This window comes from Pseudomonas sp. Pse35 (assembly GCF_024519715.1).
GTDB lineage: Bacteria > Pseudomonadota > Gammaproteobacteria > Pseudomonadales > Pseudomonadaceae > Aquipseudomonas > Aquipseudomonas paracarnis.
This window is the reverse complement of record NZ_JALJRP010000006.1, coordinates 230,686-285,543: the sequence shown is the minus strand read 5'-3', so window position 1 is coordinate 285,543 and position 54,858 is coordinate 230,686. Positions and strand designations below refer to the sequence as shown.

Genomic DNA, 54,858 nt, shown 5'->3' with positions numbered 1-54,858 from the left:
CCAGCGGGAGCAAGCTCCCTCGCCACACTTGCTCGCTCCTACAAAGGGGCTGTGTGCGAGTGTCGCAGCCTTCTATGGCCCGGGGCTATTATTTCTTCAGGCAAGTGCTCATGAAGGTTTTGCGCGCATCACCGGCCAAGGCTTGGGTTTTCGCCGACGCATTGCAGTCTTTCATCTTCTGCTGCTGCGGGGTCAGGGTCTTGGCGTCGTTGGCGGCAGGTGCCGACAGGCAGGTCTTCATGAAGGCCTTACGGTCATCGCCCTTGAGCGTCTTGGTGGTGGCCTCGGCATTGCAGGTGGTCATTTTGTTCTGCTGGGCAGTGGCGGCAAAACCCTGGGCACACATCAGCAGGCCCATCATCAACAACGGAATACGCAGCATCTTCATGGAGTTTTCTCCCTGTTACCGTGCCGACGGGCACGGCCTACAGCGCAGTGTAGTCAAAACCTGTTACAACTTCACCGGCCACGAATATTCGCCCGCCGGTATTGCTCCGGCGTGCAGCCGGCGTGACGTTGGAACATGGCGATAAACGCCGAGGCGGTGCTGTAGCCCAGATCAAACGCCACGTGTTGCACACTGCGGTCGCTGTCCAGTGCCTCGATGGCCGCCAGGTAGCGCAGGCGCTGGCGCCATTCGCCAAAGCTCATGCCCAGCTCGCGCACAAACTGGCGCGCCAGGGTGCGCTCGCTCACATGCACCTGCTCGGCCCATTGCGCCAGAGGGCGGTTGTCTCCCGGCTCTGCCTGCATGCCCTCCAAGACCCCAAGCAATCCCGGGTGGCGGGCGTAGGGCAGGAAGCAGTCGTGGACCGGCGCCTGCCTGAGCTGGTCCACCAGCACCTGGGCCAGGCGGATGTCGGCGTCGGTGCGCGGTGCATTGACATCGCGCAGGGCGAAATCCTTGAGGATCGCCTTGAGAATGTCGCTGATCGCCAGCGTGCAAGGCTGCTGTGGCAACTGCTCGCACAGCTGCGGCGCCAGCCCTACGGAGTGGTAGACAATCGCCTCGGCATTGTAAGAGCTGTGCTCAGTATGCGGCGGCACCCACACCGCGTATTGCGGTGGCGACATGAAGCGATTGCCCGCCACTTCCATGCGCATCACACCGCTGGCCGAGTAATCCAGCGAGCCCCAGGTGTGCTGGTGCGGGGTGCATTCGGTGTCCGGGGCAAAATCGGAATACCGAAAGTACACCGGGCTTGGCAGGCGGGCAAAATCGGGCAGGCGCACGGTGTGTCGGGACATATTGTCTGGATTCAACGCTCAGTTGTCTGGATCGCAGTATAGGCTTCGATCCAGACAGAGGATAATCCTGCCTCGTCAACACACTGGGTTTCTTTTCAATGCAATACGCGTATCCGCTGCTGGCTATCTTTATCTGGGCCGGCAACACCGTGGTCAACAAATTGGCCGTGGGCTCGATCTTCCCGGCTGAAATCGGCTTTTACCGCTGGCTGTTCGCTGCGTTGCTGTTCACGCCGTTCATGCCCAAGCCGGTGATCGCCCACTGGCCGCAGATCCGCCCCAACCTGGGCAAGATCTTTATCCTCGGCGTACTCGGCATGGCGGTGTATCAAAGCCTGGCCTACTACGCCGCAACGCTGACCAGTGCCACCAACATGGGCATCATCCTCTCGCTGATGCCACTGATGGCGTTGACCGCCGCGATTATCAGCCTCGGCCAACGCCTGACCTTTGGCGCGCTGACCGGCGCGGTGCTGTCGTTCGCAGGCGTGGTAGTGGTCGTGTCGGCCGGCAGCCTGGGCGCGTTGCTGCAACATGGGGTCAACCTGGGCGACGGCATGATGCTGGTGGCGACCCTGGCTTATGCGGTCTACAGCACCCTGCTGAAAAAATGGCAACTGCGCCTGCCGCCGTTGGTGCTGCTGTATTTGCAGGTGCTGGTCGCGGTGGTGGTGCTGCTGCCGCTGTATCTGTTCTCGGCCAAGGCCGGTTTGGGCTGGGCGAATATTCCGCTGGTGCTATACGCCTGCCTGCTGGCTTCGATGCTGGCACCGCTGGCGTGGATGCACTCGGTCAAGACCCTGGGGCCAAGCCGTACCACACTGTTTTTCAACCTGCTGCCGTTGATTACCGCGCTGATTGCAGCCGTGGTGCTGAAGGAGGAGTTGGCGCTGTATCACCTGGTGGGGGGCTTGCTGACCCTGGGTGGAGTAATTCTGTCAGAGCGTTGGACCACACCGGTCAGACGCCCTCAGGACACATCCTGTTAAATCCGATAAAACTTTTCGCCTGGTCCGGGACTCACAACCAATAGCGATCACGCCGGCAGAGCGTGGCGTACAACCGGATTAGCCCCAGGAGATTGAAATGACTGAAGCACGATTGACTGACGTTGCAACCCTGCGCAGCCGCGCCCGCCAGAACGTCGAAAACGGCGCCGTGACCGAAGGCTATGACGCCGACCGCGAAGAAATCATCCGCCTGCTCAACGAGTCGCTGGCCACCGAACTGGTCTGCGTGTTGCGCTACAAGCGTCACTACTTCATGGCCAACGGCCTCAAGGCCAGCGTGGCTGCCGATGAGTTCCTGGAACATGCGACCCAGGAAGCCGAGCACGCTGACAAACTGGCCGAGCGTATCGTGCAACTGGGCGGCGAGCCGGAGTTCAACCCCGACCTGCTGTCGAAAAACTCCCATGCGCAATACGTGGCGGGCAACACCTTGAAGGAAATGGTCTACGAAGACCTGGTGGCCGAGCGGATCGCGGTAGACAGCTACCGCGAGATCATCCAGTACATCGGTGACAAAGACCCGACTACCCGTCGCATCTTCGAAGACATCCTGGCTCAGGAAGAAGAACACGCCGACGATATGGCGGATATTCTGCAGGATCTGTAATAACTAACACCGCCACATCTCCCTGTGGGAGCGGGCTTGCTCGCGATAGCGTTGGATCAGTTGATAAATCATTGACTGATACTCCGCTATCGCGGTCAAGCCCGCTCCCACAGTTACTTCACGGTCTTGGGCGCCTTGCCTTCCTTCATCTGTTGCAGCAACGGTGCGCACTCATTGGGCTCGCCACCGCTTGGGGCAACCAAGGCGAGCAAGCCAGCAGCAGGCCCGGCGATCACGCCGAGGGCGACCATGCCCGCACCGCGTAGCGCCAATGGAATGGCTTTCACGCCAGCATTGGGCTTGATGAATGGTCCATTGACGTAGAGCGGTGAACGCAGGGAGAACAGGCGAAAGCCCTTGGATTCCGGCGTGATGGTCAGGTCCAACTGCTCGGTGGCCATATTCGCGGTGCCGTCGATGTAGATGATCGCGTTCTCGGTATCGAACACAAACAGCCGCGTGGTCGCCAGGCCCGTCTTGATGCCGAAGTCCGCCGCTGCGCAGTTGATCTTCACTTCCTCGTCGCCGAACAGGCGGCCGACCACGTAGTTGCCCACGTTGAGCCCGGCGATTTCCATCAGGCTTCGGCTGATGGCGCCATCGTTGATGAGCATCTTCAGGTCACCGTTGGACGTGCCCAACAGTGCCGCCACCGAGTTGCCGCGCCCGGAAATATCGGCATCGCCGTTGAGTTCACCGAAGCTGGTTTTCATCGGTTCGAAAGTCGGGAACAGCTGCTTGAGCTTGAAGTTGCGCGCCGTCAGCTTGGCGCGGCCCTCCATCGGCGTAGTGCGGCCGTTCAAGCGAATCTGCGCATCGAGCTTCCCACCGGCCACGCCAAAGCGCAGGGGTTCAAGGCTCAGTTGGCCGTCGTTGAGCACCAGGTGGGTGTAGAGGTCGGTAAAGGGCAAGTCGGCACTGTGCACGATACGCTTGCCGGTGAACTCCACATCGGCATCCATCTCGCGCCAGCGTTCGGTGCGGAACTCTTCAACCGGCAGCACTTTGGTCGCCGGTTGCTTGCTTTCACCGCCACGGGCTTTTTGCTCGGCATTGGAATCTGCGCCAATCAGCGGCGCCAGGTCATCCATCAGCAGTTGGTTGGACACCAGCGCGCCGCTGAGCTTGGGCCGTGGCTGGCTGGCAACATAGGCCAGGTCGCCGTGGATGTCGCTGTTGCCAATCTTGCCGTTGAAATTCTCGTAGCGAAAGGAGGCGCCGCTGGCCTCATGCAGTTTGGCGATCAGGTGGCCGTCGGTGGAATAGGCCGGCGAATCCGGCAGGGTCACGCCGGTCAGCGGATACAGGTTGCCCAGGCTGCTGCCCGACAGTTTCAGGCGCAGGTCCAGGGCACCGAGGTTCAGCGGGTCGGTCAGGGTGCCGGCCAGGGCGATGCTGGTGTCCGCGATCTTGACTTGGGCTTGCAGCGGGAACGGCTTGGCCGCGTCCTGCAAGGCCAGCAAGCCACCGATCTTGCCCGTGCCCGCGAGTTTCTGGCCGTGGTACTGGCCTTTGACCTTGAGGCCGAACGCGTAGTCCTGGGGCGCCGAGCCTTTTTCCAGGGCTTTTTTGGCATCGGCATCGCCGACGATTTCACCGAAGGGAATCGGCTTGCCCAGCGGGTCGATGATCACATCCAACTGGGTCTTGAGGCTTTGATCGTCAAGGGTCACATGGCCTTTGTCAAAGCCGATGGCGCCAATATCCACCACCCAATTGGACGGTTCGGCGTTGGGGTCCTTGGGGTCGAACTTGAACGTCCAGTTGGCGCGGCCATCAGCCAGGCGCTGCAACTGGGCACTGGGTTCGGTGAGGTCGATGCGCGGGATCACCACACGCTGCACCAGCAAGGCCAGGGGCGAAATGCGCAGCTCAACCTTCTTGAGCGTGACCATCTGCGGTTGTTTCGACCAATCGGGGTTCCCCAGAGTCAGGTCTTCGGCAATCACATGGGGCCACGGCACCCAGCCGCGCCAGCCGCCTTCATCGGGCTCACGCTGCCACACCACGGCGAGGTTGCCGTTGATGGCGAACGGACGATGCAGTTCTTCGGAGACCTTGGCATTGAGGGGCGGCTTGATGCGGTTCCAGTCGAAGAACACCAACACCAGTACCACGATGGCAATCAACAGAACGAAGCTGGCGCAGCTCCAAGCGAGAATTTTACGAGTGCGCGTCATTGCACAGGACTCCTGAATACGACTGGCTGGGCAACAGCCTTTTAAACAGCTTATAGGACTACGACTGGCAAAGTGCCTGGGGGTTTAACGCAACCGCGGATTTAACCGAAAAAAGCGATTTTCCTGATCAACCAGACAATTTTCCCCATCGACGACGCACCATTGTTACCCAGGTTCGTGTCGAAAATACCCACATCGGTGCAAAGCCGCGGGCTTGAGAGGCTCGATCTAGAGCCTCCGGCGAGAACAATCAATTCTGTTGATTATTACCATTGTGTTTATGAACTTTTATATCGACTTATCAAGGGTAACATTAGCCCTGTACCCACTTTATCGCCCTCCCTAGGAGCAACCATCATGAAACGCCAATTACTCGCTACCGTTCTGTTATCTGTCCTGGCTTCCAGCGCTTTTGCCCTGCCAGCTGCCGAACAGGCCACCCCGCAGAACAAAGCTCAAGCCGTGCAAACCAGCCAAACCGTGGCTCGCAGCGGTTCGCAAGAAGACGAAAACCGTGATTACGCCAAAGGCGCCGTAGCTGAAAATGGCTACAACCGCTTGCAAGAGAAAGGTCTGGTCGAAGGCGGTGCTGAACAAGCCAACAAACGCGCCTACACCGAAGGCGTTGCTGAAGGCGGTGCCGACCGTCTGCAAGAACTGCATCAAGCACAGAGCTAAGCCTGTGGTGGCCCAGAAAAAAGCCCGATCTGCCGATCGGGCTTTTGCTTTTATATAGAACGCGTCACGCCCCGCCCCTGCCAAGTTCGACGCCGGCAAAGCGCTTTTGCTAGAGTGCGTCGCTGTACTTGCCGACAAAGCTCATCCGCTCATGCTGCCCCGCGCCGAACAGAAGCAACAGACCCGCCTCGCCCTGATGGACGCAGCCCGCCATCTGATGGAGTGTGGCCGCGGGTTTGGCAGCCTGAGTTTGCGCGAAGTCGCCAAGACTGCGGGTATCGTGCCCACCGGTTTCTATCGCCATTTCGCCGACATGGACCAACTTGGGCTGGTACTGGTAAGCGAGGTCGGCCAGACCTTTCGCGCCACGATCCGCCTGGTGCGCCACAATGAATTCGTGATGGGCGGCATCATTGATGCCTCGGTGCGCATCTTTCTCGATGTGGTTTCGGCTAACCGCTCTCAGTTCCTGTTCCTGGCTCGCGAACAGTACGGCGGCTGCCTGGCCGTGCGCCAAGCCATCGCCGCCCTGCGCGAAGACATCACTCGCGACCTGGCCGCCGACCTGACACTGATGCCCAAACTTCAGCACTTGGATGCCGAAGGTTTGCGTGTGATGGCCGACCTGATCGTCAAGAGTGTGTTCGCCACCCTGCCCGATATCATCGACCCACCGGCCCACGCCTTGCCGGCCCACCTTACGCCCCAGGCGAAAATCACCCAGCAGCTGCGCTTTATCTTTATTGGCCTCAAACATTGGCAAGGGCTGGGCAGCACCGAGTAAGTCAATCAACCCGCCGTGTGGAACCGTTTGGCGGTGGTGTAGTGCTTGTTCCAGTAGCTATTGCTCAATGAATCGATACGGATGGTTTTGCCGGTACGCGGCGAATGGATGAATTTGCCCTGGCCGATATAAAGGCCGACATGGCTGACCTGGCCCCGCCCGTTGCCTTTGAAAAACACTGCATCCCCTGGCTTTAAAGCACTGCGTTTGATGGTTGTCGCCGATGAACGGTGCATGGCGGCAGTGGTGCGGGGTAGCTGGATATTGGCTTGGGTCTTGAACAAGTACACCAGGAAGCTACTGCAATCGAAGCCCTGCTCTGCCGATGTGCCGCCCCACTTATAGGGCGTACCCAGCAACTCATGGGCGCGGTCAATGACATCGTCGATAGAGGCCGGCTTGATGCTTTGCAGCGAAGAGCTGAAGGTGGCGCGGGGTTGGAAATTGGCCTTTGCCGATGAAATAAAGCAGGTCAGGCTGACAAGGCATACACAAAAAATTGATCGAAGCATGATGAACGTCGCGGTGGAATTAAACAGGCCGCATAGCCTAAAGAACCCGCAGGTAATCTCATGAGCTCCAAATCCTGATGACCCGTAGGAAAAATCCTAAAAAACACCTACAAAGAAAAAGATGAAAGAAACTTCATCAAACTGAGCGGCGCCATCAACGCAGAATGCCCTTCCCCGGTGCTATAAACCTCGGCACGCACCAAATTGATACACGCGCGGAAATCATCCGACGCCCTATTGAGCAGCATGCCTGCCTGACTACAGGGAATTCCTACTCGATTCCGTGATTGGCAAGCCCCTTGCTCTAGGTCTTTCATCGCTCACAGTTGGAAGCTCTCTGATGCTGGTGATACACCGCCGAATCGCCCCCCAAGCCCTCTGGGCCGCCGAGTTGCTGCTCAACTTCGAAGCCCGCAGCAAAAGCCGCCTGCGCTGTTTCAGTGCCGACGGTGAAGACGTCGGCCTGTTTTTGGAGCGGGGCCAGCCGCCCTTGCACGATGGTGAATTCCTGCAGGCAGAAGACGGACGCGTCGTACGGGTATGCGCCCGCCCTGAACAACTGCTGCACGTCACCTGCCGCAACGCCTTCGAGCTCACCCGTGCCGCGTATCATCTGGGCAACCGCCATGTGGCCCTGCAAGTCGGTGACGGCTGGCTGCGCCTGCTCGATGACTACGTGCTCAAGGCCATGCTCGAGCAACTGGGTGCCGATGCGCAGACCCTCGAGGCGCCGTTTCAACCCGAGCACGGCGCCTATGGCGGCGGCCATCATCATTCACGGCATGGTGATGAAGACTTCAACTACGCGCCCAAGCTGCATCAGTTCGGCGTGCGTCTATGAACCCAGCCTGGGCGCTGCTGCGCCTGGCCAGTCCGCAACTGCCGATTGGCGGCTACAGCTATTCCCAAGGCCTGGAAATGGCGGTGGACAACGGCCGCGTGCAGGATGCCGCGAGCGCCCGGCGCTGGATCAGTGACCAGTTGCTGCTCAACCTGGCGCGTTTCGAAGCCCCGCTGCTGCTCGCCCACTGCCGCGCAGCCGGCGAACAGGACTGGGCCCAATTGGCGCAGTGGTGCGACGAGCATCGCGCCAGCCGTGAGACCCGGGAGCTGTATCAGGAGAGTCGTCAGATGGGCTATTCCCTGCAACAACTGCTCAACGGCTTGCCGGAACTGGACGACAGCGCCCGTGATTTTCTTGCACAACGCGACGAACCGCATCTGGCCCTGGGCTGGGCCTTGGCCGCGCGCGCCTGGCACATCAACCCCGGCGATGCTCTTGCCGCCTGGCTATGGAGCTGGCTGGAAAACCAACTGGCGGTACTGATGAAAACCCTGCCATTGGGCCAGCAAGCGGCCCAGCGGTTGACCAGCGAACTGCTGCCGCTGCTGCAACAAGCACAGCAGGATGCCGAACGCATTAACCCTAACCATTTGGGCAGCGCCGCTTTTGGCCTGTCCCTGGCGTGCATGGCCCACGAGCGCCAGTACAGCCGCCTGTTCCGTTCCTGATTCTGGAGAAGCACATGAACACACAACCCCTGCGCGTCGGTATCGGCGGCCCGGTAGGCTCGGGCAAGACCGCCCTGACCCTGGCCCTGTGCCTGGCGCTGCGCGATCGCTACAACCTGGCGGTGGTCACCAACGACATCTACACCCGTGAAGACGCCGACTTCCTGGTGCGTAACCAGGCCCTGGCGCCGGAGCGCATCATCGGCGTGGAAACCGGTGGCTGCCCACACACGGCGATTCGCGAAGATGCCTCGATCAACCTGGAGGCCGTGGACCAACTCAACCGCCGTTTTCCCGGCCTGGACCTGATTCTGGTGGAGTCCGGCGGCGACAACCTGTCGGCCACCTTCAGCCCGGAACTGTCGGACCTGACCATCTATGTGATTGATGTCTCAGCGGGCGACAAACTGCCGCGCAAGGGCGGGCCCGGTATTTGCAAATCCGACCTGCTGGTGATCAACAAGATTGACCTGGCCCCGCTGGTGGGTGCCTCGCTGGAACTGATGAACAGCGACACCCAGCGCATGCGCAACGGCAAACCCTTTGTGTTCAGCAACCAGAAGACCGGGGTCGGCCTGGACGACATCGTCGCCTTCATCGAACGCCAGGGCCTGCTGACCGCCGCCTGATCAACCCATAAGGAACCTGTCCATGAGACTCAACAGACTTTTCGCCGCCGCCGCGCTGCTGCTCGCCCCTGCCTTGGCCTTCGCCCATCCGGGCCATGGCGACAATGGCCTGGTGGCCGGTATCAGCCACCCCCTGGGCGGCCTCGATCACTTGCTGGCCATGCTTGCGGTGGGCCTCTGGGCGGCCCAGCAAAAAGGCGCCGCGCGCTGGGCGCTGCCGTGCACCTTTGTCGGCACCATGCTGATCGGCGGGGTGTTGGGTTTCGAAGGGCTGCAATTGCCGGCGCTGGAAAGCGGGATTGCTGCATCGGTGCTGGCCTTGGGCCTGGCGGTAGCGTTGGCGGTCCGGCCGCCGCTGTTCGTGGCCGTGGGCGCCACGGCGTTGTTTGCGCTGTTTCACGGCGTGGCCCATGGCCTGGAACTGCCGGATATGACCAGCCCTTGGGCGTATGCGGCTGGGTTCGTGGGGGCAACAGCCGTGTTGCACGCTGCGGGTTATGCAGTGGTGCGCTTTTTGCCGGCAGCTGCGGCACCCTTGGTGCGAGTGGCCGGGGCTGCTTCGGCGGCGACTGGGGTGTGGTTGCTGGCGGGCTGAGGAAAAGATCGTTCCCACGCTCCGCGTGGGAATGTAGCCTAGGACGCTCTGCGTCCCAAAGCATGACGCAGAGCGTCATAAAATGCATTCCCACGCAGAGCGTGGGAACGATCAGCCTGCTACCATGCGCGCCTACACCCCTGCCGTGACGACGCCAGCCAATGCCCATCGCTTCCCCCTCTTCCCTGACGCCTGTGCTCACGCACTTCCATGACCTGATCGTGCCTATCTGGCAAGGCCCGGGCTGGAATGCCGACCTGGCGCTGCCCTTTGAGGCACTGGATGCCGATCACCAGCCACTGCCCCCCCAGCGCTATCGCGCCATGGCCTGCGCCCGGCAGTTGTACCTGTTTGCCAGCCTGATCGGCGAACCCGGCGCGGCTTTCGCCGAAGAACGTGCGGCGGCGCTGTTTCGCTCCCTGCAACGGCACTTTCATGATGCCGAACACGGTGGCTGGTTCTACAGCATCGACCCCGCCGGCCAGCCGCTGGACGAGCGCAAAGACCTCTACACCCACGCCTTCATTATCTTTGCCTGCGCCCATTACTGGGACAAGGTGCGTGAGCCGTTGGTGGAATCGGTGCTCAACGCTGCCCTGGAAGTCGTCGCCCAACGCTTTGCCACCGGTGACGGCTTGTACGAGGCCGTACTGGAGCGCAACTGGGCCTCGCTCGACTCCGGCCCGTTGCAAAACCCGTTGATGCACCTGGCTGAAGGCTTCCTCGCCACCCTCGCGGTGCGTGAGGACACCCAGGTACAAGCGGCCCTGCTGGCACTGGCGACGGCCATGCAGCAACGCTTCATCGACCGCGAGCACGGCGTGATGATGGAGAAACCTTTGGGCGCTGTGGATAACTGGTTTGAGCCGGGGCACCAGTTCGAATGGTTCTTTTTGCTGGAATCTTCAGCTGTGCTGCGCGGCACTGCGCTGCATGAGTCGCTGACACGGGCATTTGCCTATGCCGAGCAAAAGGGTGTGGATAAGTTAAGCGGTGCGGTCAGCGGCATGCTGGCGCTGGATGGCACGGTGCGCGACGGTACCCAACGGATCTGGGCTCAGGCGGAGTACCTGCGGGCACTGACCTTGCGGCCAGGCAGCGAAGCGGTGCTGCAGCGTCAGTTACAGGCGCTGCAACAGCGCTTTTTGCATGCCAAGGGTTGGCATGAATGCCTGGATGCCGAGGGTAAGGTGAGCCGGCGGGATATGCCTTCGACTACGCCCTATCATTTGGCGACTTGCTATCAGGGTTTGGTCCAGCATCTGGGCTGACCTGCAGGGCTCCATCGCAGGCAAGCCAGCTCCCACAGTTGATTGTGTTCGCACATTTAAATGTGGGAGCTGGCTTGCCTGCGATAGCCTCACCTCGCTCTAACAGACTTTAGGCAATCCACTTGCGGTCGCCCGTAAAACTGATCGTCAACCACCGCGCCGCATCCGCCGCCCCCAGCCCTGTGGATATCTCTTCACGCAGCCCATCGAGGGTGGCGACGTTATCCACCGGGTAATCCGCTGGCAGCACCACATGAATCTCGATAAACCGCGCCCGCCCGTGCTTCTGCACATAGGACACGTAGTCGTCGAAACCATGCTTGGCCTGCGCCGCGTCCATCACCTCGCGGACCTTGTCGTCCAAGTGATCCGGCGCGATCCCCAACACTTCGCGCAACGCCGGGCGCAGGATCTTGAACGCCGGCGCCAGCATGCTCAGGGCCAGCAGGATCAGGATCAACGGGTCCACGTAGACCGCCCACTCGCCATAGCCCTGGGACTTGAGCAACAGCGCCGCCAGGAAGCTGATCAGCAAGCCCACCGACAGCATCGCGTCCACCAGCCAGCTGATGTTGTCGAACTGGATCAATGACGATTTGAGTGTGCGATTGCGGTAGCGCACATAGAAGAAGTAGGCAAACTCCACGACCGTAAATACCGCCGCATAAATGATCACCAGCCCCAACTCGATTTCGCGCCCGCCATTGATAATGCCGAACACGCCATTGAGGAACGCGTAGATGGCGATCAGCAGCAGGAAACTGCCTTCTATCAGCAGCACCATCGGCTCCAGGTGCCAATAGCCGAATTGGAAACGCTCGTTGCTTTTCTTGGCGATCAGCTTGGCCGTGATCAGCATCAGCACCTTGATGGCGGTGGCGATCAGCGAGAAAAAGCCGTCGAACAGAATGGATTGGGCGCCGGATATCACACCCGTGACAATCCCTGCGATCGCGACTGCGAACATCAGGATAGTCGATTGTTTGAGCAGTGCCTGCTCACCTCGGTTACTCACATTGCCTCCTGTCAAAACCTTTAAACCGCTGGGTGCGGTGGGGTTTTCAGGCGGGCAGTGTACCTTATGCCGCATTTTGACCGATTTGCCGCCACTGATCGTTCCCACGCTCCGCGTGGGAATGCATCGCGTGACGCTCTGCGTCACCAGCAGAAAGCGGGGCGCAGAGCGCCCCCGGCGGCATTCCCACGCGCAGCGTGGAAACGATCAGCGTGTGTCGCGCAGGCGCTTAGCCCTTGGCCCCACGCTCAATCGCAAACCCAGCCCAGGTCTGGCTCACCGGCATCAACTCCAGGCGGTTGATGTTCACGTGCGCCGGGGTGTTCATCACCCAGAAAATCGTATCGGCAATGTCCTGCGGCTGGATCGGCTCCGCACCTGCGTAGGTGGCGTCATAACGCGCCTGGTCACCGCCGAAGCGCACCAGGGAGAACTCGCTTTCACACAAGCCCGGCTCGATATTGGTCACGCGCACGCCGGTGCCTTGCAAGTCGCAGCGCAGGTTCAACGAGAACTGCTTCACGAACGCCTTGGAGCCGCCATACACATGGCTGCCAGGGTACGGGTAGTTACCCGCGATGGAACCCAGGTTGATGATCCCGGCACCGCGGCCATGGGCAATCAGGCGCGGCAACAGCAGGTTAGTGGTGGTCAGCAGGCCCTTGATGTTGGTATCGACCATGGTTTCCCAATCGTCGAGGTCGCACTTGGGCGCAGGGTCGGTGCCCACGGCTAGGCCGGCGTTGTTGATCAGGCCGCGCAGCGTGGCGAACGACGCCGGCAGGTTGGCGATGGCCTCCTCCATGCCTTTGCGGTCGCGCACATCCACCACCAGGCCATGCACTTCGGTCTGCTTGGAAAGCTCTTCGACCAAGGCGTTCAAGCGCTCGGCACGACGACCAGTGAGCACCAGTTTCCAACCGGCCTCGGCAAAGCGACGGGCACAGGCTTCGCCGAAACCTGAAGTAGCGCCAGTGATAAACAGCGTGTCGGACATGGTGTTCTCCTTGCGGGCATCGGGGAAAAAAACAGCCAGCAGAATGCCCTTACGCCGCGTTTGCGGCAACCGCCGTGCACACACACGCATGCCTGGCTGATCATTTTTTAACCAATCCTCGCAAAGCCGTATAAACCGTAGCTTGCAGCCATATACGCGCAGGTTATCCACAACTGCGCCCACAGTCTTTGGGGGCAAGTGCAAACGGCTCAAAGCCGCTGTGTACAAGGGTTGCAGGCGGTTTTATAAAGTTTTTTGCTTGACCTGGGCGAGCGCCTATGTAGCCGCTGACAAATGCAGAAAAACACAACGATGGCTCCAGGCCAGTCATTCCGGCCCCTGCGCAAGTCTTTCCAGAGTTTAGTCACAGACTTATCCACAGGCTGGAAGGACTTATTTGGTTCATATACCTGTGTCTTTAAACAGGTTGACAAACCCTTGAGACGGTCGCGAAAAACACCCTGATCGAAAAACAACCAACACGCTACAAGCCACGTGGTTAAAGGCTTTCAGCCAGCTACTCCCACGTTACCCACAGCCGGTTCCACAGTGGATGGGGACAAGTCAAAACTGTGACAAAACAGGGATTTGCGGCGGCTATATGTCGCGCTTTTGAGGTGGGCTGGATTTGTTTTCCACAATTTGGTGGAGGGCTTGTTGACATCGCAAAAACAAATGTGGGAACCGGCTTTGGGTGGGCGCTGGCTTGCCTGCGATGCGGCCACCTCGGTATGTCAGCTAAACCGAGGTGATGCTATCGCGGGCAAGCCCGGCTCCCACATAAGGCCCGCTTCCCACAGGGTTGATGCGCCTGGATCTTGGGTCAGTGACCGCCCAGGTAGGCGTTGCGCACTTCCTCGTTCACCAGCAACTCCTTGCCGGTGCCTGTCAGGCGAATCTCACCATTGACCATCACATACGCCCGGTCCGACAGGCGCAGCGCATGGTTGGCGTTCTGTTCCACCAGGAAAATGGTCATCCCGGTGGACGCCAGCTCGCGCAGGGTGGAAAAGATCTGCTTCACCACAATCGGCGCCAACCCCAGGCTTGGCTCATCGAGCAGCAACAGCTTGGGCCGGCTCATCAGCGCACGGGCGATGGCGAGCATTTGTTGCTCACCACCGGACATGGTCATCGCCCGCTGGTTGCGTCGCTCCTTGAGCCTGGGGAACAGCTCGAACATGCGTTGCATGTCCTCGCTGGCGAACTTGTCGCCAATGGGGATGGTGCCCATCAGCAGGTTTTCCTCGACGGTCATGTCGGGGAACACCCGCCGCCCTTCCGGCGACTGCGCAATGCCGTTGGAAGCGATGTAGTGGGACGACTTGTGAGTAATGTCGACGCCGTTGTAGAGGATCTGCCCCGACTCGGCCCGAGGCTGACCGAAGATCGACATCAGCAACGTGGACTTACCCGCGCCATTGGAGCCGATCAGGCTGACGGTTTCGCCTTCGTTGATGTGCAGCGAGACTTTTTTCAGGGCCTGGATCGGGCCGTAGAACACGTCCAGGTCCTTCATTTCGAGGATAGGTGCGCTCATACCAGCTCCTCTTCGTCCGCGCCCAGGTAGGCGGCGATCACTTTCGGGTCGTTGCGGATCGCATCCGGGCCGCCTTCGGCGATCACGTTGCCGTGGTCCAGCACCACAATGTGGTCGGAAATACTCATCACCATGCCCATGTCGTGTTCGATCAGCACCACCGTAAGGTCGTGTTCGTCGCGCAGCAGGCGAATCATCGCGCTGAGGGCTTCGGTTTCCTGCGGGTTGAGGCCCGCTGCCGGTTCGTCCAGGCAGATGATCTGCGGCCGCGTGCACATGGCGCGGGCGATCTCCAGGCGGCGCTGCTGGCCGTAGGAGAGCTCGCCGGCCAGACGGTTGGCGCAGTCCACCAGGTCGACCACTTCCAGCCAGTAGAACGCGCAGTCCAGCGCATCGCTTTCGGCCTTGCGGTAGCCCTTGGTGTTGAGGATGCCGGCAAGCATGTTGCGGTTGACCCACATGTGCTGGGCCACCAGCAGGTTTTCCAGCACCGACATTTCCTTGAACAGGCGAATGTTCTGGAAAGTGCGCGCCAGGCCGGCACGGTTCACCAGGTGGGTGCCGCCGAACATCTTGTAGTAAACGCGGCTGAGGAAGCTTTTGGGCGACACGAAGTCGGTGGCCTCAAAGCGCTCGCCGAGCAGTTGGATCACGTTGGTTTGCTTGCCGCGCACGTTGAGCTCGATCTTGCCGCCACTGGCTTTGTAGAAGCCGGTGAGGCAGTTGAACACCGTGGTCTTGCCGGCGCCGTTGGGGCCGATCAGGGCGAAGATCGAGTTGCGTTCAACCTTGAGGCTTACATCGCTCAAGGCTTTGATACCACCGAAGTGCATCATCAGGTGTTCGACAGACAGCACGACTTCCTTGCTCATGGCGCTACCCCTTTGCGTGGCGTCACACCGGTACGGCTAATCCGAATCAAGCCACGCGGTCGCCAGATCATCATCACCACCATCAACACCCCAAACAGCAGCACGCGGTACTCGGAAAAACTACGCAGCAGTTCCGGCGCCACGGTCAACACGAACGCTGCGATCACCACGCCAACCGTCGACCCCATGCCGCCCAACACCACAATGGCGAGGATCAACGCCGACTCGAAGAAGGTAAACGACGACGGGTTGACGAAGCCTTGGTAGCTGGCAAAGAACACCCCGGCCAAACCGGCGGTGGACGCGCCGATGGTGAAGGCTGAGAGTTTGACCAGCACATGGTTCAGGCCCATGGAACGGCAGGCGATTTCATCTTCGCGCAGGGCTTCCCAGGCGCGGCCGACCGGCATGCGCGTCAGGCGATGCTTGATGTACAGCACGGCCAGCACCACCAAAAACAGCACGATGTAGATGAACATGAACTTGATGTTGGGGTTGTAATCGATGCCGAAAAACTCGTGAAACGGAATGCCGCCATCCTTCGCACGCTTGCCGAACTCCAGGCCCAGGAAGGTCGGTGACGGCACGGGCATACCGTTGGGGCCACCGGTGAACGACAGCCAGTTGTTGAGCACCAGGCGAATGATTTCACCAAAACCCAGGGTCACGATGGCCAGGTAGTCCCCGTGCATTCGCAGCACCGGGAAGCCGAGTATGCACCCCGCCAACGCCGCCGCGATGGCCGCCAGTGGCAGGACCGTCCAGAAGCCCAGGCCCAGGTATTGATAACCCAGCGCCAGGCCGTAGGCACCTATGGCGTAGAAGGCCACGTAACCCAGGTCGAGCAGGCCCGCCAGGCCCACCACGATGTTCAGGCCCAGGCCGAGCAACACGTAGATCAGCCCGAGGATCACCACGGTGAGCAGGTATTTGTTGGCGAAGATCGGAAACACGATGGCGATCACGATCAGCGCCGGGATGATCCAGCGCAGCCGCGACTTGTAATCCGGTGGCAGCACGTGCACGCCGGAGCCGCTGCTCTCGAACCCCTGCAGGATCTTCACGCCCTTGGGGGTTTGCAGGAACAGGCTGAGGGCAAAGCGCCCGGCCATCACGATGGCGACCAGCACGGCAACCCGCGCAGGTTCCAGGTTGAAGCTGTAGCCGTCGAGCACCACGCCGACAATCGGGCCGAACACGATCAGCGAAATCAGCCCCGCGAGTACCGTATCGACCACACTTTTCTTGATATCAATGGATTTGGCAGCAGACATGTTTACACCTTCGCCACGAGTGGGCGACCAAGCAGGCCCTGGGGACGGAAAATCAGAATCACCACCAGCAGGGAGAAACTGAACACGTCTTTGTAGTCAGAGTTGATCAACCCCGAGAACAGCGACTCGGAGATACCGAGGATGATCCCGCCCAGCATCGCCCCAGGCAGGGAGCCGATGCCGCCGAGTACCGCCGCGGTAAACGCCTTGATGCCGATGATGAAGCCGGCATAGAAGTCGAAGGTGCCGTAGTTGAGGGTGATGAGCACGCCGGCCAGGGCGGCCATGGCGGCACCGATGACAAACACGTAGGAGATCACGCGGTCGGTGTTGATGCCCAGGATCGAGGCCATCTTGCGGTCTTGCTGGGTAGCACGGCACATGCGGCCGAGCTTGGTGTATTTGATGATGTAGGTGAGCAAGGCCATGCCGGCAAAAGCGGCGACCAGGATGAACACTTTGGTGTAGGTCAGTTGCACGAACCCGGTGCCGATATCGACGCGCCAGGCGCCGGCCAGCAGGGTGGGAATGCCTTGTTGCTTGGCGCCCTGGGCGATCTGCGCGTAGTTCTGCAGGATCAGGGAGATACCGATGGCGCTGATCAGCGGTGCCAGGCGGGTGGAGTTACGCAGGGGTTTGTAGGCGACACGCTCAATCACCCAACCGTACACGCCGGTGACGACCACGGTGAAGATCAAGGTACCGAGAATGAGCAGCGGGAAGGATTCGATGCCGAAGTAAGCCAGCAGTGCCAGACTGATCGCCGCGAGGTAAGCGGAAATCATATAAACCTCGCCGTGGGCGAAGTTGATCATGCCAATGATGCCATAGACCATTGTGTAGCCGATGGCGATCAGGCCATAGACCGACCCGAGGGTCAGGCCGTTGACCAGTTGCTGCAGGAAAATACCATCCATAACGCAATCTCACGCGGTGAGCACCTGCACACCGGTGGGTGTGCGGCGCTTCTGGAGGAAAAGACAGGTTTGTTGCAATGGAGCAGGCAACCACGCCCTCTGTGGGAGCTGGCTTATGTGGCGAGGGAGCTTGCTCCCGCTGGGCTGCGAAGCAGCCCCAAACTGGGCAATCGAGATACATCAGATGTATTTCGGTAAGCGGTTGGGAGTGCTACGCACTCCAGCGGGAGCAAGCTCCCTCGCCACAGCAAGCCCCCCTAACCTTAGGCCCGTGGTGCTTGTACTTACTTCTGCTTTTCCAGCTGATGGTATTTGCCGTCTTTGTCCCACTGGTAAACCACGTAGTCAGAGACTTTCAGGTCGCCCTTGGTATCCCAGGCTTTTTCGCCCATGACGGTTTTAACCGGGTTGGCCTTGAGCCACTTGGCAGCGTCTTCGCCCTTGTTGGACTTGGCACCGTTGAAGCCGGCGGCCAAGGCCTGGATCGAAGCGTAGGCGTACAGGGTGTAGCCTTCAGGCTCGGTGCCGTTCTTGCGGAACTCTTCCACGACCGTCTTGCTGTCCGGCAGCAGGCGCGGGTCGGCGCCGAAGGTCATGTACACGCCATCGACGTACTGCGCACCACCTGCGGTGGACACCAACTCGTCGGTGACCACGCCGTCATCGGACATGAACTTGACGTCTTTCAAGCCCGCTTCACGGATCTGGCGCACCAGTGGGCCGGCTTCCGGATGCAGGCCGCCGAAGTACACGACGTCGGCGCCCAGGGAGCGGATCTTGGTGACCAGGGCGCTGAAGTCTTTCTCGCCACGGGTCAGGCCCTCTTCCAGCACCGGCTTGACGCCGCGCTTGGTCAACTGGGCGGCGGTGGCGTCGGCCAGGCCTTTGCCGTAGGTGTCCTTGTCGTTGATCACCGCGACTTTCTTGCCCTTGAGCACGTCGACGATGTAGTCGCCGGCGACGATGCCTTGCTGGTCGTCACGCCCGCACATACGGAACATGGCGCCCAGGCCGCGTTCGGTCACTTGTGGGTTGGTGGAGCCTGGGGTGATGGCGATGATGCCTGCTTCGTCGTAAACCTCAGACGCCGGGATGGTATTGGATGAGCAGAAGTGCCCGACCACACCGATCACTTTGTCCTGGTCGGCCAGGCGGTTGGCCACGGCCACGGCCTGCTTGGGCTCGCAGGCGTCATCGCCCGCCACCAGCTTGATCTGCTCACCGTTGATGCCGCCGGCCTTGTTGATAACGTCGGCTGCCGCCTGGGCACCCTTCATGTACTGCTCACCGAAAGCGGCGTTGGCACCCGTCATCGGGCCCGCCACACCAATTTTCACATCAGCTTGAACAAACGTAGAAACACCCAGCGCCGCAGCAACGGCGAGGGCCAGAAAACCTTTCTTGTAAAACGTCTGGGACATGAGTGGTGCTCCGATATTTTTGATTTTTGGCACGACAACTTGCATTCAAACCTTTCACCGAAAGCTCAGAGCAAGCCGCGTGCCATTACTTTTTTATTCTTCAAAAAGACACGGTGTCATTGTTATTACAGGCGTTTCGACGCCTTTTGCCAGGACGTGCAACCGTCTAGCGTCTAGAGGTGCAACCAACACTTCAAAAAAGTACAACCCTGGCAGGTCGCACCTGCAACCACAGGCATAAACGACAGTTCCTGCAGCTGTAACAATGTGCGTAACGGAACTGCACATTTACAGTGCGTGATTGCTACGACTTGCACCAATACAGATGGGTAGCCTGCTAAGAAAACGCAGGCTTTTGAGGGGTATTTCGCTGATCAGATCACGATCCTCAGGCATTGCCCGGCGTGATAGAGCGAGAAGCCGGCTTCATACAGGCAGCTGCGCAAGCCCACCGCGGCCAAGGGTTGCATGGGCGTAAAAGGGATCGGCAAGGCTTGGGTGTCCTGGTGACACAGGTAGTCGGCAAACGCCTTGCCCACTACGCTGCCGGTGGTCACCCCGCGCCCGTTATAACCGGTAACCGCCACAAGGCCGGGGGCCGGTTCGAACAGGCGCATCAAGTGGTCGGGGGTGAACGCGATGCAGCCGGTCCAGGTGAATTCCCATTGCACCGGTTTGAGGTACGGGAAGTAGTGTTGCTGCACCCGATCGGCCCACGCTTTGAGAAACCATGCCGGTTTCTGGTTGCCGTTACCCAGGCTGCCCAGCAACAGGCGCCCGTCGGCATCGCGGCGAATACTGCTCAGGACCTGGCGCGTGTCCCACGAACCCTGGCCGCCGGGGAGGATCTGCTTGGCCGCGTCATCGGTCAGCGGCGCCGAGGCCACCTGATAGTAATAGCCGGGGAAGAAGTTACGCCGCAGTTCGGTCCATTCGCCTTCGGTGTAGGCGTTGGAGGCGATCACCACCTGCGCGGCCTGCACCGCGCCCTCGGCGGTCTGCACCGACCAATCGGCGCCTTGGCGTTCAAGCTGGGTGACCGGGGAATGATCGAACAACTGCCCGCCCAACGCTGCGGCGGCATTCGCCAACCCAGTGGTGTAGGCCATGGGGTTCAAGGTGCCTGCGCGCCGATCCAGCAATGCGGCGGCGATTTTCCGAGTACCGGTGGCTTGCTCGCAAGCCTGGCCGGTGAGTAACTCAACCGGTGCGCCACGGCGTTTCCACTGCTGCTCACGGCTGCGCAAATCCGCCTCGCCACGGGCGTTGTGCGCCATGTGCAAGGTGCCTTCACGGCGCAATTGGCAGTCGATGTTGTACTTGTCGATCAGGCTGAACACCAGGGACGGCGCCGCACCCAACATGCGGTTGAGCTGGCTGCCCACCGCCGTGCCGAAACCGGCCTCGATCTCGTCCGGTGGAATCCACAGGCCGGCGTTGACCAGCCCGACGTTGCGCCCCGAACCACCGTGGCCGGTGCGATGGGCTTCCAGTACGACGACGCTTTTACCCTGTTCCAGCAAATGAATGGCCGCCGACAAACCGGTGATGCCGGCGCCGATCACGCACACATCCACCTTGACCGCGCCCTTGAGCGCGGCTCGGTCGGGACGGCCTGGGGTGAGGTGTTCCCATAAACATGTTTCGCGCAGTGCCATTGCCAGACTCCGGGATGAATTCACCACCGCTCGTTCCCACGCTCTGCGTGGGAATGTAGCCTTGGACGCTCCGCGTCCGCATTGTCGTGACGCGGAGCGTCACAGGATGCGTTCCCACGCAGAGCGTGGGAACGATCAGTATCACCTGTGGGGGCTGGCTTGCCTGCTCCCACATTGATCTCACTCCGACCTGAGGCTCAGTCGAACGTGATGCCTTGTGCCAGAGGCAGCTCCAGCGAGTAGTTCACAGTATTGGTTTGCCGGCGCATATACCCGCGCCACGCATCCGAGCCCGATTCACGCCCGCCGCCGGTTTCTTTTTCACCCCCGAACGCGCCACCGATCTCCGCGCCGCTCGGGCCGATGTTGACGTTGGCAATGCCACAGTCGCTGCCCACCGCCGACATGAACTGCTCGGCTTCACGCACGTCAGTGGTGAAGATGCAGGATGACAAGCCTTGTGGCACGGCGTTGTTCAGGCGCAGGGCTTCGGCGAAGTCGGTGTAGCCGACCACGTAAAGAATCGGCGCGAAGGTTTCGCTGAACACTACGTCGCTTTGCTCGGGCATTTCCACGATGGCCGGCGATACGTAGTAGGCGTTGGGGAATTTGTCTTGCAGTTGGCGCTTGCCGCCGAACACCTTGCCGCCTTCGCTCAAGGCTTGCTCAAGGGCGTCCTGCATGTTGTCGAAACTGTGCTTGTCGATCAGCGGGCCGATCAGGTTGCCTTCCAGTGGGTGGCCGATGCGCACTTTGGAATAGGCGGCCTTGAGGCGGGTGACGATTTCTTCCTTGACCGACTCATGGGCGATCAGCCGGCGCAGGGTGGTGCAGCGTTGGCCGGCGGTGCCCACCGCGCTGAAGAGGATGGCGCGCACGGCCATGTCCAGGTCGGCGCTTGGACCGAGAATCATCGCGTTGTTGCCGCCCAGTTCAAGGATGCTGCGGGCGAAACGTGCGGCGACTTTGGGTGCCACTTCACGGCCCATACGCGTGCTGCCGGTGGCGCTGATCAGGGCGACGCGCGGGTCATCCACCAGCGCAGCGCCGGCGTCGCGGCCGCCGATGATCACTTGGCTGAGGTACTCGGGGGCACCGTCGAATTTTTTCAGTACGCGCTCGAACAAGGCCTGGCAGGCCAGTGCGGTGAGCGGGGTCTTTTCCGACGGTTTCCAGATCACCGCGTTGCCGCACACCAAGGCCAGCGCAGTGTTCCACGCCCACACAGCCACCGGGAAGTTGAAGGCGCTGATCACGCCGACCACGCCCAGCGGGTGCCAGGTTTCACGCATATGGTGGCCTGGGCGCTCGGAGGCGATGGTCAAGCCGTACAACTGGCGCGACAGGCCGACGGCGAAGTCGCAGATGTCGATCATTTCCTGCACTTCACCCAAGCCTTCCTGGGTGATCTTGCCGGCTTCCCAGGAAACGAGTTCGCCCAGGTCGGCCTTGTACTCGCGCAATACGTCGCCGAACTGGCGCACCAGCTCGCCACGCCGCGGCGCCGGCACCTTGCGCCAGGCTTCGAATGCATGCTCGGCGCGACTGACCTGTTGCTCCACCTCGGCGGCGCCTTCCCAATGGACACTGCCGATACGGCTGCCATCAATCGGTGAATGCACGGGTTGTTTCCCAGCCTGGTACAGCGCCGGGTTTACCCCGAGACGATCAAGCAATGCGGCAACCATGGGTCACTCCTTCAAATCTGCGTAGAAAAATCGCGCCGCTGCTTGCACGGCGATCCTGAGCCTATTTGTAGCTGGCCCAAGACTTGCCAACAAACGACGATTAGGCGAGATATCATTCCCTTTATTCATGCAAAGAATAAAAAGAGGCATGCCGTGCTGAACAAAAGATATTTGCCCTCGATCACCGCCCTGCAGTGTTTCGAAGCGGCCACCCGCCACCTGAGCTTCACCCGCGCCGCCGAGGAACTGAACCTCACCCAAAGCGCGGTGAGCAAACAGGTGGCGCAGTTGGAAGAACTGTTGCAACACCTGCTGTTTCGCCGCGTGCGCCGGCGCTTGCAGATGACCCCGGCGGGCGACCTGTACCTGGTGGAAGTGCGCAAGATCCTCACCCAAGTGGAAATGTCCACCCACTACCTGCGCTCCTACGGCGGCGAAACCGAAGTGCTGCGTGTGTCCACTCCCTACACCTTCGGCGCACGCTGGCTGGTGCCGCGCCTCAAGGGATGGCGTTTGCGCCACCCGCAGATCCACCTGGACCTGTGCAACGAACAGGACCCGGACGAGTTACTGCAAGGCAAGGCCGACATGGCGTTCTATTTCGGCCAGGGCGCACGTCCCGGCACCGAGAGCCTGAAGCTGTTCAGTGAAGAGCTGGTACCGGTGTGTTCGCCCGACAGCCTCCCCGCCGAGCCCTTCACCGACCCCACGCAACTGAGCGAGCTGGTGCTGCTGCAAAACGCCTCGCGGCCTCAGGGCTGGCATGACTGGTTCGCCAGCCAGGGCTTTCATACCGAGCACAGTTACCACGGGCCGCGGTTCGACACGTTCTACATGTGCATCCGTGCGGCGCAGGTGGGGTGCGGCGTGGCGCTGTTGCCGCGCTTTCTGGTGGAGGAGGAATTGGCCGAGGGCAAGTTGGTGATCCCCTGGCAACATGCGATGCCGAGCCAGGATGCTTACTACCTGGCGTATCCCGAGCATTCGGCGGAGGTGCCCAAGGTGCGCGAGTTTGTGAAGTGGATGATGGAGCAGGTGCTTTAGCGCCTGGAGAATCGCCATCGCAGGCAAGCCAGCTCCCACCGTTTGGAATGCACTCCAAATGTGGGAGCTGGCTTGCCTGCGATGGCGCCAGTGGCCTTACTGAAAAAATCACTGGCAAAACCCCACAAGTCTATGCGCCACTAACCCCCTTCCTCAATTGTGCGTAAAGGCCGGCCTCCATCGCCGACCCGTCTGGAGATTCCCGTTATGAGCGAGAGTGTGTTTGCCGATCGCATCGTGCAGAACCTGCTCGACACCGACTTCTACAAGCTGACCATGATGCAGGCGGTGCTGCACAACTACCCGAACGTGGAAGTTGAATGGGAGTTTCGTTGCCGTAACAGCGAAGACCTGCGCCCTTACCTGGCGGAGATTCGTTACCAGATCGAGCGCCTCGCCGAGCTGAGCCTGAGCCCCGATCAACTGGGGTTCCTGGAACGCATCAGCTTTATGAAGCCGGATTTTCTGCGTTTCCTCGGGCTGTTTCGCTTCAACCTGCGGTATGTGCAAACCGGCATCGAGAACGGCGAGTTGTTTATCCGCCTGCGCGGACCGTGGCTGCATGTGATCCTGTTTGAAGTGCCAATGCTGGCCATCGTCAGCGAGGTGCGTAACCGCTACCGCTACCAGACCGTGATCCTCGAGCAGGCCCGCGAGCAGCTGTATCGCAAGTTCGACTGGTTGACCGCCAACGCCAGCAGCGATGAGCTGTCGGAGCTGCAAGTGGCAGACTTCGGCACGCGCCGGCGTTTTTCCTACCGGGTGCAAGAGGAAGTGGTCAGCGTGCTCAAGCACGATTTCCCTGGCCGTTTTGTCGGCACCAGCAACGTGCACCTGGCGCGCGAATTCGATATGAAGCCGCTGGGCACCATGGCCCACGAGTGGATCATGGCCCACCAGCAACTCGGCCCGCGCCTGATCGACAGCCAGATCGCCGCCCTTGATTGCTGGGTGCGCGAGTACCGTGGCCTGTTGGGTATCGCCCTCACCGATTGCATCACTACCGACGCCTTCCTCGGCGACTTCGACTTGTACTTCGCCAAGCTGTTCGACGGCCTGCGCCATGACTCCGGTGATCCGATCCAGTGGGCAGAAAAAGCCATCGCTCACTACCACAAGCTGGGCATCGAACCGATGAGCAAGACCCTGGTGTTCTCCGACAGTCTGACATTGCCCAAAGCCTTGGAAATATTTCGGGCGTTGCGCGGTCGCATTAATGTGAGCTTTGGCATCGGCACCAACCTGACCTGTGATATTCCAGGGGTGGAACCGATGAGCATCGTGCTTAAAATGACCGCCTGCAATGGCCAGCCCGTCGCAAAAATTTCCGATGAAGCGGGCAAGACCCATTGCACCGACCCGAATTTTGTCGCCTATTTGCGTCACGTTTTCAAAGTACCTGCCCTATCCAGCAAGGAGTGAATCATGCAAGCCGTACAGCGTGAGATTGCACAACAGCTCAAGGTGCAAGCCCCGTTCAAGGACCAGGCCGCACTCGAAGCCGAGGTTGCCCGGCGCGTGGCCTTTATCCAGGACTGCCTGCGCAATTCCGGGCTCAAGACCCTGGTGCTCGGCATCAGTGGTGGTGTCGACTCCCTGACCGCAGGCCTGTTGGCCCAACGTGCGGTGCAGGAACTGCGCGCCAGCACCGGCGATGAGGCGTACCGCTTTATCGCCGTGCGCCTGCCCTACGAAACCCAGTTCGACGAGCACGACGCCCAGGCCTCGGTGGACTTTATCGAGCCGGATGAACGTCACACCGTGAACATCGGCCCGGCGGTTAAAGCCCTGGCCAATGAAGTGGCCGCATTTGAAGGCAAGGCCGCGGCGTCCCGTGACTTCGTGCTGGGCAACACCAAGGCGCGCATGCGTATGGTGGCGCAGTACACCATCGCCGGCGCGGCCGGTGGGCTGGTGATCGGCACCGACCATGCGGCGGAAGCGGTGATGGGCTTCTACACCAAGTTCGGTGATGGCGCGTGCGATCTGGCACCGTTGAGCGGGCTGGTGAAGCATCAGGTGCGGGCCATTGCCCGTCACTTTGGCGCGCCGGAATCGCTGGTGGAGAAGGTACCGACCGCCGACCTGGAAGACCTGTCGCCGGGCAAGCCGGACGAGGCGTCACATGGCGTGACCTATGCCGAGATTGATGCGTTCCTGCAGGGTGAGCCGGTGCGTGAGGAGGCGTTCAGGATTATCTGCGAGACCTATCGCAAGACTGAGCACAAGCGGGTGATGCCGTTTGCGCCTTGAGGTGAACCTGATCGTTTTGCATTGATTGTCACATCGCCATCGCAGGCAAGCCAGCTCCCACACTTGACCGGATTCCAACATGGGAATGCGGTCGAATGTGGGAGCTGGCTTGTCTGCGATGAACGATAACGCGGTCTTACTTCAGAACCACAGCACCTTTCATCATCGAGATGTGGCCTGGGAACGAGCAGAAGAAGCTGTATTTCTCATCGGCCTTCAGCTTGGAGACGTCGAAGGTCACCGAGTCTTTCTCGCCAGCACCGATGATTTTGGTGTGGGCGATGATGCGCTCATCACCGGCTTTCAGGTAATCCTTGTCGATCCCCGCAGCCATGCCGTCGGTTGCCACCGGTTGCATATTGGCTTCGGTAGTCAGCACCCAGTTATGGCCCATCACGTTCTTGGGCAGGTTACCCGAGTGAGTCAGCTCAACGGTGAACTGCTTGCAGCTCTTGTCGATTTCAATCGCTTTGGTGTTGAACGACATTTGGTCGGTGGAGTCGACAGTGACCTTGCACTCTGCAGCAAGCAACTGGCCGCTCGCCAGAGTCAGCAGGGAAACAGCAACGAGTTTGGCAAACATGTGAATCTCCAAGGCAGGGTTTTAAAAACGCGGATTGCGGTAAGGGTGCCTCAATCAGGCTTGAGTTCTTATGATCTGAATCAACAGATTGTATACAACTTTAGGCTATCAGCTTCATCAACACAATCAACCAGCCAAACTGCCGCACCCTGATTATGATCGGCCCATCACCCACGGGAGTTCATGCCATGCACCTCAATCACCTGTTCAACGGCCTTCTGGCTGCCTACGCCTGCGGTAAGTGAAAGCAAAGGGCCCCCTGAAGCTGCTACCATGACGACCCGAGGCAGCTGCGCGCCGCCCACCCTCACCTTCGACCCTAGAGGATCGCCCATGGCCAAACCTAATTACTCCTTCGCCAAACGTCAGAGAGACTTGGCCAAGGAACAGAAGAAAGAGGAAAAGCTGCAACGCAAGAAAGCCGCTGCAGAGGAAGAAGCCGGCGCGCTGAACCCGGATGCCGAAGGTGAAGCGGCAACTGACGAGACCGAAACCCCGAAAGACCCAGCTGAATGATCGTTCCCACGCTCCGCGTGGGAATGCAGCCCCGGACGCTCCGCGTCCCGCACCAGGCTTGAAGCCAGCGCAAGGGTGACGCAGAGCGTCACAGCAGGCATTCCCACGCAGAGCGTGGGAATGATCGTTTTTCATTCCAGCGGCATCACCGTCACCCGCACCTCCGGGTCATGGCTGCCTCCCCCCAGAATCACCCCCCGCAATGGCGACACATCAGAAAAGTCCCGGCCCCAGGCCAGGGTGATGTGCTCCAGCGCCGGCTGCACATTGTTGGTCGGGTCAAAATCCACCCAGCCTGATACCGGGCAAAACACCGAAACCCACGCATGGGAAGCATCCGCGCCAATCAGCCGTGGCTGGCCGGGCGGTGGCTGGGTCAGCAGGTAGCCGCTGATATAGCGCGCCGCCAGGCCCCGCGAACGCAGGCAGGCAAGCATCAGGTGAGCGAAGTCCTGGCACACGCCGCGACGGCGCTCCAGCACTTCAACCAGCGGCGTGGCGACCTGGGTGGCTTCGGCATCGAAGGTAAATTCGCTGAAGATCTTCTCCATCAATGCCTGCGTGCCCAGCAGTAAAGGCTCGCCGGGCGGGAAGCAGCTTTCGGAGAACTCGACGAAAGTTTTCTTCAGATGGACATAGGGCGACTCGAAGCGATAACGACAGGCTTCGATCAGTTCGGCGCTCAATGCCTGGCTGCTGTAAGTCAGGCTGTCGCGGGTGTGGTCCCAGGGCGGCGACCGCTGGAAGTCCAGAGCGGGTCGCGCCAGCACTTCCACGGTGAGCCCGGCGTTCACCAGCAATTCATCATGGGGCCGTTCGAACGCCAGGCGAGTGATCGGGTTGCCGAATACGTCCAGTTCGTCGCGGCGCGAGGTGGGTTCCGGGCTGATATCCAACTGCTGCCAGGTGCACTTCTGCCAGGCGCACGGCCTTGGCCAGAGGTGCGCCAGTTGCTGGGCCAGGGACACCGGGCTGTCATAGTGGTAATGGGTATCGTGGAAAATCTGGTAGCGCGCGCTCATTACACCGACACCGTTTGCTGGCTGACATCATCCACGTGGGCAAAATGGCGCAGCGCCAGGCGATCCGACACTTGCCCGCTTTCATCGGCCACCGCTTGCAACAGGTCGGCCAGGCCGTCCAGCGCGGCACGCACGCTGGTTTCGCCAAACAGGCCGTTCTCCAGGCAGCCCAGGTCAAAACGCGCCAGGCACTCGACCAAAGGCACCAGCCCGGTTTCACGGGGCACGCCAAAATCATCATTGAGACGGCGCAGGGTGCGGCTCACCAACTTGAGCTGGAACAGCACCGCATGGGGGTTCTGCTCGTCGAGCAGCAGCAGGTCGAGCACCGGGATCAACTGCGGCACCGCCAGGTAGCGCGAGCGGTAGGTGATACTGCTGTTGCCCAGCTCCAGCAACCATTCCAGCCCGGCCTGATCGAACACCGCCACACCGCGCAGGAACGCCGCAAGGCTGCTGCTCAGAAACTGCAAACGCTCGATACGCCGGCCCATCATCAAAAAGCGCCAGCCTTCATCGCGGGTCATGTCGTCCAGGGCAAAACCGGACAGTGCCGCCAGGGACATCACCAGGCGGTTGAGAAAGTCGAGCAGCTCGCCAAAGTCTGCAGTGTCGCTTTCCAGTTCCATGGCTTCGCGTTGCAGCTCCACCAGGGCTTGCCAGTTTTCCCTGGACAACTTGCCGCGCACCTGGGATGCCGCCCACTGCAGGCGCTGCAGGTTGGCGCGCAGACTTGAAGGCCAGTCATCACCCAGCAAAGCGGCGAGCAGGCGCTCAGGCAGCTCGCCCTCCTCAGGCAACAGGCGCAGGCTTTCGCCCAGTTCGACGGCGGCCTGCAACGCCAGCGGATCGTCGCCGTCGACATACCGCGCCAGCACAATGCGCAGCCAGCGCGCACTGTCGTCGCAGCGCTCGCAGTAACGACCGAACCAGAACAGGTTTTCCACCACGCGCGAGGGCAGATAGGGATCGCGGCGCACCAGGTCATAGGCGCCAATGGTGCGTTGGGCGCGCCACTGCTCGCCACCCGGCACGCGTTCGCCGAGTACCCAGGTGTCCTTGCTCGCCCCGCCGCGCTGCATCGACACCACCTCGGCATCGGCGTCGGCCGCCACGCGAGTCAGGCCACCGGGCAGTACCCGATAACCGTCTTCACTGGCCACGGCGTAGACACGCATACCAATGGCACGGTGTTGCAGGTGGTCATCCACGGTGTGCCATACCGGCGCCTGAGACAGTTGCGCCAGCTCTTGGGCGACATAGGCATAGGGCCGCGCACGCATGCGTTCAGCCAGGGCCTGGCGCTGTTCGTCGTCAAGGTCGCGACCAAACACCGGGGCGAAACTTTGTGAGGGAAATGCCGGCTTGATCAGCAGCTCCGGGAGTTTTTCCAGGGCTTCGGCAAGCACCGGCGCTTCGCCGCACCACCAGGTGGCAATCGACGGCAGGATCAAGGCTTCACCGAACAAAAACTCGTTGATCTTGGGCAAAAAGCCCAGCAACCCCGGGGACTCCAGCACGCCGCTGCCCAAGGCATTGGCCACCAGCACATTGCCTTGGCGTACGGCGTCGAGCAGGCCCGGCACGCCGAGCGCGGAGTCGGTGCGCAGCTCCAGCGGGTCGCAGAAATCATCATCAAGGCGACGCATGATCGCGTGCACCCGGCGCAGGCCGCTAAGGGTTTTCAGGAACACGGTGCTGTCGCGCACGGTGAGGTCGCCGCCCTCTACCAAGGGGTACCCGAGCTGGCGCGCCAGGTACAGGTGTTCGAAATAGCTTTCGTTGAAACGCCCCGGCGTGAGCAGCACGATCAGCGGCGGCTGGTCATCGCCAGGGGCCTGACGCGCCAGGGTTTCCTGCAGCGTGCGAAAGAAACCGGTGAGGTGCTGCACCTGCATATCCCGGTACAGGTCCGGGAAGGCGCGGGACACGATGGTGCGGTTTTCCAGGGCGTAGCCGGCGCCCGATGGGGCTTGGGTACGGTCGGCGGTGACCCACCAGCGGCCGTCCGGCGTGCGCGCCAGGTCGACCGCGTACAGATGCAGGAACGCACCGTCGGGCGGCTGGATGCCCTGGCACGGCCACAGAAAATTGTTATGCCCGAACACCAGTTCGGCCGGCAGCAAGCCTTCCTTGATCAGGCGCTGCGGGCCATACAGGTCGGCCAGCACCGCATTGAGCAGGCGCGCACGCTGGGCGATGCCGGCCGACAGTTGCTGCCACTCCTCGGCCGCCAGCACATGAGGCAGCAGGTCCAGTTCCCAGGGGCGGTCGGCGCCCTTGGGGTCGGCGTAGACGTTATAGGTGACGCCGTTTTCCTGGATCTGACGCGTCAACAACGCCTGGCGCTGGGCCAGTTGTGCGGGCGTGCTGCGTTGCAGGTGATCGAACAAGCGTCGCCAATGGGCACGCACCGCGCCGCTGGCGTCCAGCAGTTCGTGATAGGTGCCCGCGGTGAGCGGGTAACGGTCGAGCAAGTCGGACATGGAACGCTCGGCAGAGGCAAGGGAAGTCAGGTTAACTCAAATTCACTACGATCCAATGTGGGGGGCTGGCTTGTTGTGGCGAGGGAGCTTGCTCCCGCTCGACTGCGCAGCAGTCGCCTGCTATTGGGGGCGCTTCGCACCCCAGCGGGAGCAAGCTCCCTCGCCACAAAAGCCCTCCCACACTAGGATCATGTTCATTCCTTATTTTTTGTGAAACGCCGCAAATCCAGGGTCATTGGCAACTCATCGTTTACCGTTACAGTCGGCACTGGCAGCTTGCCCGGGCTATGCCCCAAGCGGAAAAAACGCGCCATGCGCCGGCTCTCCGCCTCATTGGCATTCACCGGCAGGCTGTCGTAATTGCGCCCGCCCGGGTGCGCCACATGGTATTGGCAGCCACCCAACGAACGCTGCATCCAAGTGTCGAGCAGGTCAAATACCAGCGGCGCATGCACGGGGATGGTCGGTTGCAAGCAGTTGGCCGGTTGCCAGGCGCGGTAACGCACGCCCGCCACGAACTCGCCGACGCGGCCGGTTGGTTGCAGCGGCACCGGCACGCCATTGCAGGTCAGCAGGTAGCGTTGCGGTGGCAACCCGCTCAACTTCACTTGCAGGCGCTCCAGGGACGAATCCACATACCGCACCGTGCCACCCACTGCGCCCTCCTCGCCCAGCACGTGCCAGGGTTCCAAGGCCTGGCGCAGTTCCAGTTCGATACCGCTGACGGCGTAGTCGCCCACCTTGGGGAAACGAAACTCCAGATGCGCCGCGAACCATTCGGCACGCAGCGGGTAGCCGGCCGCGTTCAGCTCGACGATCACGTCGGCAAAGTCCTGCTCGATAAAGTGCGGCAACAGGAAACGGTCATGCAGTTCAGTGCCCCAGCGCGCCAGCTTCGGCGGCGCATAGGGCTCGCGCCAGAACCGCGCGACCAGCGCCCGCAGCAACAACTGCTGGGTCAGGCTCATGCGCGCATGGGGGGGCATTTCAAAGGCGCGCAGTTCCAGCAGCCCCAGGCGGCCAGTGGCGCCGTCGGGTGAGTAAAGTTTGTCGATACAGAATTCGGCGCGATGGGTATTACCCGTCACGTCGATCAGCAGGTTGCGCAACAGGCGATCCACCAACCATGGCGGGCAGTCCTCGCCCTGTGCCGGCATCTGCGCGAAGGCGATTTCCAGTTCATACAGCGCATCGTTGCGCGCCTCATCCACCCTGGGCGCCTGGGAGGTGGGGCCGATAAACAGGCCGGAGAACAAATAGGACAACGACGGGTGGTTATGCCAGTAGCTGATCAGGCTGCGCAGCAGGTCCGGTCGGCGCAGGAAGGGCGAATCCTTGGGCGTCGCACCGCCCAGTACGAAGTGGTTACCGCCACCGGTGCCGGTATGGCGCCCATCGATCATGAACTTCTCGGTGGTCAGGCGGGTTTGCCGGGCCTCTTCGTAGAGGAATTCGGTGCGTTCTACCAACTCGTCCCAGGTGGCGGACGGCTGTACGTTGACCTCGATGACACCGGGATCTGGCGTGACCCGGAAATTGCTCAGGCGCGTATCCGCTGGCGGCTCGTAGCCCTCCAGCAGTACCGGGCAATGCAGCTCTTCGGCGGTGGCCTCAATGGCAGTCACCAGCTCCAGGTAATCCTCGATGCGCTCCAGCGGCGGCATAAACAGGTACAGGCGGCCTTCTCGTGCTTCGGCGCACAGCGCGGTACGGGTCAGCCAGTCGGCGGACTCGTCGACCTTGGGCACACGCTCGTCGTCCGGGGCCGGCTCGCCATGGCTGCGCAATTGCGCCGCAGTGGGAAGCTCGGGCTGGTCCTGGTTCGGGTCGGTGGGGTGTATGAACGGATACTCAGCCGCCGTCACCCAGGGCTGGGAAGCCAAGGGCAGCCGGTAACCCAGCGGCGAATCACCCGGCACCAACCGGCAATGGTTGTCGCGCAGGTACCAACGCCCACTCTGCCAGCGGTCATTGGCCGCAGTACGTGCCAGCGGCAGCACCTGGCCGATGACTTTATCCAGGCCCTGGCTGAACACTTTGCGCAGGCGCTCACGCTCCAGGTCGTCGCTCAGGCGGGGGTCCTGGGCGGTGACGTTCTGGGGCAGCGCCCCTTCGCGCCACAGGTAGTAGAAATTGTCCTCGAACGCCGGGAACACAAAGCGCGCCGGCAGTTTCAGGCGCTCGGCGACGCTGGCCAGGAAACGCCCGGCCATCACCCCATCGGCGCCGTAGTCTTCTTGCTCATCGGCGATCAGTGCGCTGTTGTGCCAGATCGGCACGCCGTCGCGGCGCCAGTAGCAATTGAGCGACCAGCGCGGCAGTTGCTCCCCGGGGTACCACTTGCCTTGGCCGAAATGCACCAGGCCCTTGGGCGCATAGTGCTGGCGCAGGCGCTGGAACAGCTCGGCCGACAGGCGTCGCTTGTCCGGGCCCAGGGCTGCGGTGTTCCATTCGGCGCCGTCTGGGTCGTCGATAGAGACGAAGGTCGGCTCGCCGCCCATGGTCAGGCGTACGTCGTCCTTGAGCAGGTCGCCGTCGATCTGCCGGCCCAGGGCCTGGATCGCCAACCATTGTTCTTCGGTGTAGGGCTTGGTCACCCGTGGCGCTTCCCAGATGCGCTCCACCGACATCTCATGGGTGAACTCGCATTCGCACGGCTCAACCAACCCACTGATGGGCGCGGCAGACGATGGATCGGGGCTGCAGGCCAAGGGGATATGCCCTTCACCGGCGAACAACCCGGACGTGGCATCCAGGCCAATCCAGCCAGCGCCGGGCAGATACACTTCGCACCAGGCGTGCAGGTCGGTGAAGTCCACCTCGGTACCGGACGGGCCGTCGAGGGCTTTGACGTCAGCGGTGAGCTGTATCAGGTAACCAGAGACAAATCGAGCCGCCAACCCGAGGTTGCGCAGCAATTGCACCAACAACCAGGCCGAGTCGCGGCAGGAGCCGGACGCGTTTTCCAGGGTAAATTCCGGGGTTTGCACACCCGGCTCCATGCGAATCAGGTAACCGATATCGGCGGCCAGGCGCTGGTTGAGGCCGACCAGGAAATCCACAGCAGGCAGCGGCGTGCGATCGATACCGGCCAGGTAAGCGGCAAACCTTGGCGTCAGCGGCAGGGTTTCCAAGTACGGCGCCAGCTCGCGCTGCTCATCGGCGGCGTAGCTGAACGGGATTTTTTCGGCGTAGGGCTCGAGGAAAAAATCGAACGGATTGAACACCGCCATCTCGGCGACCAGGTCGACCTCAATGCGCAACTCGTCAGTCTTTTCCGGGAACACCAGGCGCGCCAGATAATTGCCCTGGGGGTCTTGCTGCCAGTTGATGAAATGCTGCTCGGGCAACACCTTCAGCGCGTAGGACAGTATTCGCGTACGGCTATGGGCTGCCGGGCGTAGCCGAACGATCTGTGGGCCGAGTTCGACAGCACGGTCGTAGCGGTAATGCGTAACGTGGTGCAACGCGACATGAATCGACACGGCGGCCTCCTGCGAGCCAGGGCATAAGCACAACGCGCGCAAGACTTATGCCACAGCAGCAGTCATTGCACTAAAACGTCAGGCCCGGTGCAGTACAGCACCAAAACGGCGCCAACGTTGTGGCTATGGTGCAGGCGCTGCACACATTTGTAGCGCCGGGCTGAGGGCAGGTGGTGAATCTACCCAATCAATGGTGTTTGTGTTGGGCAATCATGGCCTGGCGCAGGCAGCGGACTTCGACCAGTTTCTGGCGCATTTCACGGTGGCGTTTGCTGTTGAACAGCAATAGCCCAATTAATGGAAACACCAGGCTCAAGGCATATACCACCCCGTTCGGTTGATCATTGAGTGTTGGCAATACACCCAGAAAGCATACCCCCAGCAGCAACACTAGCGGCCAAATCCATTGGGGACGCCCGCGTGCGATCATGAAATTGCAGTGCACAATGACTAGCGTGAGTGCGATACCCGCCAGGAAGGAGTATTTGGCATTATCTGCCATGGACAGGCTTGGCATATAGCTATCGAAGAACACCGGAACCGCAAACACGAGGGTGAAAATGCAGACGAATATCGCCCCCATAAAGACGGGGAAATACGTCGACAGAAAACTGCGAATGCTAGGCAGCTCGTTCATTGTTCGGCCTCCTCATACAGACCTATGGCAATTGTGCGTACGTTCCCTGACACCGCACTACCGGTAAAACCGATGGCTGCGCCCAACGCGTCCTTGATCTGCGTGACCGTTGCATGCTTGACCTCGGTGGGCGTGAACCGCTTAGGCAAATCGCCCGACAACTGCTTTAACTTGATCATCTTGGACGTCAAGCGTGGGTCGTTGATGCTCAGCAGCTCTTTGGTCAACTTGGCGCGCTCCTGTCGATTCAGGCCCCTGAGCACCTCTCTCACACTTTTCCCGGTAGAGGCCTTATTCAGCCGCACCAGCTTGACCGTTGCCAATGCCGATGAACCCACCCCAACCAACGACGCCGCATCCAGGGCAATCATGGTGTATTGGTACCACTCCTCACTGTCGAGCTGATCATTGCGCGCGGGGTTGCGGATCTCATTGACGGTGCGATAGCCGCTGGCAAAGCACTGCACAGAACTGGCTGCCGCGGCCGTATAGCCGAGCGCCACGACCACCGAACTGGCCCCCGCCGAAAACGGAACTGCGACGGAACCACTGAGCACCACGATCCAACCGATAACCGCGCCGGCACACGATAGCGTGGTATTGACCGCTTCGCCCACCAAGCGGGACTCACGCGGATTGTCTTGCACCTGCTGAGCGAATTGCGTTGGCGCGATGTACTTCTGCGCCTCACGCAGGATCAAACGCTTGGGTGCGATGCTGCAGATGGGCTGAAATTCGCGCAGGGTGACAACGTTGAAATCGGCATCGATATACACAACACCTGCACCGACAATGGCGGGGTCTGCATCGACGGCGGCGAACAGCCGTGGCAGGTTGATCAGGCTCTCGATACGCTGGCGCGCCATAAATTGAGAGCGGTTGGAATCCATGCCGATGTTGAACAAGGAGCTGCCCATAAGTGTTCTTCCTTGAAATTGAAAGTGCCCAGACCGGCCTCATCGCAGGCAAGCCAGCGCCCACACTTGAAATGCATTCCCCTGTGGGAGCTGGCTTGCCTGCGATAGCAATCTGATGGGCGCCACCCTAACAAACAGGCCACCTACCGCCAATAAACCTACCTAATCAACGGGCCTTGCGTTGCGCAATCTCCGCCCGACGCAGGTGACGTATTTCGAGTAGTCGCTGGCGCATTTCACGATGGCGCTTACTGTTGAGCAGCAGCAAGCCCAGCAGCGGAAACAGCACCGCCGAGCCGTACACCAGGGTATTGAGGCCGTATTGAATCATCGGCAAAACGAACAGCAGGCAACACACCAGATAGCCCGCCACCAGCCGGGTCGCCCAGGGGTACCCGCGTGCAATCATCACATTACCAAACACCAGTACCGCTACCAGCACCAGTATTGCAGCCCCGGAGTAGTTGGCCTTGAGCGCCGGTTCAACCCCGCGCAAATAGGTTACGCCCGCCGTGGAGACAGCCACCGAACCAGAGAAAATCGCCATGAAGATGGTGCCCATGAACACCGGAAAATAACGCGCAAGGAAACTGCGCCTATCGGGAAACCCCTTCATTCCGTCAGTTCCTCATACAGGCCAATGGCAAGCGTCGACGCCGAGCCAACGTGACCGGTTCGATAGCTGCCCCAGATACCCAACATGCCGCCCAAGGCGTCCTTGAGCTGGGTGAGCGTGGCATGACGAATTTCCGTGGAGCTGTAGCGCTTGGGCAACGTGCCGGCGCGCTGCTGCAACTTGAGCAACTTGGGGGTCAGGCTTGGGTCTTTGAGACTGAGCAATTCCTGGGTCAACTTCTTGCGCTCCTGGCGATTCAAGCCCTTGAGCAATTCATACCAGCTCTTGCCCAACGCAGCGGCTTTTTTGGCCTTGAGCAGCCTTAATGTGGTGAAAGCTCCCGTTCCGATCCCGACCAACGACGCGGCATCGAGAATCGGTGACACCGCGCCATACCACTGGGCGTCGTCCATGCGGTCGTTGGCATCTGGGTCAAGGATCTCGTTATAGGTCCGGGCCACGCCAAACCCGCACTGAGCGCTGCTGGCCAGCGCCGCCGTGACACCGATACCCACCACAAAAGCACTGGCACCGGCGGTGAACGGTACGGCGACGCTGCCACTGAACACCACGATCCAGCCGATCACCGCCGCCCCACAGGAAAGCCCCATGTCAAAGGCCTCCTTCTGGAGGCGCCCTTCACGGGGGTCGGTCTTCACCTGCTCGACAAACTGCGCCGGCGAGATGTACTTCTGCGCCTCGCGCAAAATGACGCGCTTGGGTTTGATGCTGCAGATGGGTTTGAATTCGCGCAGGGTGATCACGTTGAAGTCGGCGTCGATGTACACCACGCCAGCGCCGACGATGCTGGGGTCGGCGTCAATGACGGCGAACAGCCGCGGCAGGTTGATCTGGCTCTCAATGCGCTGGCGCGCCATGAATTGGGAGCGGTTGGAGTCCATGCCGATGTTGAGCAAGGGGTTGCCCATAAGTGTTCTTCCTTGAAATCGAGAGTGCCCAGACCGGCCTCATCGCAGGCAAGCCAGCTCCCACGCTTGAAATACATTCTCCTGTGGGAGCTGGCTTGCCTGCGATAGAAATCTAATGGGCGCCACCTTACCAAACAGACTCACCACCGACCAGAAAGCAAAACGCCAGCACGAGGCTGGCGTTTTGCATTTCAGGCGTCGATCACCGCGGTACAACCGGCTTGCGCGTAGGCTTGCCGCCCTTGCCCTTGGCCGCATCGCTGCGCTCTTTGGCCGCCTGCTTATTGCGCGCCTGGGCCGCAGCCTTGGCTTGCTCGCGCTTGTCCCACGGGTTGCTGCCGTCGCTGCCACGGGGTGGCAGGCCGGTGTGCTGGGTGAGAATCCTGGTGGTGGTTTCCTTGGCGACCTTATGGCTGCCGGCCGGCGTCGAGTTCTTGCGCCGGGCGCTCTGGTAGCTGTCGGTGGACGGCTGGTGCAGCGGGATCAACTGGTCCTTGCCCGACCCGATCAGGTCGGCACGGCCCATGCGGGTCAATGCTTCACGCAGCATCGGCCAGCCCTTCGGGTCGTGGTAACGCAGGAACGCCTTGTGCAGGCGGCGCTGCTCCTCGCTCTTGACGATGGTCACCGCGTCGCTCTTGTAGGTGACCTTGCGCAACGGGTTTTTGCCCGAGTGGTACATCGCGGTGGCGGTGGCCATCGGCGACGGGTAGAACGCCTGCACCTGGTCGGCACGGAAGCCGTTGCCCTTGAGCCACAGGGCCAGGTTCATCATGTCTTCATCGGTGGTACCCGGGTGGGCGGCGATGAAGTACGGGATCAGGTACTGCTCCTTGCCCGCTTCCTTGGTGTACTTCTCGAACATGCGCTTGAACTTGTCATAGCTGCCAATGCCCGGCTTCATCATCTGGTTGAGCGGACCTTCCTCGGTGTGTTCCGGGGCGATCTTGAGGTAACCACCGACGTGGTGGGTGACCAGCTCTTTGACGTATTCCGGCGACTCGACGGCCAGGTCGTAGCGCAGGCCGGAAGCGATCAGGATCTTCTTCACACCCGGCAACGCACGGGCGCTGCGGTACAGCTGGATCAACGACGAGTGGTCGGTGTTCAGGTTAGGGCAGATGCCAGGGAACACGCACGACGGCTTGCGGCACGCGGATTCGATTTCCGGGCTCTTGCAGGCGATGCGGTACATGTTCGCCGTCGGGCCGCCGAGGTCGGAGATCACGCCGGTGAAGCCCGGCACTTTGTCGCGGATCTCTTCGATCTCGCGAATGATCGACTCTTCGGAACGGTTCTGGATGATGCGGCCTTCGTGCTCGGTGATCGAGCAGAAGGTGCAGCCGCCGAAGCAGCCACGCATGATATTCACCGAGAAACGGATCATGTCGTAGGCCGGGATCTTCTCCTTGCCATACGCCGGGTGCGGTACGCGGGCATAAGGCATGCCGAACACGTAGTCCATTTCTTCGGTAGTCATCGGAATGGGCGGAGGGTTGAACCACACGTCAACTTCACCGTGCTTCTGCACCAGGGCGCGGGCGTTGCCTGGGTTGGTTTCCAGGTGCAACACGCGGTTGGCGTGGGCATAGAGCACCGCGTCGCCGCGGACTTTTTCCACCGATGGCAGGCGGATCACGGTCTTGTCACGGGTCATGCGCGGGCTGGCCAGGATCTGCACAACCTTGGCTTCTTCCGGATCATCCACCGGCCCCTTTTCCTGCTCGATGGCGCAGGCCTGGGTGTCCTGGGTGTTGACGTACGGGTTGATGATCTTGTCGATCTTGCCCGGACGGTCGATGCGCGTGGAATCCACTTCGTACCAACCGGCCGGCGTATCACGGCGGATGAACGCGGTACCGCGCACATCGGTGATGTCTTCGATCTTGTGGCCCCACGACAAACGCTGGGCAACTTCGACGATGGCCCGCTCGGCGTTGCCGTACAGCAGGATATCGGCGGTGGCGTCGATCAGGATCGAGTTGCGCACGCGGTCCTGCCAGTAGTCGTAGTGGGCGATACGACGCAGGGAAGCTTCGATGCCGCCAAGCACGATCGGCACGTTCTTGTAGGCTTCCTTGCAACGCTGGCTGTACACCAGGCTTGCACGGTCGGGACGTTTGCCGGCCATGCCGCCAGGGGTATAGGCGTCGTCGGAGCGGATTTTCTTGTCCGCGGTGTAGCGGTTGATCATCGAGTCCATGTTGCCGGCCGCGACGCCGAAGAACAGGTTCGGCTCGCCGAGCTTCATGAAGTCGTCTTTGGACTGCCAGTTCGGTTGCGCGATGATCCCGACGCGAAAGCCCTGGGACTCCAGCAGCCGGCCGATGATCGCCATGCCGAACGATGGGTGGTCAACATAGGCATCACCGGTGACGATGATGATGTCGCACGAATCCCAGCCAAGCTGATCCATCTCCTCCCTGCTCATCGGCAGGAATGGCGCAGGACCGAAACATTCGGCCCAGTACTTGGGATAGTCAAATAACGGCTTGGCTGTTTGCATGACGGTGACCGGTGTGAAGATGAAAAATCGCGGGCGCGGAATATAGCACAAATTTTGACCAATTCCGACGGTAGTAGTCGGAATTGTGGTGGCCCCATCGCAGGCAAGCCAGCTCCCACAGGGGAATGCATTCCAAATGTGGGAGCTGGCTTGCCTGCGATGAGGCCCTTACAGGCGCTTGAAACTACTCGTCGTCGTCGAAGTTGTAGCTACCCGGCGCCAGGTTCTCGAAACGCGTGTACTTGCCGATGAACGCCAACCGGATAAACCCGATCGGGCCGTTCCGCTGCTTGCCGATGATGATTTCGGCAATGCCCTTGTGTTCCGTCTCGGGGTGGTACACCTCGTCGCGGTACACGAACATGATCACGTCGGCGTCCTGCTCGATCGCTCCGGATTCCCGCAAGTCGGAGTTCACCGGACGCTTGTTGGGACGTTGTTCCAGGGAACGGTTGAGCTGGGACAACGCCACCACCGGGCAGTTGAATTCCTTGGCCAGGGCCTTCAAGGAACGAGAGATTTCAGAAATCTCGTTGGTACGGTTGTCGCCACTGGAACCGGGGATCTGCATCAACTGCAGGTAGTCGATCATGATCAGGGCGATGTCGCCATGCTCACGCACCAGGCGCCGGGTACGCGCGCGCATTTCGGACGGGCTGATACCCGCAGTGTCATCAATGAATAGCTTGCGGTCGTTGAGCAGGTTGACCGCTGAGGTCAGGCGCGGCCAGTCGTCGTCTTCAAGCTGGCCGGAACGCACCTTGGTCTGGTCGATACGGCCAAGCGACGAGAGCATACGCATGATCAACGATTCGCCTGGCATCTCGAGGGAGTACACCAGCACCGCCTTGTCGCTGCGTAACACGGCGTTTTCCACCAGGTTCATCGCGAAGGTGGTCTTACCCATGGACGGACGACCGGCGACGATGATCAAGTCGGACGGCTGCAGGCCGCTGGTCTTTTCGTCGAGGTCGGTGTAACCGGTGGAAATACCGGTAATCGCGGCATCGGTGTTGAACAGGGTGTCGATGCGGTCGATGGCTTTGGTCAGCAGGTCGTTGACGCTGACCGGGCCGCCGGTTTTCGGGCGGGCCTCGGCGATCTGGAAGATCTGGCGCTCGGCTTCGTCAAGGATCTCGGCAGCGGTGCGGCCTTCGGGGTTGAAGGCGCTGTCGGCGATTTCGGTGCTGATGCCGATCAACTGGCGCAACGTGGCGCGCTCGCGGACGATCTGGGCATAGGCCTTGATGTTGGCGACGGACGGCGTGTTTTTTGCCAGCTCACCGAGGTAGCCCAGACCACCCACTTGGGAGGTCTGGCCTTCCTTGTCCAACTGCTCGGCCAGGGTTACCACGTCGATCGGTGAGTTCTGGTCGGCCAGCTTGGCGATGGCGCGGAAGATCAGGCGGTGGTCATGACGATAGAAGTCACCGTCCGAGACTTGATCCAGCACGCGTTCCCAGGCGTTGTTGTCCAGCATCAAGCCACCGAGCACGGCCTGTTCGGCCTCGATGGAATGCGGCGGCACCTTTAGGGCAGCGGTTTGCAGATCGTATTGCTCAGGAGCGGAGATTTCGTTCATGGCCACTTGGAATTTGGGGTGTGTAGAAAAACAAAAGGCACGACCTGTAAACAGGATCGTGCCCGATGTTAACCGGCTGGCACGCGAGGTGCCAGTCAGTTAGGTGCGACTTAAGCTGCTACCACGACAACGCGTACGGTGGCTTCAACTTCGGCGTGCAGGTGCACGGCTACGTCGAATTCGCCTACGTTGCGGATGGTGCCGTTCGGCAGACGAACTTCGCTCTTCTGCACTTCAACGCCGGAGGCGGTCAGGGCATCAGCGATGTCGTGGGTACCGATCGAACCGAACAGCTTGCCTTCGTCACCAGCGGTGGCAGTGATAGTCACTTCCAGCTCAGCCAGTTGGGCAGCGCGAGTTTCGGCCGACGCTTTTTTGTCTGCTGCGGCTTTTTCCAGCTCAGCACGACGCTCTTCAAACGCAGCCAGGTTGGCAGCGGTTGCAGCGGTGGCTTTGCCGTATGGCAGCAGGTAGTTACGACCGTAGCCGGCCTTAACGTTCACTTTGTCGCCCAGGTTGCCCAGGTTGGCGACTTTTTCCAGAAGGATCAGTTGCATGTGAAAATCCTCTAACTTTTAACCTTCACCGTTCGCGTTATCGGCGTCTTTCGACGCCAGACGACCGCGAAAATCAATCAGGCTGTCAACAATGGCCAAGACCACGAGTAACGGATAGATCAGCTGCATGAACAGCAACAGCGTGACGTACAACCCCACCAGCCAGAACCTGGCCAGGCGCTTTCGCGCAACCAGCCCATGAATCAGGGCCAGCCCGGCAAACACCAGCGGTACGCTGCAAATCGGCGCCAGCAAGGCCATCTGTGGGCCGAAGTTCGGCCCGACAACCATGCACGCCAGCAGCAACATCGCCGGCCCCGCTGGGATTCTGATACTGCGAAACTCGCGACCAAAACCACCCGGGTTGTACAACAACGCCTGCCAATAACGCCCAAGAATCAGGCTCAGCACGCTGACGACCTGCAACAAAGCCGCAATCAGGCCGGTCAGGACCGGGGCAATCAGTGACGCAAACCGCGCTCGCTCATCTACCGACAAATGCTGGTAGAGATCCCCGAGGGCCAACGGCAGGATCTTGACGATCTCCTGCGCCAGCGCCTCGATCTGCGGGCGGAAAGCCGCGCCAAGCATCACTGAGTACACCAACCCCAATGCCACGCTGACCAGCAGCGTGCGGACCCAGGACTCACTTGCGCGCAAAACCAACGCAAGGCTCGATGACCCCAGCAGTACCAGAAGTACCCGTGGATCACCCATTTGCAGCCACCAGATCAAGGCCGGCAACAAACCCAGGGCAAGAACGCCAAGGGCGTCCTTCAAACCGCGCCGCAGTAGCACAAGGCAACCTGCGGCAGCACCCAACCAATAAAGCAACGGCAATGCCGCACATCCAGCCACTACCAGAGTGGCCTGCACGCGACCGCGCATGATGAACTCAGCTAAGGCGCGCATGCATTCAATCCCTTACTACTTGTCGACTGCCCGGTCTCAGCGGCCGTGGCTGTCGGTGTAGGCCAGCAGGGCCAGGAAGCGGGCGCGCTTGATAGCGGTGGCCAGCTGACGCTGATAACGTGCTTTGGTACCGGTGATACGGCTTGGAACGATTTTGCCGGTCTCGGATACGTAGGCTTTCAGAGTGTTGAGATCTTTGTAATCGATCTCTTTCACGTCTTCAGCGGTGAAGCGGCAGAATTTACGACGACGGAAGAAACGTGCCATTTGATAGGCTCCTTAAAAGGTCCGTGGATTACTCGTCAGCGTTATCGCTGTTGTCGCTGTCATCACTATCAGCGCTATCAGCGCCTTCGTGCTCAGGACGGTCGCGACGCTCACGGCGCTCACTGCGGTTTTCTTCAGCCTTGAGCATCTCGGATTGGCCAGTAACGGCTTCTTCGCGACGGATGACCAGGTTACGGATCACAGCATCGTTGTAGCGGAAGTTGTCTTCCAGCTCGGCCAGGGCCTTGCCAGTGCACTCAACGTTCAGCATCACGTAGTGAGCCTTGTGAACATTGTTGATTGCGTAGGCCAGTTGACGACGGCCCCAATCTTCCAGACGGTGGATTTTGCCGCCGTCTTCTTCGATCAGCTTGGTGTAACGCTCAACCATGCCGCCGACTTGCTCGCTTTGATCCGGGTGGACCAAAAAGATGATTTCGTAATGACGCATGAATGCTCCTTACGGGTTGTAGCCTGCCGCTCAAAAACGGTCAGACAAGGAGTGAATGACACTTATGGATCTTGCCGCAGGGGAGGCACATCGGTGCCTGCCAGGAAGGCAAGGGGCGCAATTGTAGAGAAGGGGGAGAAGCGGCGCAAGGCAATTGGTGATTATTTGAACAACCCCAAGCACCACAAACACAAATGTAGGAGCGAGCTTGCTCGCGAAAAACTCACAGACACCGCGCTCATTCAGGAAGCCCGCGTTATCGTTGACGTTTTTCGCGAGCAAGCTCGCTCCTACATCAGGATTGGGGCAAGCCCCACATGGTGATTACTTCTTGGGCTTGGCCTTAGCCTTGGCACCACGCTGACGCTGGGCTTCAAATAGGCACACGCCCGTCGCCACCGACACATTGAGGCTGCTGACACTACCGGCCATCGGCAGGTGCACCAGATAATCGCAATGCTCACGGGTCAGGCGGCGCATGCCTTTGCCTTCGGCGCCCATGATCAGGATGGTAGGGCCGGTAAGGTCCTGGTCATAAATGCTGACCTCAGCCTCCCCCGCCGTGCCCACGACCCACAGGCCGCGCTGCTGGAGCTTCTCCAGGGTACGCGCCAGGTTGGTCACGGCCACCAGCGGAATCACTTCCGCCGCACCGCAGGCGACCTTGCGCACCACCGGCGTCAGGGTCGCGGACTTGTCCTTGGGCACGATCACTGCCAGCGCACCGGCAGCATCCGCCGAACGCAGGCAGGCGCCGAGGTTGTGCGGGTCGGTCACGCCGTCCAGCACCAAGAGCAACGGTGCACCTTCGGTACGGTCTAGCAGCTCGTCGAGCATCGCCTCGCCCCACACCTGGCTCGGACTGACGTCAGCCACCACACCTTGGTGAACGCCTTCGACCCACACGTCCATTTCACGACGCTCGGCCTGGCCGATGGCAACCTTATTCTGCGTAGCCAACTCGACCAGCGCCTGTACGCGCGGCTCGCTGCGACCTTCGGCCAACCACACCTGCTTGACGCGCTTGGGATGGTGACGCAGCAGTGCTTCTACGGCGTGCACGCCGTAGATTTTTTCCAGACTCATGACTTGGCCTTAGGTTTGCGCGACCCGCCGCTTTTTGCGGGAGCCGAACCCGCTTTTGGCGGGCCTTTACGGTGTTTACTTGGCTTGCTAGACGGCTTTTCCGCCCCGTGGGACTTTCCCCCAGACGCCGCTTTACCACCGCTTTTGGCTTCGTTGAGCAACTGCTGCTTCAACTCGCGGCTCTTGCGCAGCTCGGCGTTTTTCGCCGCCGCGTCGCTTGGGCGGTAGGCTTCAGGGGCCTTGTCCTTGGCGGAAGAACGACGACCAGCCTTGGCAGGTGCAGGCTCGGCCGTGGTTTTTGGGGTGGCCGCTTTGCCTTTGGACGCAGGCGCCGTGGTTTCACCACGTTTTTTACGACCCGCAGGCTCTGCCGGCTTGTCAGGCATGCCGAAGTCGATCTTGCGCTCGTCGAGATCGACACGCATGACCTGCACTTCAACGGTATCGCCCAAGCGGAAGCTGCGACCGGTGCGCTCGCCCGCCAGGCGGTGATGCACAGGATCGAAGTGGTAGTAATCACCCGGCAAGGCGGTGACGTGCACCAGGCCCTCGACGTAGATGTCGGTCAGCTCGACGAACAGGCCAAAGCCGGTCACGGCGGTGATGACACCCGGGAACGACTCGCCCACGCGATCCTTCATGAACTCGCACTTGAGCCAGTTCACCACGTCGCGGGTGGCCTCGTCAGCGCGGCGCTCGCTCATGGAGCACTGCTCGCCCAGTTGTTCCAGGGCCGCTTCGTCGTACGGGTAGATCCGTGCTTTCGGAATGGTCATGGCACCGGCGCGCTTGACGTGCGGGGTGTTCTGCTTGGAATGGATCACGCTGCGGATCGCCCGGTGCGTGAGCAAGTCCGGGTAACGCCGAATTGGCGAAGTGAAGTGGGTGTACGCCTCGTAATTCAGGCCGAAGTGGCCCTGGTTATCGGCGCTGTACACCGCCTGGCTCAGCGAGCGCAGCATCACGGTCTGGATTACGTGGTAATCCGGACGGTCCTTGATGCTGGCCAGCAGGGCCTGGTAATCCTTCGGCGTCGGGCCGTCCTTGCCTTTGTGCAGGGACAGGCCGAGTTCGCCGAGGAAGGCGCGAAGTTTTTCCAGGCGCTCCGGCGGCGGGCCGTCGTGCACACGGTACAACGCAGGAATTTCGTGCTTCTTGAGGAACTCGGCAGTGGCCACGTTGGCCGCCAGCATGCACTCCTCGATCAGCTTGTGCGCGTCGTTACGGGTGGTCGGGGTGATCGCCGCAATCTTGCGCTCGGAGCCGAAGACAATGCGGGTTTCCTGGGTTTCGAAATCGATCGCGCCACGGGTATGACGGGCACCCAGCAACACCTTGTACAGCGAGTACAGCTGCTTGAGGTGCGGCACCACGCCAGCGTACTCGGTACGCAGGGCCTTGGCTTCGCTGGTCTTCGGCGTTTCCAGGATGGTGCTGACCTTGTTGTAGGTCAGGCGTGCCTGGGAGTGGATCACCGCTTCGTAGAACTGGTAGTCGGTCATTTCGCCGGTTTTGGAGATGGTCATCTCGCACACCATGGCCAAACGGTCGACTTTCGGGTTCAGGGAGCACAGGCCGTTGGACAGCTGCTCGGGCAGCATCGGGATCACGCGCTCTGGGAAGTACACGGAGTTGCCGCGCACCTGGGCTTCGTTATCCAGGGCCGAACCGATCTTCACGTAGCTGGATACGTCGGCAATCGCGACGTACAACTTCCAGCCGCCGGAGAACAGGCGCAGCTTGCCAGGCTTGGCTTCGCAGTAGACCGCATCGTCGAAGTCGCGGGCATCTTCACCGTCAATAGTGACAAACGGCAGATGACGCAGGTCGATGCGTTTTTCTTTGTCTTTCTCTTCGACTTCCGGCTTGAGCTTGGCGGCTTCCTTGAGCACGGCCTCAGGCCAGACGTGAGGGATATCGTAGGTGCGCAAGGCAACGTCGATTTCCATGCCCGGCGCCATGTAGTTGCCGACCACTTCAACGATATCGCCCTGGGGCTGGAAGCGCGCAGTAGGCCAGTGGGTGATTTTCACCTCGACGAACTGGCCGACCTTCGCGGCGCCATTGCGGCCCGGGGTGATCAGCACTTCCTGCTGGACCTTCGGGTTATCCGGCACAACGAAGCCGATGCCGCCTTCTTCGAAGTAACGGCCGACGATGGATTCGTGGGCGCGGGACACCACTTCGACGATCACGCCTTCACGACGACCACGGCGGTCGAGGCCAGAAACCCGCGCCAGGGCACGGTCGCCATCGAACACCAGACGCATTTGCGCCGGGCTCATGAACAAGTCGTCGCTGCCATCGTCCGGGATCAGGAAGCCGAAGCCGTCACGGTGGCCGGCAATGCGACCCAGGATCAGGTCCAGCTTGTCGACCGGCGCGTAAGTGCCACGACGGGTGTAGATCAATTGAGCATCGCGCTCCATCGCACGCAGACGGCGGCGCAGGGCTTCGAGCTGGTCTTCGGTGGTCAGACCGAATTCTTCAACCAGTTGCTCACGGCTAGCAGGCGAACCACGATCGGCGAGGTGCGCCAGGATCAGTTCGCGGCTAGGAATAGGGTTTTCATATTTTTCCGCTTCACGAGCGGCCTCGGGATCGAGGGACTGCCAATCGGCCATTAGAGAGTTTTCACCTTGTCTATATGCGGGTTAGTTTGGCATACGCGTATTGAAACGGGAAATTTCAGGTATCAACAAGCGTTTAAAAGCCCTTTGCGACCCCCGGCGCGCACCTTGCACGACCACTGGCGAAATTTTCCAGGCTTTTTTCATGGCAGGGGTTTACAGCTCAAATATCGCTCCGTATAGTGCGCGCCATCGACGACGGCAACGTTGTCAGATAATGCCCAGGTGGTGAAATTGGTAGACACGCCAGCTTCAGGTGCTGGTGATCGCAAGGTCGTGGAAGTTCGAGTCTTCTCCTGGGCACCAAATTCAGATCAAACCCGCGAAAGCGGGTTTTTTCGTTTCAGGCCTCTGATTTTTAACGGAAAAATTGATTTATATTTTTCGAATCAGGGGTTTACAGATCAAAAGCCCCGCCGTATAGTTCGCCCCATCAACAGCGGCAACGTTGTTAGATAATGCCCAGGTGGTGAAATTGGTAGACACGCCAGCTTCAGGTGCTGGTGATCGCAAGGTCGTGGAAGTTCGAGTCTTCTCCTGGGCACCAAATTCAGATCAAACCCGCGAAAGCGGGTTTTTTCGTTTCCGGGGTTTGAAAACTTCCCCAGTGATTTTCCCCTCATCCGCACTTGAGAAGATTTATCGTTTATCCTTGCAATGATTTGTTGCACATAAGCGAGGAACACTTCGGATGATGATCCGTGACAATCGACTCAAGACATCCCTTCTGCGCGGCCTGACCCTCACCCTACTCAGCCTGACCCTGCTCTCGCCCGCCGCCCATTCTGCCGACAAGGTCTCCCTGACCTTATACAACGGCCAACACAAAGAAGTCGGCGATGAACTCGCCAAGGCCTTCGAAGCCAAGACCGGCATCCACGTCAACGTGCGCAAAGGTAGCAGCAACCAGCTGGCCAGCCAGGTCGTCGAAGAAGGTGAGCGCTCCCCTGCAGACGTCATCTACACCGAAGAATCACCGCCCCTGAACAAACTCGGCGAGCAAGGCCTGTTGGCAAAAATTGATGCCAGCACCCTGGACGTGCTGCCCAAGGATTACGTTGGCCGCAACGGCGACTGGATGGGCGTGACTGCACGCACCCGTGTCGTGGCGTTCAACCCAAAACTGATTGCTGAAAAGGACCTGCCCAAATCCGTCCTGGATTTCGCCGGCCCCGAGTGGCAAGGCAAGGTCGGCTTCGTGCCCACCAGCGGCGCCTTCCAGGAACAAGCGGTGGCAATCATCAAGCTGCACGGTCGCGAAGCTGCCGAAGAGTGGCTGACCGGCTTGCGCGCCTTCGGCAAGGTGTACAGCAACAATATGGTCGCCCTCAAGGCCGTGGAAAAAGGCGAAGTAGCCACCGTGCTGGTGAATAACTACTACTGGTTTGCTCTGAAAAAGGAAAAAACCAATCTGGATTCCCAACTGCACTACTTCACCGATGGTGATGCTGGCGGCCTGATCACCGTATCTTCCGCTGCCGCACTCAAATCCAGCAAACATCCCAAAGAAGCTCAGCAACTGCTGGCATTCATGGCCAGTGAAGAAGGCCAGCGCGTGATCACCAACACCTCGGCCGAATACCCGCTGCGCAAGGGCATGGAATCGAACCGCGGCCTCAAGCCATTCAGCGAACTGCAGCCACCAAAGGTCACCCCCGCAGACCTGGGTAACGCCGAAGAAGCCCTGGAACTGGAACGTGACGTTGGCCTGAACTGATGAACCCATCGCTTTCCGTCGCGGGGTTCACCCCCCGTCGCAAACGCCCGTCGATCTGGCTGCTGCTACCTGTGCTGTTGCTGGTTGGCCTGAGCCTGTTGCCGCTCGCCTACGTCGGGCTCAAAGCCTGGCAGGCGGGCTGGACGGAGGCGATGCATCTACTGTGGCGGCCTTATGTGTTCGGACTGCTGCGCAACACCCTGGCGCTGATGGTAGGCGTGACCCTGACCTGCGGCGTGATCGGCCTGTCCCTGGCCTGGCTGCTGGAACGCAGCAACCTGCCAGGGCGGCGCATCTGGGGTGTGATCCTGTGCCTGCCGTTTGCGGTGCCGGCGTTCGTCAGCAGTTTTACCTGGGTGTCGCTGAGCGCCCAGTTCGAGGGGCTTGGCGGCGCGATCCTGGTGATGAGCCTGTCCAAATACCCGCTGGTATTTCTGCCGGTGGCGGCAACGCTACGCAATCTTGACCCCTCCCTGGAAGAATCGGCCCGCACGCTGGGGCTCAACCGCTGGGGCGTGTTCTTTCGCATCACCTTGCCGCTGCTGTGGCCATCGCTGCTGGCCGGCTCACTATTGATCGCACTGCACATGCTGGTGGAATTCGGCGCGCTGTCGATCATTGGGCTGCAGACCTTCACCACCGCGATCTACCAGCAGTTCGAACTGGAGTTCAGCAATGCCAATGCGGCAATGCTCTCGGCAGTGCTGCTGGTGATGTGCCTGACCCTGCTATGGCTGGAACTGCGCGTACGCGGCAAAGGCCGGCACGTGCGCATCGGCCAGGGCGCGGCGCGGCACGCCGAGCAGGTTCGACTGGGCAAGTGGGCGCCATTGGGCCAGGTGTATTGCCTGGCGCTGGCGATCATTGGCAGTGGCATCCCACTGGGAATGCTCGGGTATTGGTTGGCAGTCGGTTCGTCGGCAGCGTTTCCGATGGCCGAGATCGGTGAGGCGCTGCTGTCTTCCCTGGCGCTCTCGCTGGGCGGCGCCGCACTGTGCCTGGTACTGGCAGTACCGGTTGGTTTGCTGGTGGTGCGCTACAAAGGCCAACTGGCGCTATGGGCCGAACGCTTGCCGTACTTACTGCATGCCCTGCCCGGCCTGGTGATTGCGTTGACCCTGGTGTATTTCGCCCTGCATTACGTGCCAGCGCTGTACCAGACCTCGGCATTGCTGCTGATTGCTTATGCGCTGCTGTTTTTGCCATTGGCGCAGGCGCCGATTCGTACAGCGCTGAACAAGGCGGCGCCACAGTTGGAAGAGGCTGCGCGCACGTTAGGCGCATCGTCCTTCAGTGCGTTTTGCCGGGTGACGCTGCCAATTATCTTTCCGGCGCTGGGGGCGGCGTTTGCCTTGGTGTTCCTGGATGCGATGAAGGAATTGACGGCGACATTGCTGTTGAGCCCGACCGGGCTGAATACCTTGGCGACGGCCGTCTGGGCGCATACCTCGAATGTGGAATTTGCGGCGGCGGCGCCGTATGCGGCGTTGTTGATTCTGGTGTCGGGGTTGCCGGTGTATCTACTTACGACGCGGATGTATTTGAGCCGCTGAAACAGCTATCGCAGGCAAGCCAGCTCCCACAGTTGACCGCGCTCCAACTTTGGAATGCAGTTGAATGTGGGAGCTGGCTTGCCTGCGATGAGGCCCGTCCAGACAACCTCACGCCCTGAACTGCCCCAAGCTCGCCTTCAACTGCGCCGCCAACCCATCCAGCACCTTCCCACTGGCCGTCGTCTCCACCACCGCTTGCGCCGCACGCTCGGCCTGGGCATGGATCACCTCCACGCGCCCACGCACCGCATGCGCGCCCAGGGCTTGATGCTCGGCCGCGCGCGTCGCCAGGCCTATCGCCGCATGCACCTGCTCCACAGAAGCCTGCACCGTCTGCTGCAAGCGCACGCTGTCGCGCAGCACCAGCAAGCCCTCACTGGCCTGGCGCCCCGCCTTGCCGATGGTTTCTACGGCCTCACGCGCGCCCTGCTGCAACGCAACAATATGCGCCTGGATATCGCCAGTGGAGCTTTGAGTCTTGCTGGCCAGCGCACGCACTTCATCGGCCACCACCGCAAAGCCGCGCCCAGTCTCGCCAGCCCGTGCCGCTTCGATGGCCGCGTTGAGAGCGAGCAGGTTGGTTTGCTCGGCGATACCGTGAATCACGGTCAACACCACTTCAATCTGTTCGCTTTGCTGCGCCAGCCGTTCGATTACCTGGGAACCGGCCTGCACCTGCCCCGCCAACGCCTCGATCAAGCTGCCAACTTCGGCCGAGGTCCGTGAGTTCTCATCCGTGGCCTGGCGAATATCCACCACCTGCTGCAGGGCCGCCTGCATGGCGTGGCTTTCGGCCTGGGCCTCATCGGCCATTTGCGACAAAGCGCGCAAACTCTCGGCCACTTCATCACGCTGCAAGCCCGCCGCCGCATCGGCGCCAGCATTGCGCAACGTCATGGCGCCGATTTCCACGCCAGTACGCTGGGCCACGTCGCCTGCCTCCCGCACGATGGGCTGCAACTTATCCACAAAGCGATTGACCGCCGAGGCCATATCGCCGATTTCATCCTTGCTGTTGATCTGCACGCGCTTGGTGAGGTCGCCCTCGCCGGCCGCCAAATCATCCATCGCGGCAATCAGCAACTTCAGGCGATTGACCACGCGTCGCCCCAGCACAATGGCGATCAGCAGCAATACCCCAAGCCCCACCAGTGCCAGCCCCATGCCGATGCGCCAGCGCAGGGTGCCCGCCGCGTCTTGCACGGCGGCGGCAGTGTTAGCCGTCATTTGCGTGGCAGTGGCTTGTGCCGATTGCAGCCGGGCACCCATGGCGTTGGCGCTGTCAGCGGCGGCTCCCTTGAGGCTATCACCCACCAGTTGATCACCGCTGGCGATCAGCGCGGCAAAGCGCTTATCCAAGGCTTGAAGGTCGGCCTCAACCGCAGCGGTCGACACGCCCATGCGCACCTTGCCGATTTCCACACCGTTGGGGCTGATGGAGGCTTCAACGTAGTACACGGAAGGATCAGTCTTGGCCGCGTCCAGTACCTTATCCAGAGCACGCTCACCCGCGCCTTTTGCCAGCAACGCCTGGTTGATCGGGTTCTCACGGTTCAGATAACGCGTCAGGTGCTCGCCTGCGGCGTCGTCATACACCACGAACAGCACATTGGGGTTGCGCTGGGCCCGGCGGGCAAACTCAGAAAGGGTCGGCACGTCACTGTCCCACATGGCACGGGGCGCGACCGAGGCCAGCAGTTGCGCCATGTCATTGGCGGAGTCCTGCAGGTCTTTTTCCAGCGTCGCACGCAACTGCTTTTGCTCTTCCTGCAAGCGCGTGGAAAGCCCAGTTGTCAGTCGCTGGCGCGTGCTGGCGGACAGGCTGTCCAGGCTGGACGTGACTTCCTTGCCAGCTTGGGCCAGTTCGCCAGACAACTTCTGGCTATCAATGCCCAGGCGATTGCCCAAATCGGCTTCCAGCGCCGTCACCGTGCTCCGCGTCAGCGCGACGGCCACCAGCACTTGCACCAAAAGAGCGATACCAAGGGTAACGAACACAGGCCGCAACAGACGGCTTTGTAACAACGAGAGAACGGCAGACACTGGAAATCCCTCCACTACGGGTGCCACTAATTTGATAGCACCTCGAAAGAGGGAAACACAGCAAGGGTCGTGCCGCTTGCCAGGCAGAAACGACAAAGGGCTCCCGAAGGAGCCCTTTGCTTTTCACATCAACAGCTTATTACGCGAACGGGTGACGCAGAACGATGGTCTCGTTGCGGTCCGGGCCCGTCGAAATAATGTCGATCGGCGCACCGATCAGCTCTTCCACACGCTTGATGTAGGCGCGGGCGTTGGCTGGCAGCTCTTCCAGGGTCTTGGCGCCCACGGTCGATTCGGTCCAGCCTGGCACTTCTTCGTACACAGGCTGCAGGCCCACGTAGCTGTCAGCGTCAGTCGGGGCAACATCGTTGCCTTGGGCGTCTTTGTAGCCGACGCAGATGTTGATGGCTTCCAGACCGTCGAGTACGTCCAGCTTGGTCAAGCAGATGCCCGAGATGCTGTTCACATCGATAGCGCGACGCAGGATAACGGCATCGAACCAGCCGCAACGACGAGCACGGCCAGTGGTGGCGCCGAATTCGTGGCCTTGCTTGGCCAGGTGCGCGCCGACGTCGTCGAACAGCTCAGTCGGGAACGGGCCCGAACCTACGCGAGTGGTGTAGGCCTTGGTGATACCCAGGATGTAGTCCAGGAACATCGGGCCAACGCCAGAACCGGTCGCAACGCCGCCAGCGGTGGTGTTGGAGCTGGTCACGTACGGGTAGGTACCGTGGTCGATGTCCAGCAACGAACCCTGGGCACCTTCGAACATGATGTCCTTGCCAGCGCGACGCAGGTCGTGCAGCTCGGCCGTCACGTCCAGCATCAGCGGCTTGAGCAGCTCAGCGTATTCCTTGCACTCGGCCAGGGTCTTTTCAAACTCGATGGCTGGCTCTTTGTAGTAACCGACCAGCATGAAGTTGTGGTAATCCACCAGTTCACGCAGCTTGTCTTCAAAGCGCGGCATGTTGAGCAGGTCGCCCACACGCAGGCCACGACGTGCAACCTTGTCTTCGTAGGCCGGGCCGATGCCGCGACCGGTGGTGCCGATCTTCAGCTCGCCACGCGCCTTTTCACGGGCTTGGTCCAGCGCAACGTGGAAGGACAGGATCAGCGGGCAGGACGGGCTGATACGCAGGCGCTCGCGCACCGGTACGCCTTTCTCCTCCAGCTTGGTGATCTCGCGCAGCAGGGCGTCAGGTGCAACCACCACGCCATTGCCGATCAGGCACTGCACGCCTTCGCGCAGGACACCCGACGGGATCAGGTGCAAGACGGTTTTTTCGCCATCGATGACCAGGGTGTGGCCAGCGTTGTGGCCACCTTGGTAGCGCACTACGGCGGCAGCATGTTCGGTCAGCAGATCAACGATCTTGCCTTTGCCCTCATCACCCCATTGGGTGCCCAGGACTACGACATTCTTACCCATAACACTTGTCCTCATTCGCGCAAACTTGGTGCCGGCGATGGCCGGCAGGAAAACTCAAGAAGCCAGTGGCGATACTTGCCAAAGCCCGTTCTGCTGAATCAATTGCCGGTCGCAGTCCGCTTCACGGGCGGCGGCCAATGGCTGCCCAGGCAAGGCCTGGACTACACGCTGACCCTCACGGCGTAACTGGCAAACCTGCTGCCAGAGCGCTGCGTCCGTACTGTCGGGCATCCAGATGCCACCAGACGGCAGCTCGACCTCAGCACGCCCCAGGGTCACCAGGGTTTTCAAATCGGTGGAAAAACCAGTGGCCGGACGCGCACGACCGAAGTCGGCGCCGATATCGTCATAGCGACCACCTTGGGCGATGGCTTGGCCAACACCCGGGACGAATACCGCGAACACCACACCGGTGTGGTAGTGGTAGCCGCGCAATTCACCCAGATCAAAATACAGCGGCAGCTCCGGGAACCGTGCTGACAGGCGCTCGGCAATTGCCAGCACATCATCCAGTGCCGCCAATACCGGTGCCGGCGCATTGGCCAGGCGCTCACGCGCAGCCACCAGCACTTCACGGCCGCCGCACAGATTTACCAGCGCCCGCAGCATGCCAGCCAGCTCAGCAGGCACACCCTCGGTGAGAGCGATCACTTCATCGATCGCCTTGCGCTGCAGGGCATCGAACAACTGTTGCTCCACTTCACCGGACAACCCGGCAGCACGCGCCAGGCCACGGTAGATACCGACGTGGCCCAGGTCCATGTGCACGTCCGGCACATCCGCCAGTTGCAGCATGGCCAGCATCAGGCTGATCACTTCCACATCGCTGCTCGGGCTGGCATCGCCGTACAACTCGGCGCCCAACTGGATCGGGCTACGGGAAGACGACAACGCGCGCGGCTGGGCATGCAGTACGCTGCCGGCGTAGCACAGACGGCTCGGGCCTTCACGACGCAGGGTGTGCGCATCGATGCGCGCCACTTGTGGCGTGATGTCGGCACGGAACCCCATTTGCCGGCCCGATTGCGGGTCGATGACCTTGAAGGTGCGCAGATCCAGGTCCTGGCCCGCGCCGGTCAGCAGGGATTCCAGGTACTCAATATGGGGAGTCACGACAAACTCGTAACCCCAGCTCTGGAACAGATCCAACACCTGGCGACGCGCTACTTCAATGCGCGCAGCTTCTGGTGGCAGTACTTCTTCGATGCCATCTGGCAGCAGCCAGCGGT

General features: G+C 60.7%; 47 protein-coding genes and 2 tRNA genes (1 of these 49 only partly in view). 17 read left to right on the top strand and 32 right to left on the bottom strand.

Annotated elements, in window-relative coordinates; translation table 11 throughout:
• Positions 1 to 88: 88 nt before the first annotated feature.
• Positions 89 to 388, bottom strand: a complete 300-nt coding sequence (locus OC445_RS08425) for a PsiF family protein (protein WP_003188123.1) — start codon at positions 386 to 388, stop codon at positions 89 to 91.
• 71 nt (positions 389 to 459) lie between these two features.
• On the bottom strand, positions 460 to 1,248 hold the full coding sequence (locus tag OC445_RS08420) for an AraC family transcriptional regulator (RefSeq protein ID WP_034125676.1): 789 nt from the start codon (positions 1,246 to 1,248) through the stop codon (positions 460 to 462).
• A 98-nt stretch (positions 1,249 to 1,346) separates the two neighbouring features.
• On the opposite strand from OC445_RS08420, the gene OC445_RS08415 reads away from it, so the two are divergent.
• Both OC445_RS08415 and OC445_RS08410 read left to right on the top strand, forming a co-directional pair.
• The gene (locus tag OC445_RS08415) at positions 1,347 to 2,237 is read left to right on the top strand and encodes a DMT family transporter (RefSeq protein ID WP_262020054.1); all 891 of its coding nucleotides are present in this window, start codon (positions 1,347 to 1,349) and stop codon (positions 2,235 to 2,237) included.
• A 97-nt stretch (positions 2,238 to 2,334) separates the two neighbouring features.
• Positions 2,335 to 2,865: a bacterioferritin gene (locus OC445_RS08410; RefSeq protein WP_034125674.1), complete on the top strand. Its 531-nt coding sequence runs from the start codon at positions 2,335 to 2,337 to the stop codon at positions 2,863 to 2,865.
• Between the two features lie 113 nt (positions 2,866 to 2,978).
• Here the strand turns inward: OC445_RS08410 and OC445_RS08405 are convergent, their stop codons facing one another.
• The gene (locus OC445_RS08405) at positions 2,979 to 5,045 is read right to left on the bottom strand and encodes an AsmA family protein (protein WP_054896373.1); all 2,067 of its coding nucleotides are present in this window, start codon (positions 5,043 to 5,045) and stop codon (positions 2,979 to 2,981) included.
• Positions 5,046 to 5,402: 357 nt separating this feature from the next.
• Between OC445_RS08405 and OC445_RS08400 the strand changes: the two genes are divergently transcribed.
• Together OC445_RS08400 and OC445_RS08395 are read left to right on the top strand one after the other, a co-directional pair.
• Positions 5,403 to 5,723: a hypothetical protein gene (locus tag OC445_RS08400; protein ID WP_003188116.1), complete on the top strand. Its 321-nt coding sequence runs from the start codon at positions 5,403 to 5,405 to the stop codon at positions 5,721 to 5,723.
• A 151-nt stretch (positions 5,724 to 5,874) separates the two neighbouring features.
• Positions 5,875 to 6,507 carry a TetR family transcriptional regulator gene (locus OC445_RS08395; protein ID WP_198791511.1) on the top strand — a complete coding sequence of 211 codons (633 nt, stop codon included), beginning with the start codon at positions 5,875 to 5,877 and terminating at the stop codon, positions 6,505 to 6,507.
• 5 nt (positions 6,508 to 6,512) lie between these two features.
• Here the strand turns inward: OC445_RS08395 and OC445_RS08390 are convergent, their stop codons facing one another.
• The gene (locus tag OC445_RS08390) at positions 6,513 to 7,019 is read right to left on the bottom strand and encodes a C40 family peptidase (RefSeq protein ID WP_034125672.1); all 507 of its coding nucleotides are present in this window, start codon (positions 7,017 to 7,019) and stop codon (positions 6,513 to 6,515) included.
• 340 nt (positions 7,020 to 7,359) lie between these two features.
• Here OC445_RS08390 and ureE point away from each other — a divergent pair, with 340 nt between their 5' ends.
• The 5 genes from ureE (at position 7,360) to OC445_RS08365 (ending at position 11,026) form a co-directional block, all read left to right on the top strand.
• Positions 7,360 to 7,860 carry an urease accessory protein UreE gene (gene ureE / locus OC445_RS08385; RefSeq protein WP_054896372.1) on the top strand — a complete coding sequence of 167 codons (501 nt, stop codon included), beginning with the start codon at positions 7,360 to 7,362 and terminating at the stop codon, positions 7,858 to 7,860.
• Positions 7,857 to 8,531, top strand: a complete 675-nt coding sequence (locus OC445_RS08380; RefSeq protein WP_057977780.1) for an urease accessory protein UreF — start codon at positions 7,857 to 7,859, stop codon at positions 8,529 to 8,531. Before ureE ends, OC445_RS08380 begins: the two co-directional genes overlap by 4 nt.
• A gap of 14 nt (positions 8,532 to 8,545) precedes the next feature.
• The gene (gene ureG / locus OC445_RS08375; protein ID WP_003188109.1) at positions 8,546 to 9,160 is read left to right on the top strand and encodes an urease accessory protein UreG; all 615 of its coding nucleotides are present in this window, start codon (positions 8,546 to 8,548) and stop codon (positions 9,158 to 9,160) included.
• Positions 9,161 to 9,182: 22 nt separating this feature from the next.
• Positions 9,183 to 9,755 carry a HupE/UreJ family protein gene (locus OC445_RS08370; protein WP_034125669.1) on the top strand — a complete coding sequence of 191 codons (573 nt, stop codon included), beginning with the start codon at positions 9,183 to 9,185 and terminating at the stop codon, positions 9,753 to 9,755.
• Positions 9,756 to 9,916: 161 nt separating this feature from the next.
• On the top strand, positions 9,917 to 11,026 hold the full coding sequence (locus tag OC445_RS08365; protein ID WP_262020053.1) for an AGE family epimerase/isomerase: 1,110 nt from the start codon (positions 9,917 to 9,919) through the stop codon (positions 11,024 to 11,026).
• Positions 11,027 to 11,135: 109 nt separating this feature from the next.
• Here the strand turns inward: OC445_RS08365 and OC445_RS08360 are convergent, their stop codons facing one another.
• The 9 genes from OC445_RS08360 to OC445_RS08320 form a co-directional block, all read right to left on the bottom strand.
• Complete coding sequence (locus OC445_RS08360) at positions 11,136 to 12,041, bottom strand: cation diffusion facilitator family transporter (protein WP_003188105.1); 906 nt, start codon at positions 12,039 to 12,041, stop codon at positions 11,136 to 11,138.
• A 229-nt stretch (positions 12,042 to 12,270) separates the two neighbouring features.
• Positions 12,271 to 13,038: an SDR family oxidoreductase gene (locus OC445_RS08355; protein WP_034125868.1), complete on the bottom strand. Its 768-nt coding sequence runs from the start codon at positions 13,036 to 13,038 to the stop codon at positions 12,271 to 12,273.
• Positions 13,039 to 13,861: 823 nt separating this feature from the next.
• Positions 13,862 to 14,578, bottom strand: a complete 717-nt coding sequence (locus tag OC445_RS08350) for an ABC transporter ATP-binding protein (protein ID WP_005784287.1) — start codon at positions 14,576 to 14,578, stop codon at positions 13,862 to 13,864.
• Complete coding sequence (locus OC445_RS08345; RefSeq protein WP_005784285.1) at positions 14,575 to 15,450, bottom strand: ABC transporter ATP-binding protein; 876 nt, start codon at positions 15,448 to 15,450, stop codon at positions 14,575 to 14,577. Before OC445_RS08345 ends, OC445_RS08350 begins: the two co-directional genes overlap by 4 nt.
• Positions 15,447 to 16,724 carry a high-affinity branched-chain amino acid ABC transporter permease LivM gene (gene livM, locus OC445_RS08340; protein ID WP_003188100.1) on the bottom strand — a complete coding sequence of 426 codons (1,278 nt, stop codon included), beginning with the start codon at positions 16,722 to 16,724 and terminating at the stop codon, positions 15,447 to 15,449. The genes OC445_RS08345 and livM overlap by 4 nt, the downstream gene beginning before the upstream one ends.
• Positions 16,725 to 16,726: 2 nt before the next feature.
• The gene (locus OC445_RS08335; RefSeq protein WP_003188099.1) at positions 16,727 to 17,641 is read right to left on the bottom strand and encodes an ABC transporter permease subunit; all 915 of its coding nucleotides are present in this window, start codon (positions 17,639 to 17,641) and stop codon (positions 16,727 to 16,729) included.
• Positions 17,642 to 17,925: 284 nt separating this feature from the next.
• Positions 17,926 to 19,062, bottom strand: a complete 1,137-nt coding sequence (locus OC445_RS08330; protein WP_034125665.1) for a branched-chain amino acid ABC transporter substrate-binding protein — start codon at positions 19,060 to 19,062, stop codon at positions 17,926 to 17,928.
• A 374-nt stretch (positions 19,063 to 19,436) separates the two neighbouring features.
• Positions 19,437 to 20,720, bottom strand: a complete 1,284-nt coding sequence (locus OC445_RS08325; protein WP_198791509.1) for an NAD(P)/FAD-dependent oxidoreductase — start codon at positions 20,718 to 20,720, stop codon at positions 19,437 to 19,439.
• A 197-nt stretch (positions 20,721 to 20,917) separates the two neighbouring features.
• A complete protein-coding gene (locus OC445_RS08320) occupies positions 20,918 to 22,408 on the bottom strand; it encodes an aldehyde dehydrogenase family protein (RefSeq protein WP_198791508.1) in 1,491 nt (496 codons plus the stop codon).
• Positions 22,409 to 22,561: 153 nt separating this feature from the next.
• Here OC445_RS08320 and OC445_RS08315 point away from each other — a divergent pair, with 153 nt between their 5' ends.
• The 3 genes from OC445_RS08315 to nadE all read left to right on the top strand — a co-directional run bounded on the left by OC445_RS08315 (position 22,562) and on the right by nadE (position 25,705).
• Complete coding sequence (locus tag OC445_RS08315) at positions 22,562 to 23,452, top strand: LysR family transcriptional regulator (protein WP_198791507.1); 891 nt, start codon at positions 22,562 to 22,564, stop codon at positions 23,450 to 23,452.
• Between the two features lie 207 nt (positions 23,453 to 23,659).
• Positions 23,660 to 24,874 carry a nicotinate phosphoribosyltransferase gene (pncB, locus tag OC445_RS08310; protein WP_003188094.1) on the top strand — a complete coding sequence of 405 codons (1,215 nt, stop codon included), beginning with the start codon at positions 23,660 to 23,662 and terminating at the stop codon, positions 24,872 to 24,874.
• A 3-nt stretch (positions 24,875 to 24,877) separates the two neighbouring features.
• Positions 24,878 to 25,705: an ammonia-dependent NAD(+) synthetase gene (gene nadE, locus OC445_RS08305; protein WP_014716685.1), complete on the top strand. Its 828-nt coding sequence runs from the start codon at positions 24,878 to 24,880 to the stop codon at positions 25,703 to 25,705.
• Positions 25,706 to 25,841: 136 nt separating this feature from the next.
• Here the strand turns inward: nadE and azu are convergent, their stop codons facing one another.
• Positions 25,842 to 26,288: an azurin gene (azu, locus tag OC445_RS08300; protein WP_014716684.1), complete on the bottom strand. Its 447-nt coding sequence runs from the start codon at positions 26,286 to 26,288 to the stop codon at positions 25,842 to 25,844.
• Between the two features lie 333 nt (positions 26,289 to 26,621).
• Between azu and OC445_RS08295 the strand changes: the two genes are divergently transcribed.
• Positions 26,622 to 26,804 (top strand): hypothetical protein, encoded by a 183-nt coding sequence (locus tag OC445_RS08295; RefSeq protein WP_014716683.1) that lies wholly within the window; start codon positions 26,622 to 26,624, stop codon positions 26,802 to 26,804.
• A 131-nt stretch (positions 26,805 to 26,935) separates the two neighbouring features.
• Here the strand turns inward: OC445_RS08295 and OC445_RS08290 are convergent, their stop codons facing one another.
• From OC445_RS08290 to rnr, 15 genes are all read right to left on the bottom strand, one after another.
• On the bottom strand, positions 26,936 to 27,826 hold the full coding sequence (locus OC445_RS08290) for a transglutaminase N-terminal domain-containing protein (protein WP_020301622.1): 891 nt from the start codon (positions 27,824 to 27,826) through the stop codon (positions 26,936 to 26,938).
• A complete protein-coding gene (locus tag OC445_RS08285; RefSeq protein ID WP_054896365.1) occupies positions 27,826 to 30,312 on the bottom strand; it encodes a circularly permuted type 2 ATP-grasp protein in 2,487 nt (828 codons plus the stop codon). The genes OC445_RS08290 and OC445_RS08285 overlap by 1 nt, the downstream gene beginning before the upstream one ends.
• 194 nt (positions 30,313 to 30,506) lie before the next feature.
• Positions 30,507 to 33,797, bottom strand: a complete 3,291-nt coding sequence (locus OC445_RS08280) for a DUF2126 domain-containing protein (RefSeq protein ID WP_057975444.1) — start codon at positions 33,795 to 33,797, stop codon at positions 30,507 to 30,509.
• A 187-nt stretch (positions 33,798 to 33,984) separates the two neighbouring features.
• Positions 33,985 to 34,434, bottom strand: a complete 450-nt coding sequence (locus tag OC445_RS08275; protein ID WP_034125658.1) for a hypothetical protein — start codon at positions 34,432 to 34,434, stop codon at positions 33,985 to 33,987.
• A complete protein-coding gene (locus tag OC445_RS08270) occupies positions 34,431 to 35,351 on the bottom strand; it encodes an NAD synthetase (protein ID WP_198791506.1) in 921 nt (306 codons plus the stop codon). Before OC445_RS08270 ends, OC445_RS08275 begins: the two co-directional genes overlap by 4 nt.
• A gap of 166 nt (positions 35,352 to 35,517) precedes the next feature.
• Complete coding sequence (locus OC445_RS08265) at positions 35,518 to 35,967, bottom strand: hypothetical protein (RefSeq protein ID WP_038448649.1); 450 nt, start codon at positions 35,965 to 35,967, stop codon at positions 35,518 to 35,520.
• Positions 35,964 to 36,896 (bottom strand): hypothetical protein, encoded by a 933-nt coding sequence (locus tag OC445_RS08260; RefSeq protein ID WP_014716676.1) that lies wholly within the window; start codon positions 36,894 to 36,896, stop codon positions 35,964 to 35,966. Before OC445_RS08260 ends, OC445_RS08265 begins: the two co-directional genes overlap by 4 nt.
• 202 nt (positions 36,897 to 37,098) lie before the next feature.
• Entirely contained in the window at positions 37,099 to 39,402 is a 2,304-nt protein-coding gene (locus tag OC445_RS08255) for a YgiQ family radical SAM protein (protein WP_034125867.1), read from the bottom strand.
• Between the two features lie 184 nt (positions 39,403 to 39,586).
• Positions 39,587 to 40,984, bottom strand: a complete 1,398-nt coding sequence (dnaB, locus tag OC445_RS08250; RefSeq protein WP_003188079.1) for a replicative DNA helicase — start codon at positions 40,982 to 40,984, stop codon at positions 39,587 to 39,589.
• Positions 40,985 to 41,094: 110 nt separating this feature from the next.
• Positions 41,095 to 41,541 carry a 50S ribosomal protein L9 gene (rplI, locus tag OC445_RS08245; RefSeq protein WP_003171376.1) on the bottom strand — a complete coding sequence of 149 codons (447 nt, stop codon included), beginning with the start codon at positions 41,539 to 41,541 and terminating at the stop codon, positions 41,095 to 41,097.
• An 18-nt stretch (positions 41,542 to 41,559) separates the two neighbouring features.
• Positions 41,560 to 42,453, bottom strand: coding sequence for a hypothetical protein (locus OC445_RS08240; RefSeq protein WP_014716675.1), 894 nt, complete (start codon positions 42,451 to 42,453; stop codon positions 41,560 to 41,562).
• Positions 42,454 to 42,489: 36 nt separating this feature from the next.
• Positions 42,490 to 42,720 carry a 30S ribosomal protein S18 gene (gene rpsR, locus OC445_RS08235; RefSeq protein WP_002551829.1) on the bottom strand — a complete coding sequence of 77 codons (231 nt, stop codon included), beginning with the start codon at positions 42,718 to 42,720 and terminating at the stop codon, positions 42,490 to 42,492.
• A 28-nt stretch (positions 42,721 to 42,748) separates the two neighbouring features.
• The gene (gene rpsF, locus OC445_RS08230; RefSeq protein ID WP_003236224.1) at positions 42,749 to 43,171 is read right to left on the bottom strand and encodes a 30S ribosomal protein S6; all 423 of its coding nucleotides are present in this window, start codon (positions 43,169 to 43,171) and stop codon (positions 42,749 to 42,751) included.
• A 324-nt stretch (positions 43,172 to 43,495) separates the two neighbouring features.
• Positions 43,496 to 44,257, bottom strand: coding sequence for a 23S rRNA (guanosine(2251)-2'-O)-methyltransferase RlmB (gene rlmB / locus OC445_RS08225; protein ID WP_003188074.1), 762 nt, complete (start codon positions 44,255 to 44,257; stop codon positions 43,496 to 43,498).
• Positions 44,254 to 46,881: a ribonuclease R gene (rnr, locus tag OC445_RS08220; RefSeq protein ID WP_054896269.1), complete on the bottom strand. Its 2,628-nt coding sequence runs from the start codon at positions 46,879 to 46,881 to the stop codon at positions 44,254 to 44,256. The genes rlmB and rnr overlap by 4 nt, the downstream gene beginning before the upstream one ends.
• Positions 46,882 to 47,106: 225 nt before the next feature.
• Between rnr and OC445_RS08215 the strand changes: the two genes are divergently transcribed.
• The 4 genes from OC445_RS08215 to OC445_RS08200 all read left to right on the top strand — a co-directional run bounded on the left by OC445_RS08215 (position 47,107) and on the right by OC445_RS08200 (position 50,157).
• Positions 47,107 to 47,193: transfer RNA gene (locus OC445_RS08215), tRNA-Leu, on the top strand.
• Between the two features lie 154 nt (positions 47,194 to 47,347).
• Positions 47,348 to 47,434 (top strand) — tRNA-Leu (locus OC445_RS08210).
• A gap of 144 nt (positions 47,435 to 47,578) precedes the next feature.
• Positions 47,579 to 48,604: an extracellular solute-binding protein gene (locus OC445_RS08205; RefSeq protein ID WP_198790505.1), complete on the top strand. Its 1,026-nt coding sequence runs from the start codon at positions 47,579 to 47,581 to the stop codon at positions 48,602 to 48,604.
• Positions 48,604 to 50,157, top strand: coding sequence for an ABC transporter permease (locus tag OC445_RS08200; protein ID WP_034125651.1), 1,554 nt, complete (start codon positions 48,604 to 48,606; stop codon positions 50,155 to 50,157). The genes OC445_RS08205 and OC445_RS08200 overlap by 1 nt, the downstream gene beginning before the upstream one ends.
• 108 nt (positions 50,158 to 50,265) lie before the next feature.
• On the opposite strand, the gene OC445_RS08195 is transcribed toward OC445_RS08200, so the two are convergent.
• The 3 genes from OC445_RS08195 to OC445_RS08185 form a co-directional block, all read right to left on the bottom strand.
• Positions 50,266 to 52,200 carry a methyl-accepting chemotaxis protein gene (locus OC445_RS08195; RefSeq protein WP_198790504.1) on the bottom strand — a complete coding sequence of 645 codons (1,935 nt, stop codon included), beginning with the start codon at positions 52,198 to 52,200 and terminating at the stop codon, positions 50,266 to 50,268.
• 139 nt (positions 52,201 to 52,339) lie between these two features.
• Positions 52,340 to 53,629, bottom strand: coding sequence for an adenylosuccinate synthase (locus tag OC445_RS08190; protein WP_014716669.1), 1,290 nt, complete (start codon positions 53,627 to 53,629; stop codon positions 52,340 to 52,342).
• Positions 53,630 to 53,683: 54 nt separating this feature from the next.
• Positions 53,684 to 54,858, bottom strand: partial view of an ATP phosphoribosyltransferase regulatory subunit gene (locus tag OC445_RS08185; RefSeq protein ID WP_034125649.1) — the 3' portion only. It continues 13 nt past the right edge of the window; 1,175 of the gene's 1,188 nt are visible here — the last part of the coding sequence; its start codon lies off the right edge, out of view; it ends in the stop codon at positions 53,684 to 53,686.

Coding starts and splice junctions, on each gene's coding strand:
- OC445_RS08255 (WP_034125867.1), bottom strand. CDS start 39,402: ATGCAAACAGCCAAGCCGTTATTTGACTATCCCAAGTACTGGGCCGAA.
- pncB (WP_003188094.1), top strand. CDS start 23,660: ATGAGCGAGAGTGTGTTTGCCGATCGCATCGTGCAGAACCTGCTCGAC.
- OC445_RS08345 (WP_005784285.1), bottom strand. CDS start 15,450: ATGAGCAAGGAAGTCGTGCTGTCTGTCGAACACCTGATGATGCACTTC.
- OC445_RS08295 (WP_014716683.1), top strand. CDS start 26,622: ATGGCCAAACCTAATTACTCCTTCGCCAAACGTCAGAGAGACTTGGCC.
- OC445_RS08270 (WP_198791506.1), bottom strand. CDS start 35,351: ATGGGCAGCTCCTTGTTCAACATCGGCATGGATTCCAACCGCTCTCAA.
- OC445_RS08425 (WP_003188123.1), bottom strand. CDS start 388: ATGAAGATGCTGCGTATTCCGTTGTTGATGATGGGCCTGCTGATGTGT.
- OC445_RS08290 (WP_020301622.1), bottom strand. CDS start 27,826: ATGAGCGCGCGCTACCAGATTTTCCACGATACCCATTACCACTATGAC.
- OC445_RS08240 (WP_014716675.1), bottom strand. CDS start 42,453: ATGCGCGCCTTAGCTGAGTTCATCATGCGCGGTCGCGTGCAGGCCACT.
- OC445_RS08400 (WP_003188116.1), top strand. CDS start 5,403: ATGAAACGCCAATTACTCGCTACCGTTCTGTTATCTGTCCTGGCTTCC.
- OC445_RS08395 (WP_198791511.1), top strand. CDS start 5,875: ATGCTGCCCCGCGCCGAACAGAAGCAACAGACCCGCCTCGCCCTGATG.
- OC445_RS08410 (WP_034125674.1), top strand. CDS start 2,335: ATGACTGAAGCACGATTGACTGACGTTGCAACCCTGCGCAGCCGCGCC.
- azu (WP_014716684.1), bottom strand. CDS start 26,288: ATGTTTGCCAAACTCGTTGCTGTTTCCCTGCTGACTCTGGCGAGCGGC.
- OC445_RS08350 (WP_005784287.1), bottom strand. CDS start 14,578: ATGAGCGCACCTATCCTCGAAATGAAGGACCTGGACGTGTTCTACGGC.
- rpsF (WP_003236224.1), bottom strand. CDS start 43,171: ATGCGTCATTACGAAATCATCTTTTTGGTCCACCCGGATCAAAGCGAG.
- nadE (WP_014716685.1), top strand. CDS start 24,878: ATGCAAGCCGTACAGCGTGAGATTGCACAACAGCTCAAGGTGCAAGCC.
- OC445_RS08390 (WP_034125672.1), bottom strand. CDS start 7,019: ATGCTTCGATCAATTTTTTGTGTATGCCTTGTCAGCCTGACCTGCTTT.
- OC445_RS08380 (WP_057977780.1), top strand. CDS start 7,857: ATGAACCCAGCCTGGGCGCTGCTGCGCCTGGCCAGTCCGCAACTGCCG.
- OC445_RS08355 (WP_034125868.1), bottom strand. CDS start 13,038: ATGTCCGACACGCTGTTTATCACTGGCGCTACTTCAGGTTTCGGCGAA.
- ureG (WP_003188109.1), top strand. CDS start 8,546: ATGAACACACAACCCCTGCGCGTCGGTATCGGCGGCCCGGTAGGCTCG.
- rlmB (WP_003188074.1), bottom strand. CDS start 44,257: ATGAGTCTGGAAAAAATCTACGGCGTGCACGCCGTAGAAGCACTGCTG.
- OC445_RS08200 (WP_034125651.1), top strand. CDS start 48,604: ATGAACCCATCGCTTTCCGTCGCGGGGTTCACCCCCCGTCGCAAACGC.
- OC445_RS08405 (WP_054896373.1), bottom strand. CDS start 5,045: ATGACGCGCACTCGTAAAATTCTCGCTTGGAGCTGCGCCAGCTTCGTT.
- OC445_RS08190 (WP_014716669.1), bottom strand. CDS start 53,629: ATGGGTAAGAATGTCGTAGTCCTGGGCACCCAATGGGGTGATGAGGGC.
- OC445_RS08330 (WP_034125665.1), bottom strand. CDS start 19,062: ATGTCCCAGACGTTTTACAAGAAAGGTTTTCTGGCCCTCGCCGTTGCT.
- OC445_RS08415 (WP_262020054.1), top strand. CDS start 1,347: ATGCAATACGCGTATCCGCTGCTGGCTATCTTTATCTGGGCCGGCAAC.
- OC445_RS08320 (WP_198791508.1), bottom strand. CDS start 22,408: ATGGTTGCCGCATTGCTTGATCGTCTCGGGGTAAACCCGGCGCTGTAC.
- OC445_RS08260 (WP_014716676.1), bottom strand. CDS start 36,896: ATGGGCAACCCCTTGCTCAACATCGGCATGGACTCCAACCGCTCCCAA.
- OC445_RS08335 (WP_003188099.1), bottom strand. CDS start 17,641: ATGGATGGTATTTTCCTGCAGCAACTGGTCAACGGCCTGACCCTCGGG.
- rplI (WP_003171376.1), bottom strand. CDS start 41,541: ATGCAACTGATCCTTCTGGAAAAAGTCGCCAACCTGGGCAACCTGGGC.
- OC445_RS08285 (WP_054896365.1), bottom strand. CDS start 30,312: ATGTCCGACTTGCTCGACCGTTACCCGCTCACCGCGGGCACCTATCAC.
- OC445_RS08365 (WP_262020053.1), top strand. CDS start 9,917: ATGCCCATCGCTTCCCCCTCTTCCCTGACGCCTGTGCTCACGCACTTC.
- OC445_RS08205 (WP_198790505.1), top strand. CDS start 47,579: ATGATGATCCGTGACAATCGACTCAAGACATCCCTTCTGCGCGGCCTG.
- ureE (WP_054896372.1), top strand. CDS start 7,360: ATGCTGGTGATACACCGCCGAATCGCCCCCCAAGCCCTCTGGGCCGCC.
- OC445_RS08265 (WP_038448649.1), bottom strand. CDS start 35,967: ATGAAGGGGTTTCCCGATAGGCGCAGTTTCCTTGCGCGTTATTTTCCG.
- rnr (WP_054896269.1), bottom strand. CDS start 46,881: ATGGCCGATTGGCAGTCCCTCGATCCCGAGGCCGCTCGTGAAGCGGAA.
- livM (WP_003188100.1), bottom strand. CDS start 16,724: ATGTCTGCTGCCAAATCCATTGATATCAAGAAAAGTGTGGTCGATACG.
- OC445_RS08325 (WP_198791509.1), bottom strand. CDS start 20,720: ATGGCACTGCGCGAAACATGTTTATGGGAACACCTCACCCCAGGCCGT.
- rpsR (WP_002551829.1), bottom strand. CDS start 42,720: ATGGCACGTTTCTTCCGTCGTCGTAAATTCTGCCGCTTCACCGCTGAA.
- OC445_RS08420 (WP_034125676.1), bottom strand. CDS start 1,248: ATGTCCCGACACACCGTGCGCCTGCCCGATTTTGCCCGCCTGCCAAGC.
- OC445_RS08370 (WP_034125669.1), top strand. CDS start 9,183: ATGAGACTCAACAGACTTTTCGCCGCCGCCGCGCTGCTGCTCGCCCCT.
- OC445_RS08275 (WP_034125658.1), bottom strand. CDS start 34,434: ATGAACGAGCTGCCTAGCATTCGCAGTTTTCTGTCGACGTATTTCCCC.
- dnaB (WP_003188079.1), bottom strand. CDS start 40,984: ATGAACGAAATCTCCGCTCCTGAGCAATACGATCTGCAAACCGCTGCC.